Origin of the sequence: Arsenophonus endosymbiont of Apis mellifera (assembly GCF_903968575.1) — a bacterium.
GTDB lineage: Bacteria > Pseudomonadota > Gammaproteobacteria > Enterobacterales > Enterobacteriaceae > Arsenophonus > Arsenophonus apicola.
The window spans coordinates 115,343-173,013 of record NZ_CAJCFU010000024.1; the positions used below are offsets into that span (position 1 = coordinate 115,343).

46 protein-coding genes and 4 tRNA genes (1 of these 50 cut by a window edge) are annotated in these 57,671 nt (G+C 38.0%); 10 read left to right on the forward strand and 40 right to left on the reverse strand.

All coding sequences use genetic code 11. The features are described from left to right. Nucleotides 1-94: 94 nt before the first annotated feature. The 4 genes from H1X92_RS01490 to recQ form a co-directional block, all read right to left on the reverse strand. Nucleotides 95-877, reverse strand: a complete 783-nt coding sequence (locus H1X92_RS01490) for a tetratricopeptide repeat protein (protein WP_180558545.1) — start codon at nt 875-877, stop codon at nt 95-97. A 288-nt stretch (nt 878-1,165) separates the two neighbouring features. Then, nucleotides 1,166-1,972 (reverse strand): sugar/pyridoxal phosphate phosphatase YigL, encoded by an 807-nt coding sequence (gene yigL / locus H1X92_RS01495; RefSeq protein WP_180558546.1) that lies wholly within the window; start codon nt 1,970-1,972, stop codon nt 1,166-1,168. A 17-nt stretch (nt 1,973-1,989) separates the two neighbouring features. Continuing rightward, nucleotides 1,990-2,985 (reverse strand): lysophospholipase L2, encoded by a 996-nt coding sequence (gene pldB, locus H1X92_RS01500; protein WP_180558547.1) that lies wholly within the window; start codon nt 2,983-2,985, stop codon nt 1,990-1,992. 14 nt (nt 2,986-2,999) lie between these two features. Continuing rightward, complete coding sequence (gene recQ / locus H1X92_RS01505) at nt 3,000-4,826, reverse strand: ATP-dependent DNA helicase RecQ (RefSeq protein WP_180558548.1); 1,827 nt, start codon at nt 4,824-4,826, stop codon at nt 3,000-3,002. Between the two features lie 254 nt (nt 4,827-5,080). On the opposite strand from recQ, the gene H1X92_RS01510 reads away from it, so the two are divergent. Beyond that, on the forward strand, nt 5,081-5,551 hold the full coding sequence (locus tag H1X92_RS01510) for a thioesterase family protein (RefSeq protein WP_180558549.1): 471 nt from the start codon (nt 5,081-5,083) through the stop codon (nt 5,549-5,551). Nucleotides 5,552-5,663: 112 nt separating this feature from the next. On the opposite strand, the gene corA is transcribed toward H1X92_RS01510, so the two are convergent. The 7 genes from corA to lptM all read right to left on the reverse strand — a co-directional run bounded on the left by corA (nt 5,664) and on the right by lptM (nt 12,332). Then, entirely contained in the window at nt 5,664-6,614 is a 951-nt protein-coding gene (corA, locus tag H1X92_RS01515; protein ID WP_180558550.1) for a magnesium/cobalt transporter CorA, read from the reverse strand. An 80-nt stretch (nt 6,615-6,694) separates the two neighbouring features. Continuing rightward, nucleotides 6,695-8,866, reverse strand: a complete 2,172-nt coding sequence (uvrD, locus tag H1X92_RS01520; protein ID WP_180558551.1) for a DNA helicase II — start codon at nt 8,864-8,866, stop codon at nt 6,695-6,697. A 55-nt stretch (nt 8,867-8,921) separates the two neighbouring features. After that, nucleotides 8,922-9,638, reverse strand: a complete 717-nt coding sequence (gene yigB / locus H1X92_RS01525; protein WP_180558552.1) for a 5-amino-6-(5-phospho-D-ribitylamino)uracil phosphatase YigB — start codon at nt 9,636-9,638, stop codon at nt 8,922-8,924. Beyond that, a complete protein-coding gene (gene xerC, locus H1X92_RS01530) occupies nt 9,639-10,553 on the reverse strand; it encodes a tyrosine recombinase XerC (protein ID WP_180558553.1) in 915 nt (304 codons plus the stop codon). Continuing rightward, nucleotides 10,550-11,254 carry a DUF484 domain-containing protein gene (locus H1X92_RS01535; protein ID WP_180558554.1) on the reverse strand — a complete coding sequence of 235 codons (705 nt, stop codon included), beginning with the start codon at nt 11,252-11,254 and terminating at the stop codon, nt 10,550-10,552. Before H1X92_RS01535 ends, xerC begins: the two co-directional genes overlap by 4 nt. Before the next feature lie 28 nt (nt 11,255-11,282). Next, nucleotides 11,283-12,107, reverse strand: coding sequence for a diaminopimelate epimerase (gene dapF / locus H1X92_RS01540; RefSeq protein WP_180558555.1), 825 nt, complete (start codon nt 12,105-12,107; stop codon nt 11,283-11,285). A 66-nt stretch (nt 12,108-12,173) separates the two neighbouring features. Next, nucleotides 12,174-12,332, reverse strand: coding sequence for an LPS translocon maturation chaperone LptM (gene lptM / locus H1X92_RS01545; RefSeq protein WP_180558556.1), 159 nt, complete (start codon nt 12,330-12,332; stop codon nt 12,174-12,176). An 85-nt stretch (nt 12,333-12,417) separates the two neighbouring features. Between lptM and cyaY the strand changes: the two genes are divergently transcribed. Then, nucleotides 12,418-12,741 (forward strand): iron donor protein CyaY, encoded by a 324-nt coding sequence (cyaY, locus tag H1X92_RS01550; protein ID WP_180558557.1) that lies wholly within the window; start codon nt 12,418-12,420, stop codon nt 12,739-12,741. Between the two features lie 32 nt (nt 12,742-12,773). Here cyaY and H1X92_RS01555 read toward each other — a convergent pair whose 3' ends face one another. Continuing rightward, entirely contained in the window at nt 12,774-15,341 is a 2,568-nt protein-coding gene (locus H1X92_RS01555; RefSeq protein ID WP_180558558.1) for a class I adenylate cyclase, read from the reverse strand. 558 nt (nt 15,342-15,899) lie between these two features. Here H1X92_RS01555 and hemC point away from each other — a divergent pair. The 4 genes from hemC to hemY are packed head-to-tail and all read left to right on the forward strand — an operon-like array spanning nt 15,900 to nt 20,031. Further along, nucleotides 15,900-16,841, forward strand: coding sequence for a hydroxymethylbilane synthase (hemC, locus tag H1X92_RS01560; protein ID WP_180558559.1), 942 nt, complete (start codon nt 15,900-15,902; stop codon nt 16,839-16,841). Beyond that, on the forward strand, nt 16,838-17,575 hold the full coding sequence (gene hemD / locus H1X92_RS01565; RefSeq protein ID WP_180558560.1) for a uroporphyrinogen-III synthase: 738 nt from the start codon (nt 16,838-16,840) through the stop codon (nt 17,573-17,575). Before hemC ends, hemD begins: the two co-directional genes overlap by 4 nt. A 21-nt stretch (nt 17,576-17,596) precedes the next feature. Continuing rightward, on the forward strand, nt 17,597-18,841 hold the full coding sequence (gene hemX, locus H1X92_RS01570; protein WP_180558561.1) for a uroporphyrinogen-III C-methyltransferase: 1,245 nt from the start codon (nt 17,597-17,599) through the stop codon (nt 18,839-18,841). Beyond that, on the forward strand, nt 18,838-20,031 hold the full coding sequence (gene hemY / locus H1X92_RS01575; protein WP_180558562.1) for a protoheme IX biogenesis protein HemY: 1,194 nt from the start codon (nt 18,838-18,840) through the stop codon (nt 20,029-20,031). The genes hemX and hemY overlap by 4 nt, the downstream gene beginning before the upstream one ends. Nucleotides 20,032-21,136: 1,105 nt before the next feature. On the opposite strand, the gene H1X92_RS01580 is transcribed toward hemY, so the two are convergent. The 19 genes from H1X92_RS01580 to trxA all read right to left on the reverse strand — a co-directional run bounded on the left by H1X92_RS01580 (nt 21,137) and on the right by trxA (nt 38,721). Continuing rightward, nucleotides 21,137-21,213 (reverse strand) — tRNA-Pro (locus H1X92_RS01580). A gap of 63 nt (nt 21,214-21,276) precedes the next feature. Further along, a tRNA-Leu gene (locus tag H1X92_RS01585) sits at nt 21,277-21,363 on the reverse strand. A 19-nt stretch (nt 21,364-21,382) separates the two neighbouring features. Beyond that, a tRNA-His gene (locus H1X92_RS01590) sits at nt 21,383-21,458 on the reverse strand. Between the two features lie 73 nt (nt 21,459-21,531). Continuing rightward, nucleotides 21,532-21,608, reverse strand: a tRNA-Arg gene (locus tag H1X92_RS01595). Between the two features lie 153 nt (nt 21,609-21,761). Beyond that, nucleotides 21,762-23,138, reverse strand: a complete 1,377-nt coding sequence (gene thrP / locus H1X92_RS01600; protein ID WP_180558563.1) for a bifunctional threonine/serine APC transporter ThrP — start codon at nt 23,136-23,138, stop codon at nt 21,762-21,764. 268 nt (nt 23,139-23,406) lie between these two features. Next, nucleotides 23,407-24,144, reverse strand: coding sequence for a lipopolysaccharide N-acetylmannosaminouronosyltransferase (gene wecG, locus H1X92_RS01605; RefSeq protein WP_180558564.1), 738 nt, complete (start codon nt 24,142-24,144; stop codon nt 23,407-23,409). Nucleotides 24,145-24,166: 22 nt separating this feature from the next. Next, nucleotides 24,167-25,510, reverse strand: coding sequence for an ECA oligosaccharide polymerase (gene wzyE, locus H1X92_RS01610; protein WP_180558565.1), 1,344 nt, complete (start codon nt 25,508-25,510; stop codon nt 24,167-24,169). Beyond that, on the reverse strand, nt 25,510-26,592 hold the full coding sequence (locus tag H1X92_RS01615; RefSeq protein ID WP_180558566.1) for a TDP-N-acetylfucosamine:lipid II N-acetylfucosaminyltransferase: 1,083 nt from the start codon (nt 26,590-26,592) through the stop codon (nt 25,510-25,512). The genes wzyE and H1X92_RS01615 overlap by 1 nt, the downstream gene beginning before the upstream one ends. After that, nucleotides 26,589-27,839 carry a lipid III flippase WzxE gene (wzxE, locus tag H1X92_RS01620; protein WP_180558567.1) on the reverse strand — a complete coding sequence of 417 codons (1,251 nt, stop codon included), beginning with the start codon at nt 27,837-27,839 and terminating at the stop codon, nt 26,589-26,591. The genes H1X92_RS01615 and wzxE overlap by 4 nt, the downstream gene beginning before the upstream one ends. Nucleotide 27,840: 1 nt before the next feature. Then, entirely contained in the window at nt 27,841-28,971 is a 1,131-nt protein-coding gene (gene rffA, locus H1X92_RS01625; RefSeq protein WP_180558598.1) for a dTDP-4-amino-4,6-dideoxygalactose transaminase, read from the reverse strand. Continuing rightward, on the reverse strand, nt 28,958-29,680 hold the full coding sequence (gene rffC, locus H1X92_RS01630) for a dTDP-4-amino-4,6-dideoxy-D-galactose acyltransferase (RefSeq protein WP_180558568.1): 723 nt from the start codon (nt 29,678-29,680) through the stop codon (nt 28,958-28,960). The genes rffA and rffC overlap by 14 nt, the downstream gene beginning before the upstream one ends. Further along, nucleotides 29,664-30,539 (reverse strand): glucose-1-phosphate thymidylyltransferase RfbA, encoded by an 876-nt coding sequence (gene rfbA / locus H1X92_RS01635; protein ID WP_180558569.1) that lies wholly within the window; start codon nt 30,537-30,539, stop codon nt 29,664-29,666. Before rfbA ends, rffC begins: the two co-directional genes overlap by 17 nt. Nucleotides 30,540-30,558: 19 nt before the next feature. Then, nucleotides 30,559-31,632, reverse strand: a complete 1,074-nt coding sequence (gene rfbB / locus H1X92_RS01640) for a dTDP-glucose 4,6-dehydratase (protein ID WP_180558570.1) — start codon at nt 31,630-31,632, stop codon at nt 30,559-30,561. After that, nucleotides 31,623-32,891, reverse strand: a complete 1,269-nt coding sequence (wecC, locus tag H1X92_RS01645) for a UDP-N-acetyl-D-mannosamine dehydrogenase (RefSeq protein WP_180558571.1) — start codon at nt 32,889-32,891, stop codon at nt 31,623-31,625. Before wecC ends, rfbB begins: the two co-directional genes overlap by 10 nt. Then, the gene (gene wecB, locus H1X92_RS01650; RefSeq protein WP_180558572.1) at nt 32,888-34,018 is read right to left on the reverse strand and encodes a non-hydrolyzing UDP-N-acetylglucosamine 2-epimerase; all 1,131 of its coding nucleotides are present in this window, start codon (nt 34,016-34,018) and stop codon (nt 32,888-32,890) included. Before wecB ends, wecC begins: the two co-directional genes overlap by 4 nt. Before the next feature lie 120 nt (nt 34,019-34,138). After that, entirely contained in the window at nt 34,139-35,197 is a 1,059-nt protein-coding gene (wzzE, locus tag H1X92_RS01655; RefSeq protein ID WP_180558573.1) for an ECA polysaccharide chain length modulation protein, read from the reverse strand. A 31-nt stretch (nt 35,198-35,228) separates the two neighbouring features. Beyond that, complete coding sequence (gene wecA / locus H1X92_RS01660) at nt 35,229-36,311, reverse strand: UDP-N-acetylglucosamine--undecaprenyl-phosphate N-acetylglucosaminephosphotransferase (protein WP_180558574.1); 1,083 nt, start codon at nt 36,309-36,311, stop codon at nt 35,229-35,231. Nucleotides 36,312-36,552: 241 nt separating this feature from the next. Then, on the reverse strand, nt 36,553-37,812 hold the full coding sequence (gene rho, locus H1X92_RS01665) for a transcription termination factor Rho (protein ID WP_026822640.1): 1,260 nt from the start codon (nt 37,810-37,812) through the stop codon (nt 36,553-36,555). Between the two features lie 582 nt (nt 37,813-38,394). After that, entirely contained in the window at nt 38,395-38,721 is a 327-nt protein-coding gene (trxA, locus tag H1X92_RS01670; protein ID WP_180558575.1) for a thioredoxin TrxA, read from the reverse strand. Between the two features lie 121 nt (nt 38,722-38,842). Here trxA and rhlB point away from each other — a divergent pair, with 121 nt between their 5' ends. Further along, complete coding sequence (rhlB, locus tag H1X92_RS01675) at nt 38,843-40,129, forward strand: ATP-dependent RNA helicase RhlB (protein ID WP_180558576.1); 1,287 nt, start codon at nt 38,843-38,845, stop codon at nt 40,127-40,129. An 8-nt stretch (nt 40,130-40,137) separates the two neighbouring features. Next, nucleotides 40,138-41,643, forward strand: coding sequence for a guanosine-5'-triphosphate,3'-diphosphate diphosphatase (gppA, locus tag H1X92_RS01680; RefSeq protein ID WP_180558577.1), 1,506 nt, complete (start codon nt 40,138-40,140; stop codon nt 41,641-41,643). Nucleotides 41,644-41,668: 25 nt separating this feature from the next. On the opposite strand, the gene rep is transcribed toward gppA, so the two are convergent. Both rep and H1X92_RS01690 read right to left on the reverse strand, forming a co-directional pair. Beyond that, nucleotides 41,669-43,687, reverse strand: a complete 2,019-nt coding sequence (rep, locus tag H1X92_RS01685) for a DNA helicase Rep (RefSeq protein ID WP_180558578.1) — start codon at nt 43,685-43,687, stop codon at nt 41,669-41,671. Between the two features lie 349 nt (nt 43,688-44,036). Continuing rightward, nucleotides 44,037-44,924 carry a metallophosphoesterase gene (locus tag H1X92_RS01690; RefSeq protein WP_225506781.1) on the reverse strand — a complete coding sequence of 296 codons (888 nt, stop codon included), beginning with the start codon at nt 44,922-44,924 and terminating at the stop codon, nt 44,037-44,039. Nucleotides 44,925-46,182: 1,258 nt separating this feature from the next. On the opposite strand from H1X92_RS01690, the gene H1X92_RS01695 reads away from it, so the two are divergent. Continuing rightward, a complete protein-coding gene (locus H1X92_RS01695) occupies nt 46,183-47,331 on the forward strand; it encodes a hypothetical protein (protein WP_180558580.1) in 1,149 nt (382 codons plus the stop codon). Nucleotides 47,332-47,792: 461 nt separating this feature from the next. Here the strand turns inward: H1X92_RS01695 and H1X92_RS01700 are convergent, their stop codons facing one another. Both H1X92_RS01700 and ilvC read right to left on the reverse strand, forming a co-directional pair. After that, nucleotides 47,793-48,374, reverse strand: coding sequence for a VOC family protein (locus H1X92_RS01700; protein WP_180558581.1), 582 nt, complete (start codon nt 48,372-48,374; stop codon nt 47,793-47,795). A 426-nt stretch (nt 48,375-48,800) separates the two neighbouring features. Continuing rightward, nucleotides 48,801-50,282: a ketol-acid reductoisomerase gene (ilvC, locus tag H1X92_RS01705; RefSeq protein ID WP_180558582.1), complete on the reverse strand. Its 1,482-nt coding sequence runs from the start codon at nt 50,280-50,282 to the stop codon at nt 48,801-48,803. Nucleotides 50,283-50,473: 191 nt separating this feature from the next. Here ilvC and ilvY point away from each other — a divergent pair, with 191 nt between their 5' ends. Continuing rightward, entirely contained in the window at nt 50,474-51,379 is a 906-nt protein-coding gene (gene ilvY / locus H1X92_RS01710) for an HTH-type transcriptional activator IlvY (protein ID WP_180558583.1), read from the forward strand. Here ilvY and ilvA read toward each other — a convergent pair. From ilvA to ilvG, 5 genes are all read right to left on the reverse strand, one after another. Then, nucleotides 51,326-52,933 (reverse strand): threonine ammonia-lyase, biosynthetic, encoded by a 1,608-nt coding sequence (gene ilvA, locus H1X92_RS01715; protein ID WP_180558584.1) that lies wholly within the window; start codon nt 52,931-52,933, stop codon nt 51,326-51,328. The two genes, ilvY and ilvA, sit on opposite strands and share 54 nt — an antisense overlap. A 1-nt stretch (nt 52,934) precedes the next feature. Further along, a complete protein-coding gene (gene ilvD / locus H1X92_RS01720) occupies nt 52,935-54,785 on the reverse strand; it encodes a dihydroxy-acid dehydratase (protein WP_180558585.1) in 1,851 nt (616 codons plus the stop codon). Between the two features lie 63 nt (nt 54,786-54,848). Then, nucleotides 54,849-55,775, reverse strand: coding sequence for a branched-chain amino acid transaminase (locus H1X92_RS01725; protein WP_180558586.1), 927 nt, complete (start codon nt 55,773-55,775; stop codon nt 54,849-54,851). A 9-nt stretch (nt 55,776-55,784) separates the two neighbouring features. Further along, nucleotides 55,785-56,045: an acetolactate synthase 2 small subunit gene (gene ilvM, locus H1X92_RS01730; protein WP_180558587.1), complete on the reverse strand. Its 261-nt coding sequence runs from the start codon at nt 56,043-56,045 to the stop codon at nt 55,785-55,787. Then, nucleotides 56,042-57,671, reverse strand: partial view of an acetolactate synthase 2 catalytic subunit gene (gene ilvG / locus H1X92_RS01735; RefSeq protein WP_180558588.1) — the 3' portion only. Its footprint extends 17 nt past the window's final position; 1,630 of the gene's 1,647 nt are visible here — the last part of the coding sequence; its start codon lies off the right edge, out of view — the gene reads right to left on this strand; the stop codon is at nt 56,042-56,044. The genes ilvM and ilvG overlap by 4 nt, the downstream gene beginning before the upstream one ends.

Below are 57,671 nucleotides of genomic sequence, written 5' to 3' on the forward strand. Positions count from 1 at the left end.
AATTTGAATAAAATATATCATATTTATTTTTAATATAAATATAATATTATTTTAGAATATAACGGATCTGATATAGTGATTTGTTAATTTATTTTTAATCAATTCGGGTGGGGTATTTTTTAATATAACGTTCAGCTAATGCCTCTGCTGCCTTCATTTCTTTATCAGAAAACAATTTACCGATCTTATCATGAAATTTTTGACTTTCTTTATTACCATTACAAGCTGCGGTAGCTAACCATGCATAGGCCTTTTTATTATCTTTATTAACACCATGTCCCTCTGCATACATGACACCTAAACGATCCTGAGCTTTAGCATACCCCTGTTTAGCTGCGTGCTTGAACCAATAGACAGCTTTTTTGTAATCTTTTATCACACCGTTGCCAATACTATACATTAAACCCAAATTAAATTGTGCTAATGCATACCCACCTTTTGATGCTTGTTCAAACCAATATGCCGCTTCCGGTAAATTTCGTTTTACCCCTAATCCATGAGCATACATAGTAGCCATATTGCTTTGTGCGCGAACATGCTGTTGGATTGCTGCCCTTTGGTACCATTCGATTGCTTGATCATAATCACGCCTAACACCAAAACCATTAACATACATGGTAGCAAGCCTGAACTGCGCATCTGCATTACCTAATTCAGCAGATTTTAAATACCAAATAACAGACTGTTTGAAGTCTTGAGAAATTCCTTGTCCACGAAAATATTTTTCCCCCAATTCATACTGAGCTTTATCGCTACCTTGTTCAGCTAATTGCTGTAATTGCGTTATTACATCAGATTTTGTATTTGTTATATCAGCAGATACTAAAGAACCATAACTCAATATTCCTAACGTAAATACCAGAATTAATTTTCTCATATTGCCAGCTCCTTTTTATAACTAACGCTTCAAAAATTATACTAAGATAATAGTTAATCTTAGTATCCCTTTATTTCGCACTGTAAAAATCAAAAATAGATTTAAGCAATTTATTTCCCATACTATAAATATAAGTCATAATAAATTTTAAAAATTCATTATTAATAAACTTATTGCTTTAATTAAAAAACGAAATCACTTTAGCAAATTAATAATAAATTATTTTGTTATTTTCTAAAGTGAATTTTCGTAACCTCAATTTCCATGGTTTGTATGTGCAGCAAATATTTAGATACCACTATAAAGTCGACGCAAATAATAGGAAACGGCTTCTTCTTCATTAGAACCAATTATTTCCATATCAGGTAAATTATCTCGCAATAATTGATGTGAGTTTTTCATAATGCAGCCTTTCCCCGCCATCGTTAACATTTCATAATCATTCATTCCATCACCAAAAGCGATACAATCCCGCAAATTATAGCCTAATAACTCAGCTACCTGCTTTAGTGCATTTCCTTTGGAAACACTACCATTCATAACCTCTAGACAACAGGGTAATGAAAAACTAACGTTGACACGATCGCCCCAACGATTTCTTATTTGTTCCTGCAATAACAGTAATTGCTGATGATCTTCACAAGTAAAATAGACTTTGCTCACATCAGTCGTCGAAAAATTATTACGCTCAAAAAGTTGATAGTGAAAAACAGACTCTTGAAAAAATGCTTTTTGTTCTGGGCTCTCCCGATTAATTAACCAAGTATTGCTAGAATAGTAGTTTGTCAGAATATTTGGATTATCAAACTCCATTAGACAGAGCTCATGAACAATATCAGGATCAACATTATGCTTTAAAATAAGCTCGCCATTAGTATTATGTACCCTAGCACCATTAGATGTGATCATATAAGCATTAATACCTAACCCATTACGGATCTGATCAACATCAATATAGTGGCGACCCGTAGCAAAAATGAAATGAATATTTTTTTCTGCTAATAATTTTAACGTTTCTTTTGTATAAAGCGGTAAAGTGTGGTCAGGAGATAGTAAAGTACCATCTAAATCTGAAGCTACAACAGAATACGTCATTGTTTTTCCTTGGTTAATCAATGTTGATCAAAAAAATCACAAATTGCATTAAGTGCCATAGCACGTAACGCGTCGTTTTCAAATAATATTTCGTGGTCTGCCCCTTCGATAATTAAAGGTAGCTTTTCCTCTCTTGCCATCTGCATTTTTTGTCGAGCGACACAAAATTTCTGAATATCCCGATTGCTAACAACCTTATCTTCACTCGCTTGTAATAGCATAAGCGGAACCTCAATTTCTCCTGCTTTTTCAATTAAGCTGGTACAAAACTGCAGGCTTTCTCCAATCCAATGATAAGTTGGACCACCAATACGTAATTCAGGATAATCGGCATAATAACGTAAATAACGCCGATAACGTTCATAACTATGGGTCAATATGTTAATAATATAGGGTAATGGCTGCCATTTACCTGTTGATACTGCATAATCATCACGGGTATTAGCGCTCGCTTCAGCACATTGAATGATAAAATTTGCCAACCAACGTGAGACCGGTAAATTAATGCCCATCATCGGAGCACATAAAACCGCGGCATTAAAAGTTAGACTATCTCTTAGCAGATAGCCACCAAGAATAGCCCCTCCCATTGAATGGGAAAGTGCATAACGACGTGAATAGTAGCGCGGTTTGATTTCAAGAGTGATAAAAGATTCAAAATCATCAATATAATCAGTAAATTTTTCGACATGTCCCTTTTGAGGATCAGCCAACATTCTGCCCGATCGGCCTTGTCCACGATGATCTATGATAAAAATATCATAACCAAGATGAAAAAAATCATAAGCAACTTCAGGATATTTTACATAACTTTCACTACGTCCGGGCAAAATAACAATCGCTTTATCATGCTGAGCCGAACAAAGTTTTACATAACGAATAGGAATATTATCGACGCCAATAAATTCCGCTTCATCACGCATCTTCCAAAAATCTAAAAGCGGACCATTAGTAAAAGCTAAAAACTGAGATTCACGTGTCAGCCAACTCGCTTTTAGCATGTTAGGCGTCATAATTACTCCTCAATTCATTCAAAACCAGCCAAATGATCGCGAATTAATGTCATGAATGCGTCTCCAAATCGCGCTAATTTTCTTTGGCCAACGCCATTAATCAACAGTAATTCATTCGGTTGAACAGGAAATCGCTCCGCCATCTCTATTAAAGTGGCATCGTTAAAAACTACAAAAGGTGGAATATTTTCTTCATTCGCAATCACTTTTCGCAATTGACGTAATTTAGCAAATAATTTTTTATCATAATGGCTTTGGTAGTTTTTATTTTGCTGATTACGGCTTTTTTTCGATAAAACTCTAGCAACAGCCAGTTGCAATGGCACCTCGCCACGCAATATCGGTCGAGCTGCTTCTGTTAATTGTAATGCTGAAAAATGGGCAATATTTTGGCTCACTAACCCCATATGAATAAGTTGTCGACAGACACTCACCCAATGCTCATGGCTCTGTTCTTTGCCTAAGCCATAAACTGGCAACTTATCATGGCCAAATTCACGGATACGTTGATGATTGGCTCCGCGCAAAATGTCAACAATATAGCCGATACCAAAACGCTGCCCTGTTCGATAAATACAAGAAAGTACTTTCTGAGCATCAATTAGGCCATCATACCGTTTCGGTGGATCTAAACAAATATCGCAGTTACCACAAGGTTGCTGCCGATTTTCACCAAAATAATTTAACAATACTAGCCGGCGACAGGTTTGCGCCTCGGCAAAAGCGCTCATAGCATTCAATTTATGACGTTCAATCTCTTGCAATTGTTCGGCAGGCTTTTCCGCTAAACAACGACGCAACCAAGATAAATCAGCAGGATCATAAAATAATATTGCCTCTGCAGCTAAGCCATCACGCCCAGCTCTGCCCGTTTCTTGATAATAAGATTCTATATTACGGGCAATATCAAAATGGACGACAAAACGGACATTAGATTTATTAATTCCCATACCAAATGCTACCGTTGCCACCACCACTTGCAAGTCATCTTTTTGAAAAGCATCCTGTACTTTGACCCGTTGTGTATTATCAAGACCAGCATGATAAGCCGCCGCACTTAAGCCGCGTTTATGCAATCGCTCAGCGGTCTCTTCAGCTTTACTGCGACTATTGCAATAAACAATACCACTGTTACCCTTTTGTCCTTTGATAAAAAACCAAAGCTGATCAAAAGGCCTATATTTTTCTACTAAAGTATAACGAATATTAGGTCGATCGAAGCTGCTAATATGGACTAGTGGTTTACACAGTTCAAGCCCATGAATAATATCATTACGCGTTGTTTGATCCGCCGTGGCTGTTAAGGCAATAACTGGTAACTGCGGAAAACGACGCCGCAATTGCCCTAATGCTCGATATTCAGGACGAAAATCATGTCCCCACTGAGAAATACAATGGGCTTCATCCACAGCCAATAAAACCGGATTTAATTTCGCCAATTGATCAAGAAAATTATCCATAACCAACCGTTCTGGGGCAATATAAAGTAATTTTATTTCACCTTGACGACAATGCTCGATTACCTGCTTTTGCTGTTGCCCAGTTTGGCTTGAATTAAGATAACTGGCTTCAATACCATACTGAGAAAGCTGATCAACTTGATCTTTCATTAATGAAATTAGGGGGGAGACCACTATTGTTAAGCCGGGTAAAATTAAAGCGGGTATTTGATAACAGAGAGATTTTCCTCCTCCGGTTGGCATGACGACCAAACAATCCTGCTTTGTAAGTATAGTATTAATAATTTGTTCTTGGCCTGGCCTAAATTGCTGATAACCAAAAATCTGCTGCAATACTTGCCGAGCCAGGGATGTAATATTGATAATTTCCGCAGTAGACACTGGTATCCTTAATAAACGTGACTAATCAATTTTGATAAAAAGCGGTAAATAAATATATGCTACCTGACTCTGATAAGAATTACAGCATCTCATTAGTTTCCGCTAAAAAAATAAAACGTTAGAAAAAAAAGCTCACTCCGTGCTAACTAACCATTTATTTTTGCCAGTTTATGAAACAAATCATAGAAAAACCGTCAATCTTTGCATAGTATCAACCAGTAATTAACATAATAGCTAATAATAAGAGAATATTTATGAATACGCCTGCCTTTACATTAGACGAAGCACAGAAACTTATCATTGCAAAATTTATTCATGAGATGCCATTCAACCAATTATTAGGTCTTGAGGTGCTATCCTTTGATAAAACCCAGATCAAATTGGTTTTTAACCACAAACCAGGATTGATAGGAAACTTTGAACAGCAGATCTTACATGGTGGTGTCATCGCTTCAGTGTTAGATGTCGCTAGCGGCTTAGTTTGCATTGGTAATGTATTAAATCGAATGACTTCATTTTCAAAAGAAGTGCTCAAAAAACGCTTATCAACCATTGGCACCATCGATTTAAATATTAATTACTTGCATCCAGGCCGTGGTAAAAAATTTATTGCAAGTGGAAAAATCATTCGCACCGGTAATAAGATCTCCGTTGCCCGAGCCGAATTACATAATGAAGAGAATCAACATATTGCAACTGGCATAGCCACTTACTTAGTGGGTTAAAATAACCAGGCTAACAAACCATAAAATCTATTTTAAATAAACACCTTATGAAGTTTAAGTTATCAAGTTGGCCTTACATTGTACTCAAGTTTTCTTTAATCATCTGATAAATTCAGAGCCAATTCTTACGTTTAAAATAAAGATAGGGTGCCAACCCGGCGATAATCATTAATATTATTGCTGCCGGATAGCCAAAACGCCATCCTAATTCTGGCATAAATTCAAAATTCATACCGTAACTGGACGCCACCAGTGTTGGCGGTAAAAAAACCACAGAAACAACAGAGAAAATTTTAATAATACGACTCTGTTCAATATTAATAAAACCCATCGCCGCTTGCATAAGGAAGTTTACTTTTTGAAATAGCGATTCATTATGGGGTAACAGTGATTCAATATCACGTAAAATATCTCTTGCCTGCTCTAACTGACCTGCCGGCAATCTTGCACGGCGGATCAAAAAATTTAATGCTCGTTGACTATCCATCAAACATAACCGCACTTTCCAGCCAATATCTTCTTGTTCTGCTAAATTAGAAAGCGCGCTATCAAGTTCATCTCCTTGTTTACCTTCCAGAATAATTCGGCTTAACGATTCTAATACGCTATAAATATTTTCTATTACATCAGCAAGTTGTTCAATTTTGGTTTCAAATAAATCTAAAAATAACTCATAAGCATTAGCATCGATCAGCTTTTGACTTCTTGAACGCATACGATACAAACGAAAAGCCGGCAGATCACGCTCCCGTAATGTATATAAGCGACCATCACGAAATGTGAAAGCAACCGTCGAATTACTAACATGTTCATCGCTATCTTGATAATAAAAAAATGAATGAATATGTAAACCATCTTCATCCTCAAAAAAGCGCGCCGATGCTTCAATATCGGTTAGTTCAGATGGGGTTACTAATAATTGTTTCAATTCAGTTTGCACAGTTTGACGCTCTTTCTCATCAGGCTCCATTAAATCCACCCATACAGCATCTGTCAGTTTTTCACCTTCATCAAGTTCAAGACGAGACAAACGATGGTTGTCTAATTTAAATGCCAGCAGCATATTATGGTGCCTCCTTTAGAACCCCAAAGAGAATTAATTAATAACAAAATGCTTCCTCTTTCAAACAATAATCTGTTCCGTTATTGCAACTCTAATTTGGCGTAAGCAGCAACCAGCCATTTGATCCCTTCGCCCTGAAAAGCTATCTGCAAGCGGCAACGCTCACCATCCCCTTCCAAATTAATAATAGTTCCTTCACCAAACTTAGGATGACGAACCCGTTGGCCTAATGCATATCCACTATCATTTCGATTAATAGGAGTACCAAGTCGTTGATGACTAATAGGGCGTGAAACTGTTGCACGTAAACGAACTTCTTCAATACATTCTGTGGGTAATTCAGCAATAAAACGTGAAGGACGATGGTAAACTTCTTTACCATATAATCGACGGCTTTCCGCATAAGTCAGCGTCAATTTTTCCATCGCTCGTGTCAATCCAACATAAGCTAAGCGCCGTTCTTCTGCCAGCCGTCCACTCTCTTCCACACTCATCTGGCTTGGAAACATACCTTCTTCCATACCAACAATAAAGACTAGTGGAAACTCTAGGCCTTTTGCCGAATGTAGTGTCATTAACTGAACGGCATTCTGATGTAGTGACGCCTGTCCTTCACCCGATTCCAATGCAGCATGAGACAAAAATGCTTGCAGTGGCATGAGATCTTGATCTTCTTCTTGATAACTAAATTGGCGAGTAGCAGTGACTAACTCCTCAAGGTTTTCAATACGCGCTTGCGCTTTTTCGCCTTTTTCCTGTTCGTACATTGCGCGCAAGCCTGAATCGCGGATCACACGATCTGTTTGAACATGTAATGGCATATCCATCGTTTCTTTAGCCAATGCATCAATTAACTCAAGAAACCGTTCAATCGCCCCGGCCGCCCGGCCGCCAAGAACTTTTTCTCTTAATAAATATTCACAACTTTCCCAAAGCGTGAGTTGTTTTTCGCGTGCTACCTGACGAACAGTGTCTAATGTTCGTTCTCCTATGCCACGAGTAGGTGTATTAACCACTCGTTCAAATGATGCATCATCATTGCGATTGGCAACCAAACGTAAATAAGAGAGTGCGTCTTTAATTTCTTGCCGCTCAAAAAAGCGTTGGCCGCCATAAATTCGATAAGGCATTGAAGACTGCAACAAGGCTTCTTCAATTACACGTGATTGGGCATTGCTACGATAAAGAATTGCGCACTGTTTCAAAGCGCCACCTTTCTCATGCCATTGCTTAATGCGACTAACAACATAACGCGCTTCATCTAACTCATTAAAGCCACAATAAAGCGAGATAGGTTCACCATCAGCCCCTTCTGTCCATAGATTTTTTCCTAACCGGTTATTATTGTTAGCAATCAGTGCATTAGCCGACTTCAAGATATTGTTAGTCGAACGATAATTTTGTTCAAGCCGGATAGTTTCCGCAGCTGGAAAATCTTGTAAGAAACGTTGAATATTTTCTACTTGTGCACCACGCCAACCATAAATTGACTGATCATCATCACCCACAATCATCACCTTACCGGTATTACCCGCTAAAATATGTATCCAGGCATACTGGATACTATTAGTATCTTGAAATTCATCAACCAGAATATTGGTAAAACGATCACGATAATGTTGTAGTATATGCGGTTTATTCAGCCACAACTCATGGGCACGCAATAAAAGTTCAGCAAAATCTACTAATCCTGCCCGATCACAGGCTTCTTGATAAGCCTGATAAACTCGCAGCCAAGTCGCTTCTGTTGGATTGCCATAACTTTCGATATGCTGTGGCCGCAAGCCTTCATCTTTTTTTGCATTGATATACCACATAGCCTGACGTGGTGGCCACTTACTTTCATCTAGATTGAGGGCTTTGATAATTCTACGTAATAAGCGATATTGATCATCACTATCTAAAATTTGGAAATCTTGCGGTAAATTGGCATCCAAATAGTGCGCTCGCAGCAGACGATGCGCTAGGCCATGAAAAGTTCCTACCCACATACCGCCTTGATCACTACCTAATAATGCATTAATACGATGACGCATCTCAGCCGCCGCTTTATTAGTAAACGTCACCGCCATAATAGAGAAAGGTGAAACCTTATCAACCGCCAGTAACCAAGCTATTCGATGAACTAGTACCCGTGTTTTACCACTACCAGCGCCGGCAAGTATTAGCATATTGGTTCTAGGTGCGGCAACGGCTTCGCGTTGCTTATCATTTAAGTTTTCAAGTAAATATGAGGCGTTCATGGTTACCATTAAATTAAGAGAGCAGTCAATAAATCACTACTGTGTTTTTAACCAGATAAGAAGATTATATCAGCGTAATGAGTGAAGCCAAACCGGTTATCTCAACATGAGGCAATATGTCATACTCATGGGCAGTTTGTAAGTTGCTATTGTTAATATTGATCCAACAAGCTTGCATGCCACTTTGTAAAGCACCTTGAATATCTGTAGTTAAATCATCTCCTACATGCAAAATTTTATCCAATACAATATTAAATTTCTGCGCAGCAAGATAATACATATCACTATACGGCTTAGCGCGTCCATCTGGCCCCGCTTTTAATACAAATTGAAAATAATCGCCTAATCCGCAAGCATAAGGATCTGCATTGCCATTAGTAATGACCGCTAATGGGACTTTTTCGGCTAGGGTAGATAAGGTTTGGTGGGTTAATTCGGGGATGACGATTTGACTACGCCAATAAGAAAAGTGTGCCATTATATCGTCAGCACCACCAGCAGATCTTGCTCGATCGTAACCATAATCACAGAGTAATGCTTTCACTGCTAACCAGCGCCACTGTGTGACATCATGATAAATTTCAGGATACTGATTAACAATTAACGTTTGATAGTTTTTTAAATCGGCACATTGAAGCTTACTAAAGCGATGGTCATAACAACGAATAAAATTTAACAGCTCCTGTTCAGTTTTATCTATAACGGGACGATTATCATATAGTGTATCATCCAAATCAAAAGTAATTGCCGCAATAGGGGCTAATTGCCGATAAAAGCGCATTCAAGGTTTCTCCCTTTTTGCCCTTGGATGAGCAACATCATAAACCTTGGCTAAATGCTGAAAATCTAAATGAGTATAAACTTGAGTAGTGGATAGATTAGCATGTCCTAGTAACTCTTGAACTGCCCTCAAATCTCCGCTTGATTCCAAGATATGAGTGGCAAAAGAGTGACGAAGTTTGTGAGGATGAATATGACTTCTAACCCCCTGACGAATTCCCCATAACGCAAAACGCTTTTGTACATTACGAGCGGAAATCCGTTTGCCTCTTTGTATTGAGATAAAAACCGCATCGTCTTGCTTAACATATTGCTGACGCATCTCAAGCCAACGAACTAACCATTCTACAGCTATACGTCCTAATGGTACTTTGCGCTCTTTACTGCCTTTTCCCATAACCCGAACTTCACCACTTTGTAAATCCAGATGTTGGCAATTCAAATTAACTAGCTCAGATAAACGTAATCCTGCACCATACATCACTTCCAACATGGTTCTATCACGTACGGATAGAGGATCCGCTAAATCTATATTTAGCAATTGATTAACTTCATCTACATCGATATTTTTAGGTAAATGCCGTTTATTTTTTGGCGTTTTGACTGTCTTAGCTGGATTAGCGGTTATTATGCCCTGCCCAACTAACCAATCTAAAAAACTTCTTAATGACGAAAGACGTAAAGCAAGACTCGCTGCCTGCAATCCTTGTCGACGACTCTTTGCAACCATCATACGAACATGTGATATCTCTAATTGTGTCCAATCGTTGATATTCATATCTAGAGCCATATCCACTAATACGGCTAACTGACGTTGATAATTAATAATCGTCACTGGGCTTAGCTGCCGTTCCACATGTAAGTAACGTAAAAAACCGTCAATTCGTTGCTGCAAGCTTTGCCGTGTTGCATTCATGCCCGTGTTACCCAACGCAAAAGCAAATCGGGTAATAATTTGGCTAAATGGTCTAGCATGGTCGTTCCCATACCTTTTTGATAATGTTGAATATCACGACTAGTAAAGATCACCATCCCTAAATTACCATAAAGTCCTAATAAAGAAACAGCCACCGAGCCTACATGTTCTGCATCTGGCATTAATAACATTATTTCCGGATTATTTAACGTACCAAGATAGTGATTTTTTTCACCAAATCGCTGAATACGGACAGGCTCAAAAGCTTGACGTGAAATCATAACCTTTTGTGCATCCATCGGTACACCTAGTTGCCAACAATCACTAAACAAGCGAATATAAGCACCACTCAAACCAAAACTTCTTGACCAGGCATATAAACGTTGTTGAAAATCGGCAAAATCATCTGCCGTTGATAGCTGAATAACTAATTTTAACAGTCGATTAAAGAGTATTTCATTATTGCGAGCCTGCTCAACTAATAGTTGCATATCTTGTTCTAGATTTTGGATATAAACTCGTTGACGCTTCATAGACCATTCAACTAATGAAACCGCATGATGAACAGGATGAGGAACCCGTATCTGTTCAACAGCAGCGGCATTGCGAATAAAAAAATGAGGATTGCTTTTCAGATATTCCACGACAGTCTGATCATCTAGCACCGGTTGAGGATCAAATGCTGCTTCTTTTTTATCCATAATAAAAGACCTTTTAACCAGACAAAACCTAGAAATGAATAACACCATCATAAACATGTGTCGCTGGGCCAGTCATAAATAGAGGATGACCCAATCCATTCCAACGAATTTTTAGCATGCCACCAGGTAAATCCACACGGACATTTTTTCTTAATAAACCTTGCTGAATACCGATAGCAACAGCAGCACAGGCACCACTTCCACAAGCCTGTGTCTCTCCAACACCACGCTCATATACACGTAATCGAATGTGTTCATGATCAATAACCTGCATAAATCCTATATTAGCCCGCTCAGGGAAACGTTCATGTTTTTCAAGTATCTGTCCCAATAAAGCCACGTCAGCCGTGTCAATATCCTCGACCTGTAATACACAATGAGGGTTGCCGATAGAAACGACTCCACACAATATTGTTTGTTGTTGAGTTCTAATTATATAAGTTTTCTCAGCTTTTTGCGCTTTAAAAGGTACTTTATTTGGCTCAAACTCTGGAACTCCCATATTGACACAAACATCTTCATTTTCTGCTACCGATAATGTCAATCTACCAGATTGAGTACTTACCTTGATATCGCGTTTATTTGTCAGTTTTTTAAGACGAACAAAACGGGCAAAACAGCGAGCACCATTACCACATTGAGCTACTTCACTACCATCGGCATTAAAAATACGATAATGAAAGTCAAGATCAGGATCATAAGGTGCTTCAACCACTAAAAGCTGATCAAATCCAATCCCTGTATGTCGATCTGATAAACGACAAATAAGCTCAGGAGAAAAATAAACATTTTGGGTGACGGCATCTACCACCATAAAATCGTTACCCAAACCATGCATTTTGGAGAATTGCATTTTCTACTCCATCATAATCAATTGGCTATCTTTTTATTTATTCATCTATTTGCGAAGTGTTTCTGTCTATGTCGATTGATGTTCTGTTTCTTTAGACGATATCGTGCTTTCAGTCTTTTGCTCCGCTGTTGCTTTTGCTGGAAAATAGAGTGGTCCTTTCAAACCACAGGCAGAAAGTAGGGTTAATAATATCGATGTCACAAATAGCCAAATTAATTTTTTCATTATGTTAAAGCCTGCATTCTTAAATCATTATCTTTTATAATCTATAATCGCAGTTAGGCGCAGAAAAGCAAATAGGAAATTGACGATGACAGACACTGAATTTCATCAACTGGTTGATAAATTGATGGATAGAATAGAAGAACAAATTGATCAATATGATGGTAATAATGATATTGATTGCGAAATACATAGCGGTATTATGACGCTAACCTTCGAAAATGATAGTAAAATTATTATCAACCGCCAAGAACCACTCCATCAAATATGGCTAGCTACTCGCTCTGGTGGTTACCACTTTAACTATAAAACAGACAATTGGTATTGTGCTCGCAGCAATAAAAATTTTATCCAAATATTAGCCTATGCGATTAGTGAGCAAAGCGTAGAACCATTTTTATTTGATCTCTAACTACTAAAATAAACAAATATCATTCTTTATCATTAATGGATATAAAAACTAACGCCCGACTCTTCACGACAGACATTCTCATTGAATTGTGAATTAGAAAATGAGCCAGTCAAATAAGGAATGACTTGATTTTTATCTTCTACTTTTATTATCTGATAAAATTGCGGTAAATTAAAATTGACCAAATTAGCGCGGTAGGTAGAACGATAATGGGAAGATGAGTAAAAACGGCTTACATCCCTAACAAGTTCTTCTTTGTTTCCTTCACAATGTGAATAAATTTCCACCCGATTTTTTTCATCTAAAATATAGATATTAAAACCATGATTTTCTTCTGTATCTTCAAAAAAGAATTGTACAATCCCTTCACTAGCATAACCATCAACAACTAACGGTAAATGATAAGTTTCTTTGACATCCAATTTTATCGGTAAGCCATGTAATTTATTATTAGAAATTGCACCATAAAATTCGACGGCATTTTCCAATTTCTGCACTGAGACATTCAATCTCTCGAAAAATAATCCCCAGGTTTGACCTGCAATACGTAATGCCTTGAAACGCCCTGAATCACTACAACTACTTGATAGGCGGAGTTCAATACATTCTGAAACCAGCTGTTGAACACGTGTACCAATCAACCCTCTCATATGTTGGCTATAACAAAAAACTTCAACCACATCTGGTAGCTCAGCGTCTTGATGCATTTTACCCAAAATCGTTTTTAATGCTTCTAACATAGATTGCTCACCGGAGAAATGCAGTGTTCTCACCTCATTCCAAGAGTTGCGATACAGTAGATCAATACTGCTGACTAAGCATTGCGGAGGATCACCAAAACTCAATATGTCTAATTTACGTAAATCAAAATGAATTATTTGATCAGAAAAAACTGCTGTCGGATCTTTCTCTAAATTAACAATAATGGCTAAATGGCGAATTTCACAAGGACTATATAAAGCTTTTGGTGTGGGTGCCAGTAAACGAAGAGGAAAATTGGTGGTTATATCATTAACAAATTGATGTAATTTATTTTCATCACATTGTGATCCACCGTTATGAATATAAATATGAGATTGCTCTGTCAATAAACCATTAAAGTAAGTCCATGCCACTAATTTACTAAGATAACGGTTATATTCTAACGGTTGATGTCCAATGATAGAATCTATCGTTGGCGCCTTATTATATAAGTACCAACCACTGCGATTCGCGCGTCCGGCAGGAACATAAATAAAAGTGAGATGACTTTCAGATAGATCTGGCGAAATTTGCGGATTAACCAAAGTGACTTTGCCTGGTAATACTTCAAAGGCTGCATACAACTTGCGCGTCAACACTCCAATATCTTGTGGACTTGCACTAACTCGTAAATTATTACGACGAGCAAAGCGAATAAGATTACGATAACTTTGCATCATGGTATCAAGTAACTCATTATGCGCATCTCGAACCTGCTCTATTTTCCAATAATTACGCTTGTCGAGGATATCTAATCGCTCCTTACTCCATTCCCATGAAGTAACAAGCTGTGATAACACATGCCTTCGCCAACTACGACTCGCAGAATTATTGTTTTCACCCGACAATTTTTCACAAACTTTGAGGTAAAAACAGCGACGAATTAAATCAAGACGCTTAAAATCACCGATTTCCATCAAGTAACGCGTAACTCGTTGTAACATTAAACAATAGGCATCTAAGCCATAAGAAACAATTTCTCCTGCATGTAAATGTTTCTTAAATTCCATTGCTAGCAACATACCACGCGGATAATCCCAGGAATAAGCTTCAAGTAAAATACTTTTCAACACAGCTTTATAAGGTGAGTCAACACTTTTATACAGTTGCCATAAACTAGCACCAAAATATTCTTCAGCCGATAATTCACCTAAGCCACCTAAATCTAACCATTCATTTGGGGTTAGGACTCCTCGAGCATACAACAATAAAACATATTCATCGTAATTAGTTTCTTCTTCTGCGGGAACCATCATCCATAGTAAACGTTTCCCAGCCATACGAACCGCTGTACGATAAAATTCATCCAATAGCAATATATGTTGGGTCGTTCCGCAATCTTCGCCACTTAGACTACCACTTGTAGGGTGGCGAAAACGATTTTCATCAATTAAAAAGAAAGTAACATCTATACCAAGTGAGGATGCCCATTGTTCAATTAATGTACATTTCTTTTGTAAAAGCTGTCTTTCTTCTTGATCTAACCATGATTGATGACATACCCAAATATCCAAATCAGAAATATCACTTTGCCCGATTGATGATGTACTTCCCATGGAATAGATACCTGTAATAGGTAATTCCCCATTGGTTTGCTGTGAGGATAGTTCACAAAAGAGATATGCCTCAAACTGCTTTAACCAATTAATTTGTTGAGCATCAGGCGCAAAAAAACAGACACCAGCAGGTACATTACCTTCAATATAACCAGGTAAGATGGGATGATGATAATTTAATAAAACTGGCAGCAATCCATATACATGCTTGAACGCTTCATTCATAGAAGATGATGCTCGTTCCAGTCGTAATTGATTGATCGCATCCAATCTTTGCTTCAGTGTCTCAATATAAAGATACAAAAGTTTTGCCTGAATTAAACTTTAAAAAATGAATAACCTTAACTCAGCCATTGGTTCCTTTATTATTAGGGAACAATAACAGCGATAAGCTTTTTGAATAGGTTGCTAAAAACGTGATCAATTTAACATTTTGTACCAAAAGCGTAAAGTACATTACCTCTACATTAACTGTTTATTTTTCACACTAAATGCTTTCCATTCTTTTACATAAAAAATCTTTTTCGTTTCTAAGAATTTCAAATAGATGATCTGTATAAAAAAAGAAGACAATTAGTTAAATTTTCTTATTAAATTTTTTATAATTGTTTTCAATAATAAATATTCAAATAAATATAAAAATTTTAATTAAACATATATTTATTTGCTTCCATTCAATAACAAAAAATCATTTTGCCGCTATTGTAACCCTCCTTCTTTCTGTCTACAAGCTGTGCTATACATTAGCTATATTTATTAAGCAAACAGCTTTAACTGGAAAAAAACTTACCAAAATGTTAAAACTGGCTACCTTTCCTTTATAATTCACTCATAATCTAACTACCTAAGAAAAATAAAAACATGTCAATACAAACACTGCGTATCGCAACAAGGAAAAGTCCATTAGCAATGTGGCAAGCGATTTACGTAAAAACACAACTAGAAAAACATCATCCAACACTAACGATCGAACTTATTCCCATGAGTACTCAAGGTGATATTCTACTTGATACCCCTCTGGCTAAAATTGGTGGCAAAGGGCTTTTTGTCAAAGAATTAGAAAACGCACTACTAGAAAATCGGGCTGATATTGCTGTTCATTCCATAAAAGATATCCCCGCTACTTTCCCTAATAACTTAGGATTAATAGCTATTTGCCAGCGAGGAGATCCTCGTGATGCTTTTGTATCCAATCAGTATGATTCCCTTGATGCGTTGCCAGTTGGCAGTATTATAGGAACATCAAGCCTGCGACGCCAATGCCAACTACGTCATATTTATCCCCATTTAGTTATTCAAGATCTGCGTGGTAATGTTGGAACACGGCTAAGTAAATTAGACAATGGTGAATACGATGGTATTATTCTCGCTGTGGCTGGTCTAAAACGTCTTAATTTAGAAACACGTATACGTATGCCTCTGCCACCTGAGCACTCTTTACCTGCCGTTGGGCAAGGCGCTATTGGTATAGAATGCCGCCTTGATGACTACCACACACAACAATTTCTAGCGCCGTTACATCATCATGATACTGCTATCTGTATTCAAGCAGAACGAACCGTCAATAATCGATTGCAAGGTGGCTGCCAACTCCCAATAGGTAGCTATGCTATTTGGCAAAATAAACAAATTTGGCTTAGAGCACTGGTTGGTACGCCCGATGGAAGTCAAATTATTCGTGCAGAAAGATATTTTAAACCAGAAGATGCTCAACAAGCGAGCATTGAACTGGCAGAAGAGTTACTCAATAATGGCGCCAAACAAATTCTTAACAAAATTTTCCCAGGAGCATTTTCTCGATGAGTATATTGGTCACCAGACCAAACCCCAGCGGTGAAACACTTGTTCGGCTTATTAAGTCAGTAGGAAAAATGGCCTTTCATGCCCCACTAATTGAAATTATGCCAGGTAATGAACTGAATCTTCTGCCGAGTAAATTAGCCAGCCTAACTAACGGTGATCGGGTTTTTTTTCTATCACCAAACGCGGTATGGCATGCTAATTCAGCGCTTCATTTAACAGGACGAAAATGGCCTGATACGCTATCCTATTATGGTATAGGGGACTCAACAGCATTAGCTTTTCACCAATTAACTAATTTGCCTATTCATTCATCTCATAAAGGTGAAACTAGTGAAACATTACTTGAATTACCTGGTTTACAATCACTTCTAGGCAAAAAATCTTTGTTATTGCGAGGTAATGGTGGACGTGAACTACTCGCCGCAACATTAAAATCGCGCGGAAGCCATATTGATTATTGTGAGTGTTATCAACGTCAACCAATAAAATATGATCGACAAACTTTCCAGTTACAATGGCAACAGGCAAATATTAGTACAATAATTGTTACCAGTGGCGAAATGTTGCATTTATTATTTAACTTAATTATGGATGATGTTAAACCTTGGTTGCTTTCTCGCCATTTAATTGTTGTCAGTGAACGTTTGGCTAGTACTGCTTACCAATTTGGATGGCAATCAGTAAAAGTAGCCAAAAGTGCTAATAATGATGCTTTAATTCAGGCATTAATGTAAACCGATATTGAGATATTAATTATGACGGAACAGAATAAACCGAATGAGGCAAATGAAAACACATCAAATGCCTCAAAAACAGCAACGCAATCTACAGCCAAAAATGGTGTCTCTGATAAACAAAAGCGTTCTGGTCTGTTTGGTAGTATAATTACTCTCGTACTTATTATCATACTGGGTGGTGGTTTCTATTATTATCTTAATCTTAAACATCAACAAGTCGTCAATGAAAGTAGTGAACTGCAACAACAAATAAGTGAACTACTACGTCAACAAGAAACAGAAAAACAGCAAATTAACCAATTGGTTGAATCTCAGCGTATTACCCAGTTAGATAAAAAAGAATATGAGCAGCAACTTGAACAGCGGATCGAAGAATTACAAGCACAAATCACCACACTTTCAAGTACAGATGTAAAACGCTGGCTACTGGCCCAAGCTGATTTCTTAGCCAAAATGGCCGGCCGTAAACTTTGGAATGATAATGATCCCGTTACGGCAATTGCTTTATTGAAAAGTGCTGATGCAAGCCTGGCTGAAATGAATGATCCTAATTTAATTGAGATCCGAAAAACAATTAATAGTGATATTAGTGTGCTATCAGCCATTAGCCAAATTGATTATGAGGGAATTATTTTAAAACTTAATCAACTTAGCAGTGATATTGATAATTTACGTATAAATGATAGTGCCCCAGATGGCAAACCCATGGATGAAGATAGTACAGAACTTTCCAATAATATTGCTGATTGGAAACAAAATCTTAGTCAAAGTTGGAAAAATTTTAGTAAAAATTTTATTACCATTCGTCGTAGAGATTCTCATGAGACCCCTTTACTTGCACCTAATCAGGATATTTACCTACGCGCCAATATTCGAGCTCAGCTACTGATTGCCGCCCAAGCGGTACCTCGCTATCAAGAGCAAATTTATAAACAATCTTTAGAGCAAGTTTCAACTTGGATCCGGATCTACTTCAATACCAACGATGCGGCAACAAAAGCCTTCCTTACCGAAGTCGATAAGCTAATTGAACAATCCATTACAATGGATATTCCCAGTGAATTAAAAAGTTTATTATTGCTCGATAAAGCGTTACAAAAACGTATTCAAGGACAAATCCCTTCTTCTGCAACACCCATACCGCAAAAAAATCAACCAACTAATGAAAAGAAAACAAATCATGACATAAAAATAGCGCCACCTACACCAACAGAAGAGGCGGTGAAGCCAAGCAATAAAACCGCGCAGGAGAGAGCTGCATGATAAAAGTACTGATCCTTTTTATTGTACTGATTGCTGGCATCATTATTGGTCCCAATGTCGCAGGCCATCAAGGCTATGTCCTTATCCAAACCAACAACTACGATATTGAAACCAGTGTAACCGGTTTAGTCATCTGTTTTATTATTTTACAATTTATCTTCTGTTTTCTTGGCTGGTGCTATCGTCGTATTCGCGGCACGACATCATTTACCCATAATTGGTTAAAAGGCCGTAAATATCATAAAGCGCATAGTCAAACGCAAAAAGCATTACTAAAATTAGCAGAAGGTGATTTTTCACAAGTTGAAAAATTACTGACACGCCATGCTGACTATGCCGAACAACCGGTTGTTAACTATCTACTGGCAGCTGAAGCCGCTCAACAGCGCGGAGATGAATATCGTACCAATCAATATCTTGAGCGCGCAGCAGAAGTCGCCGGTAACCATCAACTTCCTGTTGATATTACGCGTGTGCGTATACAACTGGCCGAAAATAAAATTTATGCCGCACGTCACGGTGTTGACAAGTTACTGGATCAGGCTCCGCGCCACCCTGAAGTTTTAAGAATGGCAGAACAAGCTTATCGGCGTTGCGGGGCTTATCAAGCGCTTATTGAACTTTTGCCCATTATGCAAAAAGAAAAGTTATATAGTGCAGAAGAAATCGATAAATTACGCAAAGACGCTTATAAAGGTTTGATTAATCAATATACGGCTGAAGGTGGCAGCGAAAATCTAAAAGATTGGTGGCGGTCTCAAGGACGTAAAATACGTCATGATCCGGTACTACAATCGATCGTTGCTGCTCGTCTTATTGAATGTGACGATAGCGAAGCAGCGGAAAAAATTATTATTGATGGATTAAAACAGCAATATGATGAACATCTTCTATTGCTGGTTCCTCGTTTACAAATCAGCGATAGCAAAGCTATGAATAAAATCCTGCACAATCTAATAAAACAGTCTGGTGGTGCCACTCCCCTACTAAATAGTACTTTAGGTCAACTTGCATTACAGCATGCTGAGTGGCAAGAAGCGGAAAAATACTTTAAATCTGCTTTAGCACAACGTCCTGATGCTCACGACTTTGCCTGGCTTGCTGATGCTTTAGATAAACAACATAAAGCTGAAGAAGCTGCACAAATTCGCCAACATGGCTTACTTTTTTCATTAAAGCATGAAAGTTGATGGCTAACTCTATCTCTATTGTTTTAACCTCGGCCTCTAACTTTCAGAGGCTTTTTACTTTCACCGATTAAATTGACATTAATAACGTAAAACTATTTAAATTAAATAGCATCAATTATCACATTCAATAATTCCTATTGGATGAAATTTTAACTTTGTTAAAAAATTAATAAGATAAAAAAACACCTATCAAAAGATAGGTGTCAAAATACAATCAGGTCTACAGACGGATTGTGCCTCACTCAACGTTGCGTCCGGTTGGTGATGGATATTATTGCATCGATAACGTGGACAATAGGCACATTAAATTGGCTCTGCGTCATCCTATAGTTTATGATGCGAAACGCTATCACAAGAAGCTGGATGAGCATCTACACTCTATCTAAGGCATAATTCATGCCAAAATCATTTTTTTACTCAAAGACACTCTTTTTATTGCTATTATTGAATAAATATTCACCAAATAACGATTGATTGCCTTTTGACAAAATAATTTTACTTATTTTGATTGCCATAACCCACAATAACCAGTGCTAGATTGTCTCTCTTTAGAGACGCTATAGAAATATTTATATTTTTTCTTTATTTTTCATGCAATAAGATGTCTCTATATTGAGACATTAAAAGTTAAGTTTGTTGTTAAAATACGACAAACTTTTATAAATACAAAAAACAACATTTTAAATACAATTATGCCATTATTTCGCTATAAAAATTGGAAAAATAGGCATTCTCAGATAACCAGTATAAACGGATTTATCCATACTCATTTATTTAGCTAAATATAAAGATATAGTCGGCATAAGAACAGATAGATATCTAACCGATACCTGCCAGACCACCCAGCATGTAGCTTCACACCGGATGGTTCGAAAAATTGAGGTTATGTGAGAAGCGACAACTGGACATTTTGGCCCGCATGCAGTTGCACTTTACTTAATTTGTGGTGAGCGGCTTATGACGAGACTTTCACGCGCATGAATGAGCCATGCTAGGCACAAAAGAGAAAAAACAAACCCGGATTAAATATTGTGAGATTGCCATTGTCGCACGCAGGAGCTACAAAGAAAAAACCCTGCAAAAATTGCAGGGTTTCTTGAAAATTTGGTCGGCGAGAGAGGATTCGAACCTCCGACCCACTGGTCCCAAACCAGTTGCGCTACCAGGCTGCGCTACTCGCCGAAAATAAAACAATCTCTATTTTAATGATGTTTTTTATGTAATTTTTAAAACTTATTTATATTATGGTGCGAAAGGGGGGACTTGAACCCCCACATCCGTAAGGATACTAACACCTGAAGCTAGCGCGTCTACCAATTCCGCCACCCTCGCAAGCTGCATAAAACAAATATGGGGTGACTAATGGGATTCGAACCCACGACAACCGGAATCACAATCCGGGGCTCTACCAACTGAGCTATAGCCACCATAAAATCTTTAAAAATCCAATAAATTGGATACAACACTAATCTACTACACCGTAGCAGAGCACGCATTAAATGGCGCGCCCGACAGGATTCGAACCTGAGACCTCTGCCTCCGGAGGGCAGCGCTCTATCCAGCTGAGCTACGGGCGCTTAACGCCGTTGCGGGTGAGGATAGTACGGATTTAATAGCATGCTGTCCAGTGATTTTTTTAATAAAAAGGTTATTTGCTTATGCTTTATCCATTTCAATCACAAAATTAACCTTACTATCATTTTTTAGCCAGTCAAACCGGCTATTACTAATCATTTTTTCATCGCTTTACGGCAGAAAAAATGATTTAAAAAATAGATCACAGAAACAATCAATAAAAATACGCCGCCAACAATTAATGATAAACGCGTATCGGGATTAATTGCCATGCCAACAAGTACACACACCAAAAAAAGCAAGGTCAAATAATTCACGTAAGGAAACAATACCGACTTAAAAGTATGCTGGGTTAATTGCTGTTGATGCACTTGCCGAAAACGCAATTGACTCAACAAAATAACAAACCATGGTATCATTCCAGGCAATACGCTGGCACTATAAACATAAACAAAAACTGCTTGTGGATCAGGGATAATATAGTTGAGACCTGAGCCAACAATAAGACACAAAATTGTTAGCATTATGCACCGGGCAGGCACACCATTTGCTGTCACTTTCAATAAAGATTTTGGTAGTTGTCCATTTTGCGCTAAAGCATAAATCATACGCCCGCCACTATACATGCCACTATTACAACCTGATAATGCCGCTGTTAGTACCACAAAATTAATCACCGCAGCTGCCGATACAATGCCTACTTTGGCAAACATTAGTACAAATGGACTACCGTTTTGACCAATCTCTGTCCAGGGAAATAACGTTACAACAATAAAAATAGCACCAACATAAAAAATTAAGATTCGCCATAAAATATTATTAATCGCTTTTTTTAATGTCACTTGCGGATTTTTCGCTTCCCCAGCAGTAATGCCAACTAATTCAACACCTTGATAAGAGGCCACTACAATACAAAGCGCAAACAAAAAGCCTTGCCAACCACCAGCAAAAAAGCCACCATGCTCAGTCAAATTGGCTAAACCAATAGGTTCAAAATTATTGCCAATACCAACAAAAATCAGTCCTAGTCCAATTAAGATCATCACAACAATCGTGGTAACTTTGATCATGGCAAACCAGAATTCCAATTCACCATACAAACGTACTGCGGCTAGATTAGCTAGAGCAACAAGTACAACCGCAATCAACGCAAAAACCCATTGTGGCACCTCAGGAAACCAAAATTCCGCATAGACACCAATCGCTGTGATCTCTGATATCCCAACAGCGACCCACATGAACCAATAACCCCATGCCGTTAAACATCCCCAATATGGGCTCAAATATTTATAACCAAACGAGGCAAAGGCGCCAGTAACGGGTTCAAGAAACAACATTTCTCCCATTGAGCGCATAATAAAAAAAACAAATAATCCAGCAACAATGTATGCCAGTAATACAGAAGGTCCTGCCCATTTTAACGTACTGGCAGAACCCATAAATAAACCAACACCAATTGTTCCACCTAATGCAATAAGTTCAATATGCCTCGCTTCAAGGCTGCGACTGAGGCCTTGTTCCGGTTTCCCCATAGCAATTTCCTGCCCTTTCAATAATCACTTAATACCATATGACCTTCATGGTCAAAATGACAGATAATAGTGCCGTAATGAAAACATGTTTTTAATAATAACGAAATAAAAATTTATAAATGTAATCAAAATAGTGGTAATTGCTCAACAATGAAAAAACTGTTGTAAGCTAAAAAACCCTATTCTAAAGAAGGCCTAGCAGATCGAATTACGATTTATTACCTGTCAAAGCGAGCCATTGCAAAAGAAATAATATACAAATAAATGACTAAAGTTTGCCACCATAATAATAAGCCAAAAAGCGCAATAATTTTACTTGTCTTTTAATACGACTCGGCTGAGCAAGCAATCGATATAACCATTCCAACCCTAATCGTTGCCATAATTTAGGAGCGCGTTTTATATGTCCAGTAAAAACATCATAAGTACCACCTATTCCCATATAAAGTGCGTCGGGATAAACTTGCCGACAATCACGGATAACAATTTCTTGCTTTGGTGAACCCATCGCTACGGTAACAATTTTCGCGCCACTCGCCTGAATGCGATTAAATAATATTTCACGCTGTTCAGGTTTAAAATAACCATCTTGGCTACCAACAATATTCACCTGCCACTGAGTCCGAAGTTTATTTTCGGTCTGTTTAAGAATTTCCGCTTTTCCACCAACCAGAAATACGGGTACCGCCTTTTGACCTGCGATTTCCATCAAGGCTTCCCACAAATCCGCACCCGCAATACGTGAAACCTTTGCTTGTGGGTATTTACGACGAATCGCTCTGACAATACTGATCCCATCGGCATACAGATATTCTGCTTCAGCGAGTAGTGCATTTAAGTCTGAGTCTTGCTCTGCGGTTAAGACTTTTTCTGCATTAATAGCCACTAATGTTCCAGGCTTAATCTGTTGATTGGAAAACAGATAATCGAGGAAATGGCTTATATCATGGAAACCCCAAATAAGATGACCTCGAATATCATATTTCGGGATCACTTTTTGCTTCATACATTACTCCAGTAGCTATTATTTAGCTTATTTTTTTACAATCATTGGTGATATATATGCGAATTAAACCGGCTTTAGCAAATAACCAATAAACCAATTTGGCAACAAACAGACAAAGCACAAATACCAGACCAAAAAACACCACTCGTGAAACGAAAGAGTCCACACCCTCACGCACAAGAACAATAATATTAAAAATAGCGCCAAAACAGAAAGCTTGCAGAATAACAGCTTTATAACGATTGGTTTCAAGCTTACTTTTTTCATAAAGCCAATCAAACCATTTGATAATCAAGCCAACGCTAATCGCGCCTATAGGAATAAAAACAACCCCCCCCATCACGACTAAAGAACCAATTAATGTTGGCGAAATGGCTAAACCAGAGTGATTATTAAGTACTTGCCAGGTAAAATAATTGGCTGAATTCAATACCATATTAGGTCGTTCAGGCCATAGCCAACTGGGAATAAAAACATAAAAATCACGTACAATCGGGGCTAATCCTTGGAATTCAATTTTGTCATAGTTATCTAGCAACAGTGCCAAATTTTCCCAAGGGGAAAAAGTATCACGGGTTAAATAAAGAAAAGTATAAAAAGCCTCCGCGCCACGAACATTCAACCCATAACGCTCCAATGCTAACCAAAACATGCCAATAATGCCGATAACACCGGCAATGGTTAGCATCCATAAATTGATCCAGCCACGGATGATGCCGATAAATAGGAAAAGTGCAAAGGCAATAATAATATTAGCCCGTGTTCCACCCACAACCAGATAAGTAAGTACCCCAAAAAAAACTGTGCTGAATAGAAAAAACAACCAGCGATACTGGGTCGGCTTTAAAAAATAGACAATCAACATAGCTGGGATGAAGAAATAAAAAAAACGCTTTAAAGCTATGCTAGAAACTTCTCTAGAAAAAATCTGGCTATAGGACTGTAAACGAAATAGTAAAAAGCCATTTTGTAAGAAAAATATCGCCACGGTTACTATGGCAATAAACATCAACAAAAAACAAGTTAACCGGGTTTCTACCCCATTCATAGTGAATAATGGCTTTTGAGATTGTTGGACACTACTTCGCAATCGGGTTTTGTACGCAATATAATAAACAATGTAAAAACTGATAGATGAGAGCAGTGCATTTAATAATGCATTAGCTGGTACCACACTAACATCAAATTGAAAAACAAGTAATCCCGTTAATGGGAAACCAAAGTAGAATGTTAATAAATAAAGTAAAGAAAAAAAGATATTGAAATTGAAACGTTCGCGCCGAAATTCTCGATAGGTTAGCGCTAAAATTAATATCAGAGAGATAAAATAGACTATCGATAGGCCACCAAATTCCGCTAAAGTCATTACTGCTCTCCTATCGATGTCAATGCAGCTTGCCACCCTTTAATAAAATTAGGATTAAAAAAAGCTATTTGGCTTCTAACAATTAACGTCATTTTTTCTCGAATAGCAGCCAGTTGTCGTTCATCCAATTGATCATCATAAAATAGAAAAGGGACACTTTGTTCGATAAGATCCTGCCAAAAGTAATTTTGACGGCTAATAATAAAAGGAATTCCGAACTGAATGAGTAAGCACAATGTGCCGATACCCTGCTGTCGTTTGAAAATAAAGTAACCTACATCACAGCAACGCAGTAAAGTCAGATAGTCATTAAAAGCTATTTTTTCCTTAATAATTATCACCTCCCCATCAGGGAAATACTTTTCCGCTGCCTGAGCGACTTCGCCAATATACATTTGATTATTATCGGGATATCCCATAGGAACAAAAACTTCAACTGGCTGATCAGCAAACTGCTTTTTGATCGCCTGCAATGCTTCAATATGTCGATTGGATTTATCACCTGAGTTACCAACCAAAATTGTTACTTTATCGGTTTGGCTAATCGATTTTTCATAGACGGTTGAAGCCGGATCCATTTTGGTTGGAAAATAGAGCAAAGTTGTTGGTATTGCTGGATTTGCATGAGAAAAATAATTTAAATCACCTCGGGTAGCAAAAACATGCCCTACCCGTTTAAATGCTAGACGCCGTAAATAATAAAATAATCTAAATTTCAATGCAGTTGAGTCCTCATAGAGATCAGCGCCCCAAATATGCCATAAAAATTGTTGTCGACGGATCTTGCCAAATAATAATGCCAACCAAATTGACACATTAAACTGACCATGAAAAAAGAATTGGCAATTTCTTTCAACTTTTGCTTGCCTTGCGATAACTTTAGCGATCGCTTTTTTATTATCAAATTGCTGAATGTTAAGACATGGATAACGTGATGCTAGCGTGGGATCAAGGCTAACGACCATAAACTGTCTTTTTTCTCGTGAAGGCATTGACGAAGATAAAACATCATTAAAATATGCTAACACAGTCTGATTATGATGTGGGATGTCAGAGCCTAATACATGGATTAAGGTTTTCATGTCCGCCTGCAGTAAAGATAAAATATGCCACTAAAAAGCATAAAATAAACGATATAAGTTGCCATATAGGCCTGAGCAGCACCTAAAGCGCCATAAGCGGGTATTAACCAATAAGCAAACCCCGTTAACAACGCAAATTGCGTCACTTCCGTTAAAATGTAGAATCGTAATGCTGCCTTAGCAATAACTAAATAACCGAACACATAAGCGCCAACTTTCAATACATCACCAATCAACTGCCAAGCAAAAAGATCGCGCATGGCGAGAAACTTATCGGAAAAAAGCAGCCAAATTGCCAGATCTCGCAATAGCCATACGGTAAAACTAGTTATCGCTACCGCTGGTAAAACAAACTTCAAAGCTTTAAAAATTTCTGCGCTAATCTCATCTCTATGCTGCAATTTAGCTAAAGTGGGCAATAAATAAACGGTAAAAGATGCGGTAATAAACTGTAAATAAGCATCTGAAATACTAGTCACTGCCTGCCAAATACCCACCTCATCCCAACTATATCGCTCAGACAATAAATTTCTCATCATAATATAGGCAACCGGTAACGTTACTGAAGTAATTAACGCCATTAAGGTAAATTTAGTTAAGTGATGAGCAATAGCCCTATTCCAATTTGGTTTTAAAAACGACCAATTCAGTTGTTTATGGCGTAAAATCATGATCGCTGCTGGCACAACAATCAATGCAGGAACTAAAGCTAATCCTATTAGCGCCCCTTGATAACCATTTAATCTAAAACAAAAATAGTAAGCAATCACTCCTGCTAAGCTTCCGACGATAATCGATAGTGCATTACCTTTCGCATCACGATAACCTTTTAATATAGCCAGAAAATAATTCGCATAAGCAATCCCCATTTGTATCAATGCTAAGGCACAAATAACCATTTGATAATGAGTATGACCAAATAGTGCCAGACTGATAAATGAGCCAAAGAGTAAAAAAATAAGCGCTAATAGGGTTGAAAAACCCAAAATAATGGATGATGAAGTGCCTAATACAGCACTTAATTTTGGGGGTGTCTGATGATATTCAGCAACATATTTGGTCACGCCATTGAAGATCCCTGCACCAGATAAAACGCCAAGTACAGTAATCAATTGACGGAAATTTCCTGCCTGACCAACCCCACTAGGACCAAAAGAAACAGCCAATAATTTGATAACGACTAACCCTGTCCCAATTTTTATCAAGGTTGAAATCGCTGTCCATACAGACGCTTTAGCTAATGACATATCACGCAAAAAAACATTGGATTTGCTTGATCACCTGGCGCTGTTCTTCATCGCTAAGATTATAGAACATAGGTAAACGTACTAAACGATCACTTTCTTTCGTTGTATAACAATCATCACCATGAAACCGGCCAAATTTGTGACCCGCAGGGCTGGAGTGTAAAGCGACATAGTGAAATACCGTCAAAATATTTACTGTTTGCATATGCTTATTAAATGCTGTTCTTTGTGCAATATCTTTCAGTTTGATATAGAACATATGGCCATTTTGTTGCAAATCAGTAGGTATTACAGGTAAATCTAGTTTACCTTCTTCAGCTAAAGGTTTAAGTGCTTGATAATAGTTTTTCCATAAATCTAACCTGCGCCGATTAACTTTTTCCGCCTGCTCCAATTGTGCCCATAAATAAGCCGCCTGTAGATCTGACATTAAATAACTGGAACCAATATCTCGCCAAGTATATTTATCAACTTGGCCACGGAAAAACTGACTGCGATCCGTGCCTTTTTCCCGTACAATCTCTGCTCGCTCAATAAGCGAAGGATCATTAATCAATACAGCACCACCCTCACCACCAGAAGAGTAATTTTTCGTTTCATGAAAACTATAACAACCAATATGACCTAGCGTGCCAAGTGCTTTCCCTTTATAAGTCGACATAACACCTTGAGCAGCATCTTCAACCAAATAAAGATGGTGTTTTTCTGCCAATGCCATAATAGTGTCCATCTCACATGCAACACCAGCATAGTGAACAGGGACAATGGCGCGAGTTTTGGCCGTGATCGCCGCTTCAATTTTATTTTCATCCATATTCATGGTATCAGGCCGGATATCGATAAATACAATCGTCGCTCCCCTTAGTACAAATGCATTAGCGGTAGAAACAAAGGTAAAACTTGGCATAATAACTTCATCACCCGGTTTAATATCCAGCAAAATCGCCGCCATTTCCAAAGCTGCTGTACAAGAAGGGGTTAGCAACGCCTTCGGACATTGAAAATGGGTTTCTAGCCACTTTTCGCAACACTGAGTAAAGTGCCCATCACCACATAACTTGCCACTGTGCATGGCTTCTTGCATGTAACCTAATTCAGTACCAATAATCGGTGGTTTATTAAATGGGATCATGTCGTCCTCGATATAACCAATAAGCGGTGCTTTCAATTTGTGCACCCATTTGCGTATAAAGACGCATAGCGACAATATTACTGATTTGCGTCGCTATCCTTAATCGCTCTAACCCTTGCTGCTCACACCATTGGCATGCTGCTGTTAGTAATTGTTTACCAACCCCTTTACCCTGATGAGCTGGAGCAGTGGCTAATAAACCAACCCTCGCCTCTTTTTCAACGGCTAGTTTTCTTACCGTGACTAAACCCTGAATATCTCCTTGCACATTTTTGACTAACAAGCAGACGTCATCAAAAGTGCCTTTAACGGCTTTTTCAAGCCAAATAGAATAAAAACGGGCATTATCTGCCAATCGATACCAGGGCGTGCGAAAACGGCTATGCGAAAAAGCCGTAGCTGCAATACTTTTCAAGAATTTTATATCTTTTTCAGCCGCCACCGCTAATTCTGAACGGTGATCTTTTATCCGACTAGCAATATCCAGACAAAAATCAACTTCACCTTCTACCAACCAAAAACCCATCGCTAGCATTGTGTCAATCCGTTCAGTATTAGCGGTCGCAATTTTGGCTTGCACAATATCGTAGTCGGCTAATTGTGCTAATGAAACAACCGGTGCATCCGGCGCAAAATGTAACTTTGCCGTTTTACGCTTAAAAAAATCACTTTCCCAACTGAGTATTTCAATATTAGCGTGGATAGACATGCAGCAAATCCTGTAAATATTGACCATAACCAGTTTTTGCCAGTTTTTCCGCTGATTTTCTAACCTGCTCATCAGTCAACCAGCCGTTACGCCATGCGATTTCTTCTAGGCAAGCGATCTTAAATCCCTGCCTTTTCTCAACGGTTTGGACAAACATACTCGCTTCAATCAAGCTGTCATGAGTGCCGGTATCTAACCAGGCAAATCCGCGGCCTAGTAGCTCAACATTTAATTCACCACGCTCAAGATACATTTGATTCAAACAGGTGATCTCAAGCTCACCACGTGGCGAAGGTTTAATTTGTTTTGCAAAATCAACGAGTTGATTATCATAAAAGTAGAGCCCAGTAACCGCCCAATTGGATTTAGGTCGCTGTGGTTTCTCTTCAATAGAGAGCACTTTAAATTGCTCATCAAATTCAACCACTCCAAAACGTTCAGGATCCATCACTTGATAAGCAAATATGGTTGCCCCTGACAGGCGAGCCGTTATAGCTTTTAATTTACCGCTAAAAGCCTGTCCAAAATAGATATTGTCACCTAATATCAAACAACAAGCATCATCACCAATAAATCTTTCACCAATCAAAAATGCCTGCGCTAAGCCGTCAGGCGAAGCTTGTATGGCATAATTGAAATGAACACCGAAAGCATCACCATCGCCAAGTAAACGCTGATAATCAGGCAGATCTTCAGGTGTCGAAATAATCAATATTTCTCGGATGCCAGCCAACATAAGGACCGAAAGCGGATAGTAAATCATCGGCTTATCATAAATAGGTAATAGTTGTTTTGAGACACCGCGTGTAATGGGATACAAACGGGTTCCAGAGCCACCAGCCAAAACAATGCCTTTCATCACGTTTCCTCGTTTTCAATTATGTCGCAATGCCTAAGCGTTGACCGGCATATGAACCATCTTGTACATGACGCCACCAAGTTTCATTACTTAAATACCATTCAACGGTTTTATGCATACCCGATTCAAAGGTCTCTTGTGGCTTCCATCCCAACTCTTGCTCTATCTTGCTAGCATCAATTGCATAACGCATATCATGACCTGGACGATCAGTGACATAAGTAATTAAATCACGATAATGAGTCACACCATTCGGCTTAATCGGACGTAATTCTTCCAGTAGATCGCAAATAGTATTTACCACATCGATATTTTTTCGCTCATTATAACCGCCAATATTATAAGTCTTACCCGCATCCGCCTGACTGATGACTAAGTGCAATGCACGAGCATGATCTTCAACATATAGCCAATCACGGATCTGTTCTCCTTGACCATAAACAGGCAATGATTTACCGGCTATCGCATTCAATATCATCAGAGGAATTAATTTTTCAGGAAAGTGATAGGGGCCATAATTATTTGAGCAATTAGTCACTAATGTTGGTAAGCCATAAGTACGCTGCCAGGCTCTGACTAAATGGTCACTGGAAGCCTTTGAAGCTGAATAAGGGCTACTCGGTGCATAAGGGGTTGTTTCGGTAAATAGCCCTGCAGTTGTATGCAGATCGCCATAAACTTCGTCGGTAGAAATATGATGGAAACGAAATAACGGTTTTTTCTGCTGGTCTAAATGATTCCAATAATTGCGAGCAGCCTCTAATAAAAGATAAGTGCCAACAATATTAGTCTCGATAAAGGCGGCTGGCCCATCAATCGAGCGATCAACATGACTTTCCGCTGCTAAATGCATAATAGCATCAGGTTGATATTGCTGAAAAATTTTATCCATTGCCGGCCGATCACAAATATTTATCTGGGCAAAAGAATAACGTGGGCTTTCTATCACTGACGCTAAGGATTCCAGATTACCGGCATAAGTCATGCTATCAACGACTAGCACACTATCGTCAGTATGCTCAATGATATGACGCACGACTGCCGAACCAATAAATCCAGCTCCTCCCGTCACTAAAATACGTTTCAACGCCAAACTCCTTTTGTATCAACCACCCATTTTTGCGGGATTTGTTCACCATTAATCGCCTTAAATTGTTGATGGTCAACCAGCAACAAAATAATGTCTGCATTAGCAATAGCAACTTCAGTAGAAACCAATTGACAAGGGCCATTCAGTACTTTTGGTAACTCATCAATATTGGGTTCTACTACATAAGTGCAGCCCCTATGCCAATCAGCAATTATTTTAGTAATTTGCATAGCGGGACTTTCTCGTAAATCATCAATATCCGCTTTAAAAGCAAGACCAAAACAGGCAATTTTAATTTCATTTGCCAGTTTACCTGTCTCAGTTACACAATCCGCTAATGCTGTCTTGACCTGCTCAACAACCCAAACGGGCTTACTATCATTAACCAAACGAGCATTATGTATCAAACGGGCTTGCTTTGGATTCTGAGCAACAATGAACCAGGGATCAACAGCAATACAATGACCTCCAACACCAGGGCCTGGTTGTAAAATATTGACCCGTGGGTGAAGATTGGCCAAACTAATCAGTTCCCAAACATTGATCCCTTGCTCAGCACAAATAAAAGACAATTCATTGGCAAAAGCAATATTCACATCGCGAAAACTATTTTCTACTAATTTACACATTTCAGCCGTTTTCGCATTAGTGAGCACGCATTCACCTGCCAGGAAAATTTTATATAATTCACTGGCTCGTTGAGATGACTTCATTGTCATACCACCAATAACACGATCATTTTCGATCAGCTCAATCATGACCTTACCTGGCAAAACACGCTCAGGGCAATATGCAATATCAATATCAATATCAGAATCTTCACCTTGTTGCTGTGGAAATGTCAGATCGGTACGTATAGCCGCTAGCAGCTGTGCCATTTGCTCTGTCGCACCAGTTGGCGAGGTAGACTCTAGAATAATTAAATCACCTTTTTTTAAAAACGGAGCAATTGATTCTGCCGCTGCCATAACATAAGAGAGATCAGGCTTATGATCATCTTTAAAGGGTGTAGGAACCGCAATTAAGAACGCATCCGCTTTTTGAGGTGTGGTAAACGCTTTCAAATAACCAGCTTCTACAGCTGTTTTTACCGTCTTATCTAAATCTGGTTCAACAATATGAATTTTGCCTTGATTTATTGTATCAACCGCATGTTGATTAACATCAACCCCAATCACTTTTTTCTGCCGAGCAGCGAATGCGGCGGCGGTAGGTAAACCGATATAACCTAACCCAATAACAGAAATAGTTTCAAAACTCATAATGCCACCTGATTTGTTTTCAACGCTTCAAGAATTCGCAGGCAAGCTTTACCATCACCATAAGGATTATGTGCACGGCTCATTTTCTGGTAAGCATCGTCATCCGTTAATAATTGCGTTACGGCTTGAACAATTTTTTCTGTTTGTGTACCGACTAAACGTACCGTACCAGCTTCAACCGCTTCGGGACGCTCAGTAGTATCACGCATTACTAATACAGGTTTACCTAAAGCTGGCGCTTCTTCTTGAATACCCCCTGAATCCGTCAGGATCAAATAAGCGTTATTCATTAAATAAATAAAAGGTAAATAATCCTGTGGATCAATTAAGATTATATTATTAATACCCTGCAAAATTCGTTGTACTGGTTCACTAACATTTGGATTGAGATGAACCGGATAGACAACTTGAATATCCGTATGACTTCTGGCAATTTCAGCTAATGCATAGCAAATACGCTCAAATCCGTTACCAAAGCTTTCCCGCCGATGTCCTGTAACTAACAGCATCTTTTTATTTTGGTCAAGAAAAGGATATTGCGCAGCAAGGCTTGCCTGTATTGTGGCATCATTCATCACTTTATTACGTACCCAGAACAATGCATCTATTACCGTGTTACCAGTAACAAAAATGCGATGATCAGGGATCGATTCGCCTCGTAAATTTCTTCGTGAGTACTGGGTAGGTGCGAAGTGATACATTGCCAAATGACTGGCAATTTTACGATTGGCCTCTTCTGGCCAAGGAGAATATAAGTTACCAGTACGTAATCCTGCTTCAACATGACCAACCAGAATACGCTGATAAAAGGCAGCTAGACTGGTCGCCATCGTGGTTGCCGTATCACCATGAACCAATACCACATCAGGTTTAAAAGATAGCAATATGGGTTTCATCCCTTCAAGAATACGACAAGTAATATCAGTTAAATCTTGGCCTGGAGTCATAATATCTAAATCATAATCAGGTATGATCTCAAAAAGGTGCAATACCTGATCCAACATTTCTCTATGTTGAGCAGTTACGCAAACTTTCGACTCAAAAGCCTTATCGTTTGTCAAAGCATGTACAAGTGGAGCCATTTTTATGGCTTCAGGACGAGTACCAAACACAGTCAACACTTTCACAGTGGCTCTCTTTTTTATTTTAACTTCATCTACTAATGAGATGTATCTTCAATAATGATTTTACCTTCAACATATTAATAGTTTGTTGAAGTCCCCTATTGTTATATGTTTAGCTAATAATTAGTTTTTGCGTCTTAACAATGCAATACCTACCCCACTCAAGCTACCAATCATTCCCCAAATGACCATCATTAACACTCGACGGGGACTATCACGTTTAACAGGATCTTCTGGCGTTCTTAAATAGCGGTAAGTTTGAAAATTATTCTCGAGAACCGGTTCTACATTTAATGTCGCTAACATCGCTATATTTTGATCATAGCTTTCATCATAATTAGGCCCAGTAGCCTGTAATGTTTCAATTTGTGCTTGTAATAAGGAAGTACCTAATAGAAACATTTCTGAATCAGTTAGTTGATCGATGGGGACATCAACTTTATTACGTGAAATGCCTTGCTTTTGAGCAACTTTTAACGATTGCTGTAAGTTATTTAAACGCCGTTCATAACTGGCCTTTGCGACCATTTCCTGACGTTTAACTAATGTTTTAAAAGATTGCTCCTTTGCTACCCACGCGCCTTTAATTTGCTCATTAAGATTAAAAGTAGCTCGCTTATTGGCAAAAGAAATATATTCGCGTAGTAATTGGTTCGCTTCAGCAGCCGTTTCAGCCACTAATTTTATATTATCATGGAGCATCTTGTTATCATCTCGAGGAGTAAATTGAATATTATCAATAAATTCATCAAGTAATGCAGCATCAGCCTTAGTATTTCCTTCCATGCGTGTTTTATAGTAATCACTATTTAACCAAAATTCTCGTCGGGTATCATAAGAACCAACTTGAGCAGTAAATTCCTGATAAACCTGATTCGCAATGGTTGGTAACTGATTATCTTGCGCTTCATTAATATGCGAATCCAAATTTCGCAAAAATTGCTGTTGGGAATAATATACTCCTAAATTATTAACTGTAGGTAAATCAGTGACAGCATTAGCACTCCATTTTTGTTGCATCATGTAAGAAACGATCAATGCAACAGTCGCAAAAATAAATGCTAAAGAGATAATCCATATTTTTCCCTGCCATAGCGAACAAAATAACCTTCTGATATCTAATTCATATTCAACAGACTGTGAGTAAGAATTAGGTTTGGGTTGTGTTTCTGATTTTGTCACTGGTATGAAACTCCTTTAAACATTTGTTTATTCATTTCGCTATACGTTGCATCCGACGTTTAACCCGTTTCACAAAACGGGCCACTTTCCAAGCACGTTTAATACAGTAGCCATAGATAGCAAATATAAGCAAAAATAATGCCAACATCACCCATTCAGGAATAAAATTTGAACGTTCACCGATCATGCCTATAGCTGCTAAAATAGCGGCCGCTAAAGTAATTAAGATAAAAGCTTGGCTTGAAGTAAAACCTGAACGCATAATCAAATGATGAATATGTTGTCTGTCGGGTGAAAAAGGACTCATTCCTTTACGAAGGCGCCGATACATAATGGCAATCATATCCATCAAAGGAATCGCAATAATCCAAAGGGCAGTCACTGGTTTAATTGAACGTTGCTGACCTTGTGTCGACATCAAAAGCAACCAAATAATGGTGAAACCAATTAATGTACTACCCGCATCTCCCATAAACACTTTATAGCGCTTTCCCAATAAACCTAAATTCAGGAATATATAAGGAAGAATGGCAGCAATAACAGCAAAACACCAAAAAGCTAATGCCATATTGCCATTTTGATAAAGCAAAATACCTAACGCAGCAAAGGAAATACAAGAAAGCCCACCAAGCAGACCATCAATACCATCAACCATGTTAAAAGCATTAACAGCTGCCCAAACAGCAAGTAACGTCGTCAAATAGCTTAAAGGCCCTAATTTTATTTGCCATGGACCAAGGACATAGCCTAAGTTATCTAACGTTAGACCTGCAAAATAAATCATGACAAGCGCAACAATCGCTTGAATAGTTGCTCGAATTTTAACACTAATATCAAAGCGATCATCTAATACACCAACAAATACTAAAATCCCAGCACAAATCAAATACAACCATTTATGTGGAATATATTCGTTTGTAATCATGAATGCTAAACTAATACCAAAAAAAACCGCAATACCACCAACCAAAGGAATTTCTCCCTGATGTGTTTTTCGATGATTAGGTTCATCTACCAGACCAAATCTTTTTGCTATTTTTCTCGCAATAAATATAAAGATCAACGAAAACAAAAAAACCCAAAAAACATCGATTAGTAAATCTAGTGTGTGCACAATATTTACTCGCTTATAATTTTTTTAGACATCATCCACTGAATCCATTTCCATGTATAGACTATAAGTGTACTTTAAGTTAGCGTATATGTAACAATAACAAAACATTTCTATCATCTTGTACCAGCTATTAATAAGCAAAATCTATACCAGAATAGAGACTACTGGATAATAAAAACGAACAAAATAAAACGCCACATAAAAGTGGCGTTTTACAATAAATCATTAAATAAATAGCAATTTAAGAACGTTTCATGAAATCGAAAAATTCATCATTGGTCTTCGTCATTGCTAATTTATTAATTAAAAATTCCATTGCATCAATTTCACCCATAGGATGAATAATTTTGCGCAATATCCACATTTTCTGTAACTCATCAGGTAAGGTTAATAATTCTTCCTTACGCGTACCGGAACGATTATAATCAATCGCCGGGAAAACACGTTTTTCCGCTATTTTCCGCGACAAATGTAACTCCATATTTCCGGTGCCTTTAAACTCTTCGTAGATCACTTCATCCATTTTAGAGCCAGTATCAACTAGTGCTGTAGCAATTATCGTTAGGCTTCCACCTTCTTCTACATTACGTGCCGCACCAAAAAAACGTTTTGGGCGATGCAGTGCATTTGCATCCACCCCACCAGTTAATACTTTTCCAGAGGAAGGAACCACTGTGTTGTAAGCACGAGCAAGACGCGTAATCGAATCTAAAAGAATAATGACATCTTTTTTGTGTTCAACTAAACGCTTAGCTTTCTCTATTACCATTTCAGCAACCTGAACGTGGCGAGATGCAGGTTCATCAAAGGTTGATGCAATGACCTCACCTTTAACCAGGCGTTGCATTTCGGTCACTTCTTCGGGTCGCTCATCAATTAACAACACCATCAAAACACAGTCTGGATAGTTATTGGCAATATTAGCTGCAATATTCTGCAATAACATGGTTTTACCTGCTTTTGGTGGAGCAACAATTAAACCACGCTGCCCACGCCCAATCGGGGCGGCCAAATCCAAAACACGAGCTGTCAAATCTTCTGTTGACCCATTGCCACGCTCCATACGTAAACGGTTATTAGCATGTAGCGGTGTCAGGTTTTCAAACAGGATTTTACTACGAGCGTTTTCAGGTTTATCAAAATTGACTTCATTAACTTTTAGTAGGGCAAAATAGCGTTCGCCTTCCTTAGGAGGACGAATTTTTCCTGATATGGTATCTCCCGTTCGTAGATTAAAACGACGAATTTGACTAGGAGAAACATAAATATCGTCAGGACCGGCTAGATAAGAGCTGTCAGCAGAACGAAGGAATCCAAATCCATCCTGCAAAATTTCTAGCACGCCATCACCAAAAATATCTTCTCCACTTTTAGCATGTTGCTTCAAAATCGAGAAAATAATATCCTGTTTCCTCATGCGGGCTAGGTTCTCTAGCCCCATACTTTCGCCAAGAGTAATCAATTCAGATACCGGCGTATTTTTCAATTCGGTAAGATTCATAATGGTGGGTTCTTAAACTCGGGGTATATTTTTTGAACTATGAACAATAAATAGTATAGCAATCTCTAAATGCCTGTTTAAATAAAAATACAAAAACCTTAACGATTCTTGATGAATATATCAATTTCATTAGGATATAAATTCATGTTGTAGCAGTAATTTGTTAATTTACTACCTTCGATAATACTCTTTATACAGCAAAGACAGAATAAGACTATAAGAATTCATCTCAAAGTTGATGAGAAAATCTCACTTTATACTTCTTAGGCCCTACACAACAGCACCAAGCAAATAACAAATGGAACATGTCTGTCTAAAAGAATTATCTCTATGGGAGTCAATGGAATTCAAACCATTGTAGGATATAGATTATCCAGAGATAACAAATATGTCTATACATAATAGCATATTCAATATGTACACATTAAGATAAAAACGCGTATCATATTAAGTAATGGCGCTAAGTTACCATGCTTCAAAGCAGACGTCTAGCTATGAATCGCATAAAAAGCAGACGTCAAACAGGAAATTGAGAAAAAATATTGGCCTACTAAACGTCTGTTGTTAATATTTTATGGAAAATTATAAGTATTTGTCTAAAAATTCTTTTAATTGAGTTTTAGACAGAAGACCAACTTGCTGGCCAATCTTCTCGCCATTTTTAAAAAGCATTAAAGTAGGAATGCTACGAATAGCATATTTAGCCGCTATATCACTACTTTCATCAACATTCAATTTGGCAATAATCAATTTAGCTGTATATTCATCAGCAATTTCGTCTAAAATAGGGGCGATCATTTTACAAGGGCCACACCATTCAGCCCAAAAATCAACTAATATTGGTTTTTTTGCATCTTTGATTGTTTTTTCAAAATCAACAGCAGATAGATGAATAACTTTGCCGCTCATTGCGATACTCCAAGGATCAAGTTTTTATGTCGTTTCAGTCTAACATTAATTTAACCATGTTTGCTTTATTTCAAACAATCTTCTTTCATAAAGCAACCGTTAACTGATATTCTAACACACTATGAGTAAAACACATTTGACAGAAAAGAAGTTTATAGACTTCGCCCTACACCCTAAAGTTATTGAAGCCCTTAATAAAAATGGCTTTCATAATTGTACGCCGATACAAGCGTCAACATTGCCTTTTACTGTCGAAGGCCGTGATGTTGCGGGGCAAGCACAAACAGGAACAGGTAAGACATTGGCTTTTCTTACCTCAACATTTCATTATTTACTTACACATCCAACAAATACAGAACGTCAAGTTAATCAACCGAGAGCGCTAATTATGGCTCCTACACGGGAATTAGCCGTTCAGATATATTCTGATGCAAAAGAATTAGCCGCTATAACAGGCTTAAAAATGGGCTTAGCTTATGGTGGTGATGGCTACGACGAACAACTGCATGTGCTCCAATCGGGAGTAGATATTCTCATCGGTACAACCGGGCGCTTAATCGATTATGCTAAACAAGGCCATATTCATTTAGGACTCATTCAGGTGGTTGTACTTGATGAGGCTGACCGCATGTATGATCTTGGTTTTATTAAAGATATTCGTTGGCTATTTCGTCGAATGCCACCCGCCACCCAACGCTTAAATTTACTTTTTTCCGCAACACTTTCTTATCGTGTTCAAGAACTGGCATTTGAACAAATGAATCAACCGGAATATATTGAGGTAGAACCTCAACAAAAAACAGGTCATCGCATTAAAGAAGAACTTTTCTATCCTTCTAATGAAGAAAAAATGCGTCTGTTACAAACGTTAATCGAGGAAGAGTGGCCCGAAAGATGTATAATTTTTGCTAATACTAAACATCGCTGTGAAGATATCTGGGCCCATCTTGCTGCTGATGGTCACCGTGTTGGCTTACTGACTGGCGATGTGGCACAAAAAAAACGGCTACGTATTCTTGAACAGTTTACTCAAGGCCATTTAGATATCTTAGTTGCAACAGATGTTGCCGCCAGAGGTTTACATATCCCATCTGTCACGCATGTATTTAATTACGATCTACCTGATGATTGCGAAGATTATGTTCATCGTATTGGCCGTACCGGACGAGCGGGTGAAAGCGGTCATTCGATTAGTTTGGCTTGTGAAGAGTATTCTTTAAATCTACCTGCTATTGAAGAGTATATTCAGCATCAAATTCCTGTCAGTAAATATAACAGTGAGGCATTATTACAAGATTTACCGATGCCAAAACCACGTCGTCGTCCGCTTACTAACGGCACACGTCGAAACAATAGTAGCCAAAGCAGACAGAATAATTCACGCAACAATCGTAAACGTCCGAGCTAATAAACATTATGTTAAAATCATCGCTTTACGCAGCAATTGATCTCGGTTCTAACAGCTTTCATATGTTAGTAGTGAGAGAAATTTCTGGTTATGTACAGACTCTTGCCCGCATAAAGCGTAAAGTCAGACTGGCCGCTGGCCTTGATGAAAGTAATTATTTATCTCAACAAGCAATGGATCGTGGCTGGCAATGTTTGCATCTTTTTTCTGAGTATTTACAAGACATTCCTACTGAACAAGTGCAAATTGTTGCTACGGCAACACTTCGTCTCGCTAAAAATGCCGACCTTTTTATTAAGCAAGGAGAAAATATTCTCGGGCATCCTATCAGGATTATTACTGGAGAAGAAGAAGCTCAACTGATTTATCAGGGGGTAGCATATACTTCTGGCGGTTCAGATAAACGATTAGTGATAGATATCGGCGGTGGCAGTACTGAAATTATTACCGGTACCCATGTTAAACATAGTCAACTTGTTAGCCTTAATATGGGTTGCGTTACTTGGCTTGAACGTTATTTTAAAGATCGTAATTTGACCGAAGAAAATTTTGCCCACGCTGAAATTGCCGCCCATAAGATTATTAAACCTATCGCGAGCCGTCTTATTAAGCAAGGTTGGCAAATTTGTGTCGGTGCTTCAGGTACAATACAGGCTATTCAAGAAATTATGCTGGCAGCTGGTATGGATGAACGTATTACGCTAGATAAATTACAATCATTAAAAAAAGCGGCGATCACCTCCGGAAAATTAGAAGAATTGGAAATCAAAGGGTTAACGTTAGAACGTGCGCTGGTTTTTCCCAGTGGTTTAGCTATTTTAATTGCCATATTTGCAGAATTAAAAATCGATTATATGATATTAGCAGGCGGAGCATTGCGTGAAGGGTTAATCTATAACATGCTTGATCTCCCTGCAAAACAGAATATACGCGCTGTTACACTGGCTAATATTCAACATCGTTTTCAAATTGATATCGAGCAGGCTAACCGGGTAAAGAGGTTAACAGAATATTTCTATTCACAATTAAAGAAAAGCTTTTATCGTGATAATCACCAAGTTGATGAGCTATTAAAAGGCGCTAGCGCGTTGCATGAAATTGGCTTAAGTATTGATGCTCGTCATGTTAATAATCATGCCCATTATCTCATCAGCCATCTGGATATGCCAGGTTATACACATACACAAAAACGCCTGTTAGCGACTTTGCTAAAAAACCAAACTGGCCCGATTGAGTTAACAGAATTAACCCAACAAAATGCGATCCCAGTCCAACATGCTATTCTTCTTTGTCGGCTTTTAAGACTGGCGATTATTTTTACTCTTCCACGTCGTGACAATACCATGCCGTTATTACGTCTTAGAGCAAATAAAGAAACCTTAATCCTTACGTTACCCCATCAATGGTTATTGGAGCATCCACTTTGTTATGAAAATTTACAACAAGAAATCCAATGGCAAAGTAATATCAATTGGCCTTTGCTACTAGAAGAACAAACTGAATTAACTCAATAATCTCAATCTTTTTAATAAGCAGAATTTATTTTTTATTTAACCCCAATCTGGCTCTGATATCAGCAATAGCAGACTGCCCTTTTTCCATTCGCTGTTCGGCTGTCACTATTTTTTTATTTTTCTCCCAGATCAAATCATCTTGCGGTAATTCTTGTAAAAAGCGACTGATTTCGGGTCGAATAAGCTCACCATATTGCCGTCGCTCTCGACAATGGGTAAAAAATATCTCCCGTTGAGCACGGGTTATGCCAACATAAGCAAGCCGGCGCTCCTCATCGATATTATTTTCATCAATACTAGTTTGATGAGGTAATAAACCTTCTTCCATACCAACTAAAAAAACGTAAGGAAACTCCAGTCCTTTAGAGGCATGCAGAGTCATTAATTGCACTTGATCTACATCTTCGGCTGTTTCACCACGCTCCATCATATCCCGCAAGGTAAAGCGTGATACAACCTGCGATAACGTCATCGGTTCATCAATATCATTGCCATTGATCATTTCATCCATCCAGCCAAATAATTGATTAACATTCTTCATCCGCATTTCAGCCGCTTTGCTACTATTTGATGTTTCATATAACCAACTTTGGTAATCAATGTCATGCAGAAGATCTCTCACCGCCAGCAGTGGCTCGCGTTCAGCTCGCTTAGCAATTTCAGCTAACCAATGGGTAAAATGTTGTAATGCCGTCAAGCCGCGTCCAGTTAATGTTTGTTCAAGGCCGACATCAAAACTGGCTGCAAACAGGCTTTTTTGGCGCAAAATCGCCCATTCACCTAATTTCTGAATTGTTTTCGGCCCAATTTCACGTTTAGGTGTATTAACTATACGGAGAAAAGCGCTATCATCATCAGAATTAGTCAGTATTCGCAAATAAGCTAAAATATCTTTAATTTCTGCACGTGAAAAAAACGAAGTTCCACCGGAAATACGGTAAGGAATACGATTTTGTAACAATAATTTTTCAAATAGACGTGATTGATGGTTACCGCGATATAAAATAGCATAATTTTTATACTGAGTCTTATTGATAAAATGGTGAGCAACCAATTCGCCGATCACACGCTCGGCCTCATGATCTTCATTGTTAGCAGTGATAACTTTTAATGCTTCACCATAACCCAATTCAGAAAATAATTTTTTATCAAAAACATGCGGATTATTAGCAATCAATATATTAGCTGCTTTCAGAATACGACCAGAAGAGCGATAATTTTGCTCTAATTTAATCACTTTAAGCTGAGGAAAATCGGTTTTTAGTAAGGTTAAATTTTGCGGTTGGGCACCACGCCAGGAATAAATCGATTGATCATCATCACCAACAACCGTAAAACGTCCACGTTTACCTACCAACAATTTAACCAGTTGATACTGGCTGGTATTGGTATCTTGATATTCATCTACTAGTAGATAACGGATCTTTTGCTGCCAACGCGAACGTACTTCTTCATTCTCATCCAGCAAACGGGTCGGTTTAGCAATTAAGTCATCAAAATCAACCACATTACAACTTGATAAATGTAATTCATAACGTCGATAACATTCAGCGAACCGCTGTTCCTGTTCCGATTTTACTTGTGCCATCACTTGTCTGGCGGTTAATAGCTCACTCTTCCAGTTAGAGATTATTGACGCCAACTGTCGTAATAGATCTTTATCTTCTTCCAGTAAATCAAAGGTTAGCTCTTTCAGTAGCACCATTTGATCGTGTTCATCAAATAATGAAAAATTGGCCTTTATGCCTAATGCATTATGTTCCCGTTTAATAATTTCCAATCCTAAGGTATGAAAAGTAGAAACCATTAATCCTCTGGTTTCTTTTTTCCCTAAGGTTTGCCCGACACGCTCCTTCATTTCTCTAGCTGCTTTATTGGTGAAAGTGACCGCCACCACCTGACGCGGTAAATAGCCACAATGACGAATTAAGTAGGCAATTTTATTAGTAATAACCCGGGTTTTACCTGACCCTGCTCCAGCCAAGACTAAACAGGGGCCGTCAACATATTCAACTGCTTGTTGTTGATTGTAATTTAATCGCATAGCGTGTTAGTTGACCACTTTTCCATTATTTGTCGTAAGGTAAAATTGTATCAGAAAGCAAACCAGTAAAAAATGGCATAAAAAACCCGCTATTTAATGATGAAAAATACAACGGGTAAAATATCGATCTTTAAAAAATCTATGGGGGCACCATCGATTAACTCGTTAGTGAAGATTATCCGCAACCCAATCTTTGTAACAGTGTCATATTCTATTAGAATATCGAAATAGCCAAAACTAAAAGTTATACCCTAAGCGATTTTCATAGAAAAAACTATAGTTTCAAAGATACGTTTATAGCCTAAAGCGTAAGTTACTAGTTACTATTCAGATTCGGTTGTTAATCCAATTAGAATGTTTTTATATAATTAGCCTTACCAGATGAACCATTATAAACATGGACCTTTAAATCGCGCCCATTTACATCAACGACAAGAAAATCACCTTTAAATAATGCGCCGCTATTATAAACTTTAACATTGCCAAAAAATTCATGCCTCCCATAAGGGTTCTCTTGGGCAACTTGGTGTGTATGACCAATAAAAACAGCTCTAACATCATAATCACTCATAAAACGTCTAAATCTATTTTTTTCTTCAGTACTACTATTGTGAATAAAATGCTCAGTACCATCATGTAAATTTATTACGATGGACTTGCCTCTTTGCTTGGCGCTTTTTAGATCAGATTCTAACCAATCCATCGAGCTGGTTACACTAATTGTTTTTTCTATCCAATGATCTAGTTCTACGTGATAAGTTGGATAATTCTGTAACTGTACATAATGAATATCACCATAATCCCATGAATAAGCCTTACTTCCCCAATAGATACCACTATCGTATGAAAAATTAATTGAAGAAGGATAATCTCGGTACTCTTCTATTCGAGAATGCATATCAAATACCATTCCTCTAGCACAGGCATTGTAGCTAAAATCAGCATTATCCTGTTCTGTACAATCACCAACATTGTTTTGATAATCATGATTACCTAATCCAACGTAAACATTAAAAGTTAACGCCTGAGGCGAAAAAAAGGTACGATAGCTTTCCCTTTGAGATCTACGCCCATATTCTGTTAGATCTCCATTAATAATGCCAAATGGAACAAGAAGATCTACATTCAACATAGTAATACTCAATCGCACCAAACTTAATTTATCATGCCATCTATTGCTATCATTATTAGGCTCATTATCCGCTAATGCTAGACGCCATGCTTGAGGATCTGACATAACAAAAATACTGTATCTAGAACTAGAATTAATTGATTCAATTTTATTTTCCATATTTTAAATCTCCCTTATAGTATTATGAAAAGTATAATGTTACAGAGGATTAAAAATATATCACTCTAAAAATCAATAAAATTAATATAAATTAACTACAAAACTACAGGATAATTTTTGTCATGAATGAATAATTGTTTTATTTACTATATAAAAATTTATCTTCTTATTTTAAGTAATTTTTATTTTTTCAAAAATTCTAAAACCGAGCCACACCGGTTCGCTTTATGTATCACTTTCGTTGCACTTTTAGTCATTATTATAAATACCATACGTTTTACGCATCGGATGTAACTAAAAAGTAGCCAAAAAAATAAAAATGGGCACTATTGCAAAATCTATTAATACCAAAACTAGAATAGTGCAGATTCTGAAAATAAAACCCGACAACTCTAGCTGGTTATTTTCAAAGAAAAAACAATGAATATTGAATTCATAGATAAATTTAAAAATTCTTATAGCACGATAATGACTCTAAACCATGAGTATAACTTAACAATATTTTTAAAATATGATATAAATATAGTTAGATAAAACTATAATAAAAAATAATATAAATAAACATATTTATATTTTAGATATACAAATTAAATAATTTTTTTAATTTATATAAGTTTTTTATTAATTTCACTATTATAAATAATAATTATCTATAACACATTAGTATATAAGCATTCAATTTTTCATTAGTAAAAATCACCACGAGTGATATTATTATTTATCTAAACATATATGAATAAAAAATTAAATAAATACTAAATTATCTTAATTTACGCTTTAATTATAATTAATAGAAACTACTCTTATTAATAATATGCTATTCTAGCACTTACTATTTTTCCAAAAAACATCATAAATTAATTTCACTAATGCCTTATTATTTTTTTGTTTTTAACTTTGCTATTTAAAAACAACGTCATTAACTTTAAAGTTAATTAAAAAAACATTTCATTATAAATGAATAATTTTTCATTTTAAAAAATCAATAACAAATGAATTATTAAGATAATATTACCTATTATTAATATATAATATTTTTCATCTAATTAAATAATATTTCTTAGTTATTATTTATATTTTCATCTATTTTACTTCTTAATAAATAAACATTTTTTATTTTTTTGATACAGTTACTTTAGTTATTAATTCATTATCAATAGTAGTTAATAACACCATTTCCTATTTCTATTATTGTGAGATAATTATGAGTGTATGGGATAATTTTTGGCGCTTAGATACACTTGATATTGGTTTTTATGACAATACTTCCGCTCAAAGGGCGACTATTTATGCGAATGAAAAAAATCAGGTTGAATTTTATATTAAAGTTAAAATTGTTGATAAAAACAACAATCCGCTCGATATCCCTGATAAAGAGTTAATCAACAATATCTATTTAGTCCATTATGCCGATGGCAATACGAATCTCCACCCATGGAAAGCAACAAGTAACAAAAATGATTATGCTAAAGTTGTCGCCTGGAATGCCCAATTAAGTGAGCCAAAAATTGAAACTTATGCAGGTGAAAAGATGGTAAAATACTATCTTTCCGCATCAGAGTCTAATCGTAATCTTGATATTAGTGCAGGAATTTATATTCCAGGCGTCGGCCAGTTTGATACTAGTCAAAATGGCACAAACACCAAAAATGGACCGCGAGGAGAATCAGGCTCGGTATTTGTTTCCCCTAAATATAAACAGGTTAAATCTATTCCTGCTATTGATTATAGCAAACCTGAAAATATAGAAGTAAAAGAAATACCCACAGCCATCAATAATTTTAAAGAAATTATGTCCGATGGATTAGTTCAGCAAACCAATTTTGCTTGGCCAGCAACGGGCACATGGCATGTAGGACAGAGTTCAAAAGCACAGTTTACTATTCACCCTAAACTGAATAAAAATGATTATGTATTTCATAGAGGCGATCCTCGCCGAAATAATGTAAATTTATCCACATGCCGATTCCCCGCAGCACCTGATATGATCCGCGGCACAGGAGGGAATAATTTTGATGCGCAATTTGTATTTGTTAATCGAGGAGCATATGGTGTACTAAATGATAGTAAATTTGCTGCTGTCACAGGAGCTAATGGTCAATATGAATATATCATTGGCAAAAACGATGGTCGTCATCATTGGACACAAACATTGAAATATGGCTATATTACTGTTGATATTTATAATCATCGCATTCCATGGAGTGGCATGAGTAAACTTAAATGGAGTGACGCGGGTAAAATAATTGAAGTCGATGTGACTGATAATTATGGTAATAGTGGTGTCATTACGATTTCAGCGATTAAAGATGGTAATGAACGTTGGCCGGGTTTTTATATTAACGGACAATAACTCTGTTTATCAGTAAATAAATAGATATTCTCGGTTTTATTGCATTAATATTAAGATTTTAATTTTTATTACGCTGTATGAATTATTAGACAATTAAAGCGTAAAATATGCTTATTGAATAGAGAGTTTGTCCATTGATAAAATTTGTTATTTATGGCGCATGTGTAGTGTCTCTATCCTTTACAATAAAATCTATGCAGTACCATAAGTTTTAAATGTGTGCATCTCGCGCTAGTGTTTTTAATAAATCGATGCTCTTACTCTACAAAGTTATTTTTATAACGGCATTGCCAATTTTTTTATCTTTAATCGGACTTATTTAATAACTTGATTGCTGTCCTAATTGCCATACTACTATCGATATTCTTTACTATTGGATAAAAACATAGGTCAATTACTTTTCTTATAAAACAATAAACAGATTTCTTATTGCGGTTTTTACATAACGCAAACAAAAATCTCTATTCACCAATATCAGAATGACCCAGCTCAAACTCCCACTGAATTCTATATTTATCTATAAAATAAAAATATCTTATTTTACCAACTATATCACATACATTCTGTTTTGCTGTTTGATTATTTTCCGCTTCATTGTCAATAAATTGAAATTCAGCGGGTGTAATATTATCGATTTTATATGGCTTATAGTCTTCATGATCAGTAATTAATTTTGTATCCGGCATATTTTTAATATGGAAATAAGCATCATCAATATTATCTACTTTCAGACAAATATGTCCTATGCCTCCTATATCATTACTGAATTTTTCTGCGGTATTACTTTCTTTTCCTAATGGTGAATGATATTGCATTAACTCAATATAAATTGCTGTATTAGGAATTTGTAAAAATGAAATTGTGACATCAACTTCCTCAGGAGATTGCATAAATCCAGCTGATTTAGCAAAACCAATATTTTTAAAATGGGGAAATATTTGTACCTGTTTAGCTGAAAAAAGCTTTTTATAGTATTCAACCGCTGACGGCAAATTATCCACAACAACATTAATATGACCTAAACCAATAACTTTAAAGATCATACTTTCTCCTTAGCAAAATATCTAAATACCATGGTATACATAGCAATGACTATTAGATTAATTATGATATTGGTTGCAAAAAAATTAGCAATATTCAGATTAAGGTGGCGAAAAGCCAGCCAAAACTTTAGAGTCAGTATAATTAGCGGAAAGCACCAAGTCACGATACTAACTCCTAAAAAACATCTATGTGTTCTTCTGGTTACAAAATTAATACGACATAAAATAATACAGCTCTTACTCAGAGCATTTCTATAAAAATATAATCAAGTGATATTATTTTAATTTATTGATTAAAAAAAATTTTATATTAATAGTACCTATATAGAGTACTATTAATAGCTAAATCTAGTACTATAAGTACTTTTCATAAATAATAATGGCTTAACTACATAATTATTTAGTTGATATAACCAACTCTATAGCCTATTTTAATCTAACAGCTTCAATGCGTTTCATGCCAATCATATAATTACGCAGCTTTTTACCTATGATCTCAATAGGATGATTACGGATCGCTTCATTGACAGCCTGCAATTGCTTATTGTCAATATGACTAACAGGCATACTTTTTGCTAAGTCGCCTGGCTGTAAAGCCGCCATAAAATCTTTCAGTAAAGGTATTGCTGCAAAAGCGAATAGATAATTACCATATTCGGCAGTATCGGAAATAACGACATTCATCTCATATAAACGCTTACGCGCAATAGTATTCGCGATCAATGGTAATTCATGTAACGATTCATAATAAGCAGACTCTGCGACAATACCTGCTTGCAACATAGTCTCATAGGCTAATTCAACGCCAGCTTTGGTCATCGCGACTAATAAAAGACCATGGTCAAAATAATCCTGTTCTAAAATTTCTTCCTCATAGGCAGGATAATTTTCAAACGCCGTTTGCCTTGTTTCTGCCCGCCAAGTGAGTAAATCTTTATCATTATTTTGCCAATCTGCCATCATGGTCGCTGAAAATTTGCCGGACATAATGTCATCCATATGTTGCTGAAATAATGGCGCCATAATTGTTTTTAGTTGTTCAGATAATGCAAATGCCCGCAATTTAGCTGGATTAGATAAACGATCCATCATGAGCGTAATGCCACCTTGTTTTAATGCTTCGGTGATTGTTTCCCAGCCATATTGTATTAATTTTCCCGCATAACCCGGTTCGACACCCGCTGCAACCATTTTGTCGTAACACAACAATGAGCCGGCTTGTAGCATGCCACATAAAATAGTCTGTTCACCCATCAGATCTGATTTTACTTCGGCCACAAAAGAGGACTCCAGTACACCAGCGCGATGACCGCCTGTGGCAACTGCCCAGGCTTTGGCAATACTAATCCCTTCACTTTGCGGATCATTTTCCGGATGAACAGCAATCAGCGTTGGCACGCCAAAACCGCGCAGATACTCTTCACGCACTTCAGTACCCGGGCATTTTGGCGCAACCATAACAACGGTAATGTCATGGCGGATCTGCTCACCCACTTCAACAATATTGAAACCATGAGAATAACCTAATGCAGCACCCTGCTTCATTAATGGTTGAATGGCCTGCACGACAGCAGAGTGTTGTTTATCCGGTGTTAAATTGATAACTAAATCCGCTTGTGGAATTAATGTTTCATAACTACCCACGGTAAAACCATTTTCTATCGCCTGACACCATGAAGGGCGCTTTTCATCAATAGCTTCTTTGCGCAATGCATAAGCAATATCCAGTCCGGAATCGCGCATATTTAATCCCTGATTAAGACCTTGCGCACCACAGCCAACAATCACAATTTTTTTATCTTTTAAATAAAGGGATCCATCAACAAATTCATCACGAGCCATAAAACGGCATTGACTTAATTGTAATAATTTTTGGCGCAGATTTAAGGTATTAAAATAATTAGCCATTGATTAATTTCCCTTATAACTTCAGTATGTTATGGTATATTTTCTATTATTTTATTGTCAGATTACTTAACAAAAAAGTATCGCTATGATTACTATATGTGATCAAATATATTGCGTAAATTGATATATTTAAAATATCATATTGCAAAAATTGCAATATTGATTTATCACTTTTTATCACAGGAGGCGTGATGGATATTCGCGATCTAAAGCTATTTTTACATCTAGCTGATAGCTGTCACTTCGGACGCACGGCTAATGCAATGCATATCAGTCCATCAACATTATCTCGCCAAATACAACGCCTGGAAGAAAGTTTTGGTCATATTTTATTTATGCGTGATAATAGAAGCGTAAGCCTCACCGAGGCAGGAAAACAATTTAAACAATTTGCCCAACAAACACTGCTTCAATATCAGCAACTTCGCCACTCACTTAACCAACAGAGCGCGTTATTGACCGGCGAATTACGCCTTTTTTGCTCAGTCACTGCCGCCTATAGTCATTTACCTAAGATCCTGGATAACTTTAGGTTAGAAAATCCTTTAATCGAAATTAAATTAACCACTGGCGACGCAGCGGATGCCGTCAATAACGTTGCTAGACAAGTTGCCGATTTGGCGATTGCCGGTAGACCTGAAAAATTACCTGATAATATGTTATTTAACAAATTAGGCGAAATTCCGCTCGTCTTGATAGCTCCATCACTTGCTGGCACAATTCGGCAACAAGTTTCACAACCGCAACCGAACTGGCAACAAATCCCTTTTATCCTGCCAGAGCACGGACCTACCCGCAAAAAAATAGAGCTTTGGTTTCAGCGCCATGCTATTAATAATCCAGTAATTTATGCTACCGTGTCCGGCCATGAGGCCATTGTATCGATGGTAGCACTCGGTTGCGGTATTGCATTAATACCCAAAGTGGTCGTTGATAATAGCCCAGAATCTGTACGCGATCGTATTTGGCAACTTGATCCTATTTCACTGGTTGAACCTTTTGATATTGGCATTTGTGTTTTAAACAAACGCCTTAATGAACCATTAGTTCGGGCATTCTGGCAATTGCTGCCTGATACCACTTTGCGCAGTCAATAATTGACTTGGCGGCGCTAAAAAGAATTGGAATGAGGCATTATTGCTTTCATCACGATGCTCATAACCCAATGCAGCAAGATGACGCTCAAAAAGGGCTTCTGAACCAGATAGTTCAAAGGCCGCCAAAACACGCCCATAATCAGTGCCATGACTACGATAATGAAAAAGTGTAATATTCCAATAAGTGCCTAACGTTAGTAAAAACTTCAGCAGTGCGCCAGGAGACTCAGGAAAGACAAAGCTTAATAGCCGCTCATTGAGTGGCTTTGACGGACGTCCGCCCACCATGTAACGTACATGGAGCCTGGCCATTTCATCAAGGGAAAGATCAGCTACGCCATAACCGGCTCGTCGTAAATCTGCAACAATATCAGCACATTCATCAACCCCATAGCTCAATCGAACTCCAACAAAAATAGACGCTTGCTTTGAATTTATGTCGTTATAACGATAATTAAATTCTGTCACACTACGCTCACCCAATATTTGGCAGAAGCGCAAAAAACTGCCTTTTTGCTCAGGAATGGTAACAGCTAACAATGCTTCTCGTTGTTCGCCTAATTCACAACGTTCTGAAACATAACGCAAGCCATGAAAATTGATATTGGCGCCCGATAAAATATGGGCTAAACGTTCAGCTTTTATACCATGCTGCTGAACATATTTTTTCAAACCTGCCAACGCCAATGCACCTGCTGGCTCTGCTACAGCGCGTACCTCTTCAAATAAATCTTTAATGGCAGCACAGATATTATCACTATTAACCGTAATAATATCATCGACATATTTTTGACATAGACGAAAAGTTTCATCGCCAATACGCTTAACGGCTACCCCTTCAGCAAATAAACCCACAGTAGGTAAATCTACCGGATGACCCGCTGCTAAAGCGGCTTTGAGGCAAGCTGCATCTTCGGTCTCAACAGCAATAATTTTAATATCAGGCATTAGTTGTTTGAGTAGGATCGCAATACCAGCAATCAATCCTCCGCCGCCAACGGGCACAAAAATACGATCAAGGTGAGGAGCTTGTTGTAACAATTCCATCGCTACCGTTGCTTGACCTGCAATGACTGCCGGATGATCAAAAGGTGGCACATAGGTGTATCCCTTCTGATGCGCAATTTCGATAGCTTTTGCTTTTGCCTCATCAAAATTCGCCCCATATAAAAGCACCTCAGCCTGTAAACATCGAACAGCATCAACTTTGATATCTGATGTGGCTAATGGCATCACAATTAGTGCCGGGATCCCCATCCGACTGGCAGATAACGCAACACCTTGTGCATGATTACCAGCCGAAGCGGTAATAACACCACTCGCTCGCTGCTCGGCTGACAAACTAGCAATCATGTTATAAGCGCCACGTAGCTTAAAACTATGCATTAATTGCAGATCTTCACGCTTAACAAAAATTGTATTATCAAATCGCTCAGAGATTTTTTTCATCTCCTGTAATGGGGTGACTTGTGCAACTTGATAAACGGGTGCCTTTAGTGCTGCGCTTAAATAATCCGCAGCTGAAGGTGAACTCTGCAAACAAGACATCACCATTTTATCCTCCTAGCTTAGCTCTATCACGCACCGCTCCCTTATCTGCGCTTGTTGCCAATGCAGCATAAGCGCGTAGGGCAAATGAAACTTTACGTTTACGCTTGCGTGGCATCCATGCTTTGTCGCCACGCTGCAATTCAGATTGTCTACGTTGATCTAATAATGTGTTATCAATATTTAAGGCAATCCTGCGAGCGGGAATATCAATATCAATAATATCGCCATCTTCAATTAAGGCAATCAAACCACCACTTGCCGCTTCTGGCGAAATATGACCAATGGATAATCCTGAACTACCACCAGAAAAACGGCCATCAGTAATTAATGCACAACTACTGGCTAATCCCATTGATTTGAGATAAGACGTAGGATAAAGCATTTCCTGCATACCTGGCCCTCCTCTTGGCCCTTCATAGCGAATTACCACGACATCTCCAGCAACAATTTTGCCGTTCAATATTGCAGCTACCGCCTCCTCTTGACTATCAAACACCTTGGCTGAACCACGAAATGTCAGGCAATTTTCATTAACTCCTGCGGTTTTGACAATACAGCCATCGACTGCCAGGTTACCAAATAAAACAGCCAATCCGCCATCCTGGCTATAGGCATGCGCTAAATTGCGAATACATCCTGTTTGACGATCGAGATCTAAGGATGGCCAACGACATGTTTGTGAAAATGCTTGAGTAGTACGAATACCGGCCGGCCCTGCAGCATACATCTGTTTTACTGCATCATCCTGCGTCAATATGACATCATACTGGGCTAACATTTGGTTGACATTCAAACCCAAAATATTTTTTACCTGACGATTAAGTAATTGCGCGCGATCTAACTCACCTAAAATAGCGATCACCCCACCGGCCCGATGGACATCTTCCATATGATATTTGGCCGTACTGGGTGCTACTTTACACAAATGTGGTACTTTGCGTGATAAACGATCAATATCCGCCAAAGTAAAATCAACCTCAGCTTCCTGTGCTGCCGCTAATAAATGTAATACCGTATTAGTCGATCCTCCCATTGCAATATCCAGTGTCATCGCATTTTCAAATGCCGCTTTAGTGGCAATATTGCGTGGTAAAACACTATCATCATCTTGCTCATAGTATTTTTTCGTGATCTTAACAATACGTTTGCCCGCATCCAAAAACAGCTGTTTACGATCGGTATGCGTCGCAAGTAAAGAACCGTTGCCAGGCAAAGATAATCCTAATACCTCGGTCAAACAGTTCATTGAATTAGCAGTAAACATGCCTGAGCATGAGCCGCAAGTCGGGCAAGCTGAACGTTCGATTTGTTCACTTTCTTGATCACTTACAGCCGGATCCGCACTTTTGATCATGGCATCGACCAAATCAAGTTTAATAATCTGATCAGAAAGTTTGCTTTTTCCTGCCTCCATCGGGCCACCCGATACAAAAACAGCCGGAATATTTAAGCGCAACGCAGCCATCAGCATACCTGGTGTGATTTTGTCACAATTAGAAATACAAACCATCGCATCGGCACAATGAGCATTAACCATATATTCAACAGAATCAGCAATAAGCTCGCGGGACGGCAACGAATACAACATACCGCCATGCCCCATTGCAATACCATCATCAACCGCAATGGTATTAAACTCTTTTGCCACACCGCCAACGGCTTCTATTTGTTTAGCCACTAGCTGACCAAGATCACGTAGATGCACATGACCAGGGACAAATTGCGTAAATGAATTGACAACCGCAATAATTGGCTTGCCAAAATCAGCGTCGGTCATTCCAGTTGCCCGCCAAAGTGCCCTGGCACCAGCCATATTACGGCCATTGACCGTTGTAGCAGAACGATATTCTGGCATTTTTGCTCCCTTAGTATAAAAATTGACGATAATAAGACGCCAATAAACATCTCGCAATTTGAACTAACTATTGACAGGATCTAACCAGTTCCATTTATCTTTTGTCGTACCATCAAACAAACCAAAAAAAGCCTGCTGGATACGTTTGGTTACTGGGCCACAGTGACCAATCCCGACTTGAATACCATCAACACTACGAACTGGCGTAATCTCAGCAGCAGTACCGGTCATAAAAATTTCATCCGCCAGATACAACGATTCACGTGATAACATTTGTTCACGAACTTCAAATCCCAATTCAGTAGCTAACTTGATAATTGCATCACGTGTAATGCCGGGTAGTGCTGACGAGGTAAATGGTGGTGTAAAAAGTACCTTATCTTTAACTTCAAATAGGTTCTCACCCGCACCTTCGGAAATATAACCACTAACATCTAACGCAATTCCTTCCTGATAGCCATGACGACGCGCTTCACTACCTACCAGTAAAGACGATAAATAATTACCACCGGCTTTAGCGGCTGTCGGAATGGTATTGGGAGCGGCACGATGCCAAGACGAAACCATTGCATCAATACCTTGTTCTAGTGCTTTTTCACCTAAATACGTTCCCCATGGAAAAGCCGCAATAATGACATCCGTTTTATAACCTGGTGGTGGATTAACGCCCATACCAACATCACCAATAAAAACGAGTGGTCTAATATAGCCGCTCACTAACTTATTTTTACGGATGGTTTCGCGACAGGCTACCATTAATTCATCAACGCTTTGGTTTAAAGGCATGCGATAAATTTTTGCTGAATCGTGTAAACGCTGCATATGCTCACGATGGCGAAAAATTACTGGACCTTGATGAGAGTGATAACAGCGAATACCTTCAAAAACCGAAGTACCATAATGCAAAGAGTGAGACATAACATGTATCTTTGCTTCCGCCCAGGGCACCATTTCTCCGTTGAACCAAATATAATCTGCCTTTTTTGTCATTTTTTTACCTTACATTACGATTGATTGTTTGACAGCTTGTTGCTTGATTTCAATATCAAACACATCTACCAATTTAATTAACTGTGAACACAGTATATTCAGTGGACGTTGACTATTAACCGTTATCTCAATGCTAACGTTATTTCCATCCGATCGTTGATTCATAATTATTGCATTAACCTGAAATCCCCGATGACGAGTTACCCGCAAAATGCGCTCTAAAATCTCTGGCCGAAAGCGCGCTTCAATATTTAATCGATAGTGTCTCATAAGGGTTGCTCCATCATTTTTTCATTGCTGGCACCTGGAGGAACCAACGGCCAAACATTTTCTAATTCATTAATAGACACCTGTAGCAAAAAGGGGCCAGCATGACTAAATAATCTATCTAGTGCGTCGTTAATTTCTGATGTGTGTGTAATACACTGACCGGCAATATTGAATGATGCAGCTAGCGCAATAAAATCTGGATTATCCGTTAACTGGGTTTCACTATAGCGTTGTTGAAAAAATAGTTCTTGCCACTGACGTACCATACCCAAACGCTGGTTATCGATAAGCACAATTTTGATCGGTAATTGTTTGCGCTTTATGGTAGCTAATTCCTGAATATTCATCATAAAAGAACCATCACCTGAAATACAGATTACCGCTGCATTAGGGCGAGCTAACTGAGCGCCAATTGCGGCTGGAATGCCAAATCCCATTGAACCTAATCCACTAGAGGTAATAAAATTTTCCGGTGCTCGAAATGCCATATGCTGTGCCGTCCACATCTGATGTTGTCCAACATCGGTTGTAACAATCGTATCAGCATGCATACGTTCTGAGATTTGTTTTAACAAAGTAGGGGCATTGATAACATCCCCAATATAGTTATAATTCCATTCATACTCGCTTTTCAATGCGCTTATTTTGGCTTGCCATGATGCAATATTTAATGGACGTGCTAATTGCGGTAACAATAGTTTTGCATCACCGAGTAAACAAACATAAGCCTGACGCAATTTATTCAATTCAGCACAATCTATATCTAAATGGATGACTTTGGCATTAGGCGCAAATGTATTCAATTTGCCGGTCACACGATCATCAAACCTTGCACCTACCGCCAGCAATAGATCACATTCCTGTACTGCAAAATTTGCCGCTTTGTTACCATGCATACCCAACATCCCCAAATAATATGGATCATTTGCTGTGACGGCACCTAGTCCCTTTAATGTAGAAACAGTGGGTAATCCAGTGATAGCAATAAAATCTCTCAACTCAGCGACCGCTCCTGACATACCAACACCACCACCCACATACAAAATAGGCTGTTTCGCTTGTTGCATAATTTCACATGCAGTTGCTAATTGATTGGCAGAATAAAATGATTTTTGTGCAACTGGCATAAAATAGGGCGGCAAATGGGTCGTTTGTAACTGTATATCTTTAGGAATATCAATTAAGACGGGTCCTGGACGCCCCGTTGTCGCAATACTGAAAGCCTCAGTAATCACCTGTGGCAACATCTCAACAGAATCCACTAAGAAACTGTGTTTTGTACAAGCTAAAGAAAGACTTAAAACGTCAACTTCCTGAAAGGCATCTGTGCCAATAAGCTCCAAAGCAACCTGTCCTGTTATGGCAACAATAGGCACTGAATCTAATAATGCATCAGCTAAACCAGTGATCAAATTCGTTGCCCCAGGCCCAGATGTTGCGATACAGATCCCTGGTTTATTCGTTGCTCTGGCATAACCAATTGCAGCCATAACAGCACCTTGCTCATGACGACATAATAGATGCTGCAAATCACTATCATATAAAGCATCATAAACAGGCATAATGGCCCCACCCGGATAACCAAAAATCTGTTCAACCCCTTGGCTAATTAATGCCTGAACTAAC

What these genes read in the sequence shown, in the direction of transcription:
- H1X92_RS01490 (WP_180558545.1), bottom strand. Translation starts at nt 877, where the DNA reads ATGAGAAAATTAATTCTGGTATTTACGTTAGGAATATTGAGTTATGGT.
- yigL (WP_180558546.1), bottom strand. Translation starts at nt 1,972, where the DNA reads ATGACGTATTCTGTTGTAGCTTCAGATTTAGATGGTACTTTACTATCT.
- pldB (WP_180558547.1), bottom strand. Translation starts at nt 2,985, where the DNA reads ATGACGCCTAACATGCTAAAAGCGAGTTGGCTGACACGTGAATCTCAG.
- H1X92_RS01510 (WP_180558549.1), top strand. Translation starts at nt 5,081, where the DNA reads ATGAATACGCCTGCCTTTACATTAGACGAAGCACAGAAACTTATCATT.
- corA (WP_180558550.1), bottom strand. Translation starts at nt 6,614, where the DNA reads ATGCTGCTGGCATTTAAATTAGACAACCATCGTTTGTCTCGTCTTGAA.
- uvrD (WP_180558551.1), bottom strand. Translation starts at nt 8,866, where the DNA reads ATGGTAACCATGAACGCCTCATATTTACTTGAAAACTTAAATGATAAG.
- yigB (WP_180558552.1), bottom strand. Translation starts at nt 9,638, where the DNA reads ATGCGCTTTTATCGGCAATTAGCCCCTATTGCGGCAATTACTTTTGAT.
- xerC (WP_180558553.1), bottom strand. Translation starts at nt 10,553, where the DNA reads ATGAATGCAACACGGCAAAGCTTGCAGCAACGAATTGACGGTTTTTTA.
- H1X92_RS01535 (WP_180558554.1), bottom strand. Translation starts at nt 11,254, where the DNA reads ATGGATAAAAAAGAAGCAGCATTTGATCCTCAACCGGTGCTAGATGAT.
- dapF (WP_180558555.1), bottom strand. Translation starts at nt 12,107, where the DNA reads ATGCAATTCTCCAAAATGCATGGTTTGGGTAACGATTTTATGGTGGTA.
- lptM (WP_180558556.1), bottom strand. Translation starts at nt 12,332, where the DNA reads ATGAAAAAATTAATTTGGCTATTTGTGACATCGATATTATTAACCCTA.
- cyaY (WP_180558557.1), top strand. Translation starts at nt 12,418, where the DNA reads ATGACAGACACTGAATTTCATCAACTGGTTGATAAATTGATGGATAGA.
- hemC (WP_180558559.1), top strand. Translation starts at nt 15,900, where the DNA reads ATGTCAATACAAACACTGCGTATCGCAACAAGGAAAAGTCCATTAGCA.
- hemD (WP_180558560.1), top strand. Translation starts at nt 16,838, where the DNA reads ATGAGTATATTGGTCACCAGACCAAACCCCAGCGGTGAAACACTTGTT.
- hemX (WP_180558561.1), top strand. Translation starts at nt 17,597, where the DNA reads ATGACGGAACAGAATAAACCGAATGAGGCAAATGAAAACACATCAAAT.
- hemY (WP_180558562.1), top strand. Translation starts at nt 18,838, where the DNA reads ATGATAAAAGTACTGATCCTTTTTATTGTACTGATTGCTGGCATCATT.
- thrP (WP_180558563.1), bottom strand. Translation starts at nt 23,138, where the DNA reads ATGGGGAAACCGGAACAAGGCCTCAGTCGCAGCCTTGAAGCGAGGCAT.
- wecG (WP_180558564.1), bottom strand. Translation starts at nt 24,144, where the DNA reads ATGAAGCAAAAAGTGATCCCGAAATATGATATTCGAGGTCATCTTATT.
- wzyE (WP_180558565.1), bottom strand. Translation starts at nt 25,510, where the DNA reads ATGACTTTAGCGGAATTTGGTGGCCTATCGATAGTCTATTTTATCTCT.
- H1X92_RS01615 (WP_180558566.1), bottom strand. Translation starts at nt 26,592, where the DNA reads ATGAAAACCTTAATCCATGTATTAGGCTCTGACATCCCACATCATAAT.
- wzxE (WP_180558567.1), bottom strand. Translation starts at nt 27,839, where the DNA reads ATGTCATTAGCTAAAGCGTCTGTATGGACAGCGATTTCAACCTTGATA.
- rffA (WP_180558598.1), bottom strand. Translation starts at nt 28,971, where the DNA reads ATGATCCCATTTAATAAACCACCGATTATTGGTACTGAATTAGGTTAC.
- rffC (WP_180558568.1), bottom strand. Translation starts at nt 29,680, where the DNA reads ATGTCTATCCACGCTAATATTGAAATACTCAGTTGGGAAAGTGATTTT.
- rfbA (WP_180558569.1), bottom strand. Translation starts at nt 30,539, where the DNA reads ATGAAAGGCATTGTTTTGGCTGGTGGCTCTGGAACCCGTTTGTATCCC.
- wecC (WP_180558571.1), bottom strand. Translation starts at nt 32,891, where the DNA reads ATGAGTTTTGAAACTATTTCTGTTATTGGGTTAGGTTATATCGGTTTA.
- rho (WP_026822640.1), bottom strand. Translation starts at nt 37,812, where the DNA reads ATGAATCTTACCGAATTGAAAAATACGCCGGTATCTGAATTGATTACT.
- trxA (WP_180558575.1), bottom strand. Translation starts at nt 38,721, where the DNA reads ATGAGCGGCAAAGTTATTCATCTATCTGCTGTTGATTTTGAAAAAACA.
- rhlB (WP_180558576.1), top strand. Translation starts at nt 38,843, where the DNA reads ATGAGTAAAACACATTTGACAGAAAAGAAGTTTATAGACTTCGCCCTA.
- gppA (WP_180558577.1), top strand. Translation starts at nt 40,138, where the DNA reads ATGTTAAAATCATCGCTTTACGCAGCAATTGATCTCGGTTCTAACAGC.
- rep (WP_180558578.1), bottom strand. Translation starts at nt 43,687, where the DNA reads ATGCGATTAAATTACAATCAACAACAAGCAGTTGAATATGTTGACGGC.
- H1X92_RS01690 (WP_225506781.1), bottom strand. Translation starts at nt 44,924, where the DNA reads ATGTCAGATCCTCAAGCATGGCGTCTAGCATTAGCGGATAATGAGCCT.
- H1X92_RS01695 (WP_180558580.1), top strand. Translation starts at nt 46,183, where the DNA reads ATGAGTGTATGGGATAATTTTTGGCGCTTAGATACACTTGATATTGGT.
- H1X92_RS01700 (WP_180558581.1), bottom strand. Translation starts at nt 48,374, where the DNA reads ATGATCTTTAAAGTTATTGGTTTAGGTCATATTAATGTTGTTGTGGAT.
- ilvC (WP_180558582.1), bottom strand. Translation starts at nt 50,282, where the DNA reads ATGGCTAATTATTTTAATACCTTAAATCTGCGCCAAAAATTATTACAA.
- ilvY (WP_180558583.1), top strand. Translation starts at nt 50,474, where the DNA reads ATGGATATTCGCGATCTAAAGCTATTTTTACATCTAGCTGATAGCTGT.
- ilvA (WP_180558584.1), bottom strand. Translation starts at nt 52,933, where the DNA reads ATGGTGATGTCTTGTTTGCAGAGTTCACCTTCAGCTGCGGATTATTTA.
- ilvD (WP_180558585.1), bottom strand. Translation starts at nt 54,785, where the DNA reads ATGCCAGAATATCGTTCTGCTACAACGGTCAATGGCCGTAATATGGCT.
- H1X92_RS01725 (WP_180558586.1), bottom strand. Translation starts at nt 55,775, where the DNA reads ATGACAAAAAAGGCAGATTATATTTGGTTCAACGGAGAAATGGTGCCC.
- ilvM (WP_180558587.1), bottom strand. Translation starts at nt 56,045, where the DNA reads ATGAGACACTATCGATTAAATATTGAAGCGCGCTTTCGGCCAGAGATT.